The sequence below is a fragment of the Rhizobium indicum genome, from assembly GCF_005862305.2.
Lineage (GTDB): Bacteria > Pseudomonadota > Alphaproteobacteria > Rhizobiales > Rhizobiaceae > Rhizobium > Rhizobium indicum.
In genome coordinates, this window is sequence record NZ_CP054021.1 from 1,460,704 (window position 1) to 1,515,481 (window position 54,778).

Below are 54,778 nucleotides of genomic sequence, written 5' to 3' on the forward strand. Positions count from 1 at the left end.
CGGCCCCGAGATCGCTCTCTGGACGCTCTACCCCTCCAGGCGGCTGCTCAGCGCGCGCGTCTCGGCGTTCCTGGACTTTCTGAAACAGGCCTTCCCCAACGGCACGGCCGACGAACTGGCCGCCTATATCGGCAGGTGATGACCGAACCCGCTTTCGGACGCAGAGAATCTGGCCCATAACCGACGAGATCGACATCCAGAGGAGAGCAGCGTGTTTCGTTATTGCTTGCGGAGAGGTATTGCGGGGCGGAGCCGAAGCCGATGCGCCCGCTCTGCGCGCCGTCATTCGTCTTGATGCTGTTTATGATGTCAATTCCGTCCCCAATGATTATTTTGGTTGAGTTCGTCAACGCTCGAGCTCAGCCTGCGTGAAGCGCGGCGTGATGTGCTGCGGGCAGTTCCAGTCGAACGCCTCCACCACGATGAGGACGAGACGTTCCACGCGAGCGGGGTAGTCAGGCACGGTCAGCTTCTTCGCCAGCACCGGATCGTCTGTCGCATCGATGATGCACATGTGACCAAAGATCTTCAGACGCTGCCGGTGCGCATAGTCCATCAGGAACAATGAGACGCGGTCATTCGTGCGCACATTGCCCGTAGTGATGTATTGCCCGTTACCGCGAAAATCCGCGAAGCCCAGCGTCGATGCATCGACGGTGGTGAGAAAGCCCGCGGGGCCGCCACGGTACTGGACATAGGGCCATCCGGTGTCCGAGACACTGCCGAGATAGAAACCATCGCGCGCCCTGATGAAGGTCCTTTCCGACGGACCCAGGCGCTGGCTCTGCCCGGTATCGTCTGCGTGGCCGCGCACGCCTATCCGCTCCCACTGCGCCGCGCTGCCATAGTGTTCCTGCGCGGCCGCGACGGAGGCCGTCGTGGCGATACCGAGATATCTGGTGCTCATGTCGGTTCAACCTCGCGACTGCCCGAGCGGGCCCGCCGCAGCGGACCTCAGTTCTGTAAGGCCCAGTCCGCCACCTGCCAGCGCATCTGCCCGCGGTCGGCGACGACCCGGCCGAGCCCTGGGAAGGGCATGTGCGTGGCGGCGATGAGCGCGCCCTCCGAAGCGGCGCGAGGAAAAAAGCGGTCGCGCATCGCTTTGGCCGCTGCAGGGTCCTGCTCGAACAGGAAGAACACATCGGTGGCCCCAGGATGCACGACCGGAAAGATCATATCCGAAACCATGATGAGGCTCTGCCCGCCATCTTCGACCCGCACGCCGATATGGCCGGGTGTATGGCCGGCAAGGTCGACAATGGAGACGCCCCGCACAATCTCACGCTCGCCGTCAATCGCCTGGAGTTTCGGGTAGAGGCGCACGACCTCCCCCGCCATTTGGAAGCTGGTCTGCAGATAATCGGGCGCGCCGCTGCGCTTGGCCGGGTCGGTCCAATGGGTGACGTCGCGACGATCGATGTAGAGTTCCGCCTTGGGGTAGTTGTTCTTGCCCCCGACGATCAGACCGCCCATGTGGTCCTGATGCATATGCGTCACGATCACCGCGTCGATCTGGTCGCGCTGCAGGCCGAGCGCGCCGAGCGCCTGCGGCAGGTCGCCGGTCTGCCCGATCGAGCCCGCTGGACCGGCATCGATTAGGATCCGGCGCTCGCCATCCTCGACCAGATACTGGTTGAAGAGAAACCGCACGCCGCTCGGCCGGGCGGTGAACTGCGCGATTGCCGCCTGTTCGACCTCGGCCGCGGCGCGTCCCGGAAAATAGTCGTAGGGCATATCGGCATACCCGTCCGTCAGGGCTGTCACCGTGAAGCGGCCAATGCGGATCTGCGCCAGCGGCGTAACGCTGACCGGCGTCTTAGCGGTATCCGGCGTCGCGGCAAGGGCGGGCGCGGGAGCGCCACCGATCATGTCTCCGCCGAGGAGGCTCCCCCCGATGAGGCCCAGAGGAAGCGCGCTGGCAAAGGCGCGACGTGAAAGTTGAGGCATGGCGTCTTCCTCCGGATCTTTGGCAAACGGGAGCCAGCCGGCCGGCGTCCCCTGGACGACATGAAAGCTATGATATCCACAATTGATAGGGTATCCTGCCATTTAGAGAACTTACCTCTCAAATTCCGGAAGGTTTCGATGGATCGGTTCGAAGCAATGTCGGTGCTGCTGGCGGTGGTCGAGGCAGGCAGCCTCTCGGCCGGGGCGCGGCGACTGCATGCACCGCTCGCCACGGTCAGCCGCAAGGTCGCCGATCTTGAAAAGCACCTTGGTGTGCGCTTGGTCCTGCGCACCCGCCGCGGCCTCGGCGTGACGGAGGAGGGGCGCGCCTTCGTCGCCGCGTCCCGTCGCATTCTGGAGGAACTGGACGCGGCGGAGCGGCAGGCCAGCGGCGATCATGGCGCGCTGCGTGGCGGGCTGCACGTAACGGCACCGATTGCCTTCGGCGAGCGCCATCTGCTGCCAATTGCGCTGGAATTCCTGAAGGAGCAACCCGATATCAACCTGCGCCTGACCCTGGTCGATCGGCAGCTAAGTCTGGTGGATGAGCACGTTGATGTGGCCCTGCGGATCGGGCATCTGGCGGACAGCGCGCTTATCGCAACGCGCGTGGGCGCCGTCCGCCGGGTGATGTGCGCGAGCCCCGACTATCTCGCCCGCCGAGGAGTGCCGCGTCAGCCGGATGACCTCGCCCAGCATGACGGCATAAGCTTCCAAGGCTTCGCGACCGCGCCGGAATGGCGCTACCGCCGGGATGGCGCGGCCTTTGCCGTCGAGCCGCGCTACAAACTCGCGGTCAACACGACGGAGGCCGCCATTCAGGCAGCACTGGCCGGTATCGGCATTATCCGCGTGCTGTCTTACCAGATCTCCGATCAATTGCGCTCCGGCGCGCTGCAGGAATTGCTGACGGAGTTCGCACCGGAACCGCTTCCGGTGAACGTTGTCCATGGACCAGCCGATCCCCTGCCGCTGAAGGTGCGTTGCTTCCTCGACTGGATCGGGCCCCGCCTACGCGCGCAGATGGCTCGCTAGCGTCCCCGCTATCCAGGCGCGCCTCCGTTAATCGCGGTCAGGCACACTGTGAGAATGCTGCAAGGTGCAGCGCACCTTCCCCAAGCTCCTGACATGTCGGGCTTTCCAGAAAGAGCCAAACATCTCCAGGACTGCAACGAGGGCGCAGAACTGCCGTTGATTGGAAGTGGGACGATAATCTTCGGACCGGCAGCGGAAATAATTTCCGTCAAGGCGCAATGGTCCCAGGTTCTGAGCTCTGGCCCGATGGCATGGGGACTTGTACCTTCGGTGCTTCAAGAAGACATTCAGCATTGCTGTCACAGCCCCAGAGCGGACCCCGCAGCCTGTAGGTCGGCTGCTCCTGTCGATCGATCTGCGATGTATTTCACATGTGATATTGGTTATTGTCCTGGGGCTGTGAGCGGTTTCATTAAGCGATCGTTCACGTATTCAAGGGGTTTGTACGTTTGCGTCCGGAGCTTCGATCGTGCTTTCCTACTTCTTTGGCCCGTACGTACTTGTACCAGAGCGGCAGTCGCTGATGCGGGATCAGACGGCCGTTCGTGTCGGTAGCCGCGCACTGGAAATTTTGGCGGCGCTGATCGAGCGTCCCGGCGAACTGGTGGGCAAGGCTGAGCTTGTGTCGCGCGTCTGGCCGGATACCTTCGTCGAGGAAAGCAATCTCAAGGTAAACGTTGCAGCTCTTCGTCGCGCGCTTGGCGATGCTCCGGGCGACATGCAATACATAGCGACGGTGAGCGGCCGGGGCTATCGGTTCGTCTTTCCCGTGCGTATTTCGGGGCAGAATGACACCTCCGTCACGGCGAAGGCTCAAGGTGCCCGCACGCACAATCTGCCTGTTTCAACAACCCGTTTGGTGGGAAGAGGCGATGCTGTTGATGCAATCCGGTGCGCACTTGAGGTATCGCGCCTCTTGACGATCGTTGGCCCGGGTGGCGTCGGCAAGACGAGGTTGGCTCTCGCAATAGCTGATCAACTTACTGCTGCGTATCACGATGGCATCTGGTTCGTTGATCTGGCGACCGTGAACGATGCAACTCTCGTACCGACGGCGATCGCCACGGCGATGGGATTGAGGGTCCACTCGGCGAAGATCAAAGCTGCGGTCGCCGCCTTCGCAACCGACCGGGAATTCATGCTTGTGCTCGACAATTGTGAGCACGTCATCGAAGCGGTGGCCTCCTGCGCAGAAACGCTCCTGGCCGCCGCCGCGAGGGTACGGATTCTCGCCACGAGCCGTGAACCCATGCGGGTTGTCGGAGAACAGGTCTATCGCCTGCCGCCTCTCGAAACACCACCCGAAGTGTCCGAACTGTCCGCAGCCCAGGCTTTGGCGTTCCCAGCGGTGGAGCTCTTCGTCGAGCGCGCGGCCGGAAGTCGCGGCGAGTTCAAGCTTAACGACGGGAACGCGCCAGTCGCTGCTGAGATCTGCCGCAGGCTCGATGGGCTGGCACTCGCGATCGAACTCGCTGCGCCGCGACTGGATGCGTTCAGTACACGCGAACTCCTCGACCTTCTCGCCGATCAATCTCATGTGTTGAGCGATAGGCGGTGTGGCGACCCTCGCCACCACACCTTGGCTGCAACGCTGGACTGGAGCTATGGCCTGCTCGCCGAGCCTGAGCGCGTCCTGCTGCGACGCCTCTCGGTCTTTGCAGGCGCCTTCAGTCTCGAATCGGCCTGCGCCGTTGCAGTCGACAAGGGTCGTGCCCGCTCCGGATGCATTCACGGTGTCGCGAACCTCGTTGCGAAGTCGCTTATATCGACGGAGAGAGGAGAGCTCGGGACGCACTACAGATTGCTCGATACAACCCGCAAATATGCGCTGCAGAAACTTGCCGAGAGCGGCGAAAGCAACAGCCTGCGCCAGCGCCACGCCGAACATCTCCTCGAACTCGCCAAACGCGCCGAGGCGGAATGGAAAATCCGGCCGACGGCCCAATGGCTCGCCGAGTACGGGCGAAAGATGGACGATATCCGCGGTGCTTTGGGCTGGGCGTTCTCCGGGAACCGCAGCGTTGCCACCGGCGTAGCGCTCACGGTTGCTGCTCTCCCGTTTTGGGAACATCTTTCGCTCCTGGAGGAGTGCCGCACCGGGGTAGAACTCGCTCTCAGTCGTTGTTTTGCCGATTTCCGTAGTGCGAGCGACGACATGAAGCTGCAGCTTGCCTATGGCACGGCGCTGCTTCACACCCGCGGCCCGCTGCCCGAAGTCAAGACCGCCTGGACCACAGCCCTCGGCTCCGCCGAAGTGCTCAACGACACCGAATACATGCTCAGGTGCCTGTGGGGATTGTGCGACTATTTCACCTGGACGGGCGATCACCAATCGGCCTTGGGGATGGCGGATCGGATAAGAAAGCTGGCAACCGACCGCGGCGATCTGGATGCACGCAACAATGTCGATAGGCAGACTGGAACCGCTCTGCGCTACTTGGGAGAGCTTGGCGAGGCACGGCGTCACCTCGAACGCATGATCTCCCGATATGTCCCTCCCGTGACCCGTTCCGACATTGCGCGTTTCCAGTTGGACCCACGATCTGCGGCAAGGGGCACCCTTGCGAACGTCACCTGGCTGCAGGGGCATCCCGACAGGGCGGTTGCCATGGCGCAGCGTCAATTGGAAGAGGCACGGGCCTCGCAGCACGCCCTCGCGCTCTGCAATGCCATCGTCCACACGACCTGCCCCATTGCACTGTGGACGGGAGACCTTGCTGCCGCGGAGCGCCTGCTTGTTGGCATCGAAGCCCATGTCGCGGAGCACGCGATGTCGATTTGGAGTGCCATGAGCCGCTGCCTGCGCGCAGAGTGGTTGCTGCAAAGCGGTGATCCGTCTGGACTGGCGATGTTGAGAGGCGCGCTCGATGAGCTTCTTGTGGTAGGTTTCCGCATGCGTTGCCCTTTCTATATCGGCGTTTACGCTGCGGGTCTGGGGGATCATGGGGACGTTGATGCGGGGCAGACCGCGATCGGCGAGGCAGTCGCGCTTTCGGCATCGACCGGCGAAATCTGGTGCATGCCGGAACTGCTGCGCATAAAGGCGGTTTTGTTGGGCAAGGAAAGCGCCAACCGGACGGTAAAAGCCGCAGAAGCCCTTTATTTTCAGTCGCTCGACCTCGCGCGCCACCAAGGTGCACTGTCATGGGAGTTGCGCGCCGCAACGGCTCTCGCCGAGCATTGGGCTCAGTCGGGACAAAGCGAAAGGGTTGGCGGGCTTCTGGCACCGATTTATCGACGCTTCGGCGAAGGGCTCACCACCCGCGATCTGGTGAAGGCGCGCGCACTCCTCGATAGCCTGGGGGATGCTGGCAAGGGGAGCAAAAGCGCTGCTCGTCAGGCTCGTCGCGATGGGCATACAAGTCCGAATTCCTAGCGCGCTAGCGCTCGCGTACGGCGATCCAACATGAGAAGGATCGGAGCGATCGCGGCAATGCCCGCGAAGATTGAAAAGGCCTCGACGTAGCGCGTACCTTCGGCGGCCATGATGTGCAGCGATGCCGGGCCAAGTCCAGCGCCCATGGTCAAAGCCATGTAGTTGATGCCGAAGAGCTTGCCGAAGCTTCGCATTCCGAACCGTTTCGACAGCAGGTAACCGATCGCGTCGCCCTCCGCTCCGGTGGCGAGGCCGAAGAAGACGGCGCTGACATAGACGGGGATCAGAGCTTCGGAATTCAACAGAATGAAATGACCGACAACGGGTGACAGAAAAGCCAGGCTGGTCAACGGGACCGGGGGAAATCGATCGAGCAGTGCCCCGAAGCCGAGACGCATGACAATGAAGGACAACCCCACAAGGCTCATGACCAAGGCCGCCATTGCCGGATCCGCTCCGCGATCCGCCAGCACGACAGGGAGCGAAATAGACCCGGCTGCAGCGGCGAAGTAGTTGAGAAAAAATGCGCCCAGCATCAACCAGAAGCTTGCCGTCTCCACCGCCCGGCGAACAGTGTGGCCCTCGCCCCCTGTGCGGTCGGGTCGCTGAAGCACGGGCGGATCACGAATAACGAAAAGCGCGACGGGAAGCGTGACCGCAATTGATATCAGACCGGCTGCCATGAAGGCAAAGCGCCAGCCCCACTCGGAAATCAGGAATGCAAGGAACGGAGGAAGCGTTGCGATCCCAAGCCCCACGAAGGAAAGCATGACACCCAGTGCGAGACCGCGTCGCGCGGAGAACCATCCGACCACCACATAGGTGTAGGGCACGCCGGTCTGCGCGGCACCCATAAGGCTTGCCACGGCGACGGCCACGATGAATGTAGTCAAATTCTGCGACGCAATGCCGACCCCGATCAGGCCGATCGCCATCGACATGGACGATACGGCAAGCACCCGGCGCGGGCCGAACCGATCCGTCAACGCCCCTACTACAGGCGACATAAGACCGTTTACGACGGCTATCGGTGCGACGACGGCGGCCACCACGGTCCGATCCCACCCAGTATCCTCGGTGATCGGCACGATGAAAACGCTGAAGCCATAGATCAGCACGATCCCGATGCTGAAATACATTCCCGCGCCTGCACCCAGCACGATTGCAATCCGTCTGGTCCGCCCCGCCGTTGTGTCCATATCCCTTATGAGCCTTTGTTGGCCCCGGTCCGGGGGCCGCGGTCCGCGCGCAGGAAGATACCAGGTCGCCGTTATCGTACTGACCGGATGGCTGCTCGGTTCACCAAATTTCCCAGATCTTAACCAGCCTCGCAAGCGCGGACGCGCTAGAATTTGCGCAGTCACCCCGCGAACACAGGAGGCAACGATGTCTCGCGATCAAAAGCCAGCTACCCAACCGGACGACCCGGAGCGCCGAGCCATCCTTCGCGCCGCCGGAGGCGTTGCAATCGGCGGAATTGCCGCTGCCCTAGCAGGCGATGCAACTGCGTCCGCAGATACGCCAGTCGCAACCGGCGATCCAGGTTCGCTGGGTGCCCGGCTTCAGGGCGTACAGCATTTCGGCCTGACCGTGCAGAACATGGAACGCGCGTACGAGTTCTACACAGCCGTACTCGGTGGGACCGAAGTCTTCCGCCATGGTGACTTTCAAGGCGACGCCGTGCAGAACACACTGCTTGCCGACCAGGAAATCCTGGCCAATCAGCTCGGCGTCAATCCGCGGACGATCGGCGTGCCTGACCTCAGGGACGGCGCCCAACGCCTCGATGTGCGATTCATCCAGTTCGACAACGTCGTTATTGAGCTCTTGCAGTATCGCGATGCGGACCAACCGATGGGTGGTCCCAAGGCGTTCGCGGAACCTGTGGAGCACATGAGCCCGGCTTTTCCGCGAATGATGCACATCTGCTTCTACGTCCGGGATGATGTCGACTTCAACCAGTTTATCGCCGATCTCGAGGCGGAGTCCGAGCGGCGTGGCATGACGCAGGTGCGGGCAAATCGCATCATACGTGTTTCGACAGAAGACGAACGAAAGGCGGCCCCCCAGAGCGCCAACACCAACAAAGTGACCGTTGCGCCATCAGACGGCTGGGAACTGATCTATTGCAAGGGCCCGGAGGGGGAACAACTGGAGTTCGTGAAGGCGCTTGGATCCGTGAAAAAACGGTTTGCCGATGCATTGGCGGCGCATCTGCAACTTGCGAGCGCGAAGTAAGCGCAGAAGGCATCAGCATCACTTTGCAGGCCGGCACCCGGATTTGGCCAGCGGGCCATCTTACCGCGCTTGGCAAGATAAGGAGAAACGACATGATCACTACGCTGCAGCTGCAAGCTTCGGCTATTCTGCTCGGGGGCCTGCTCGCGGGACCCGTTCTCCAAGCGGACGCGCTCGCTCAGGAAGGCCCGGGCCAGGGCTATGCCAAAATTGCAAGTGGGGCCTATTCGGTTGTTGCCGAGGTCCGTGCCAAACCGGGCAAGGAGGCCGAACTACGGGCCGTCACGCTTCCTCTTATTGACCTTGTCCGCAGCGATCCCGCAAACCTCGTCTATTTTCTTCAGGAGAACCGTGAGACCCCCGGACACTTCATCTTCTACGAGATATTCGCCAACGAAGCCGACTTTGAGGCTCATAACGCCATGCCGTATGTGAAGGAGTGGTTTGCCAAGCTGCCCGAACTCGCCGATGGCGGAGTGAAGGTGATGCGAATGCAGATCCTCGCGCCGGCTGGCGACTAGCACGCTTCCCACGAAACTGGACGTCGGCGAACGAGGGCCATCGCGGATTGCTCGGGGAAGAGCACGCCGCGCCGCAGGCGCCGCTTTTGCACACGACACCATCAAGCCAAGAAGGAGCTGCAAGATGAGACTCAAGGGCAAGGTTGCATTGGTCACAGGAGCCGCAGGTGGTATCGGTTTCGCAGTCGCGGATCTGTTCAATAGCGAGGGCGCCATTGTCATCGCCGCCGACATCAAGCCGTCCGAAAAACCATATCCCGACGCCGTCGAAGCAGTGACGCTTGATGTGACCAGCGAAGAGCAATGGGCAACGGTCGTTGCCGCGATCGTCAGGAAACATGGCCGACTTGACGTGCTTGTAAACAATGCCGGCATTATCGCCTACGAGCCGCTCGACAAGCTGGAGATGAAGGACTGGCTGAAGATGATCGCCGTCGACCAGACTGGTGTCTTCCTCGGCATGCGGGAAGCAATTCGCGTCATGCGCAAGCAGCAAGCGGGTGCGATCGTCAACATCTCCTCGATCTGGGGCAGTGCAGCGGTTGCGGGTGCGCATTCCTACCATGCCGCAAAAGGTGCAGTCCGCAACATGTCGAAAAACGCGGCGATGACGTACGTATCCGACGGGATCCGGGTCAACTCCGTGCATCCGGGCTTCGTACACACGCCGCTGACGGATGCACAGGCGCCAGAGCTCAATGAAGCTGTCATCGCGGCAACACCGATGAAGCGCGGTGGCAGGTCGATCGAGATCGCCTACGGCTGCCTGTATCTAGCTTCCGAGGAGGCAAGCTACGTGACCGGCGTCGAGTTGAACATCGACGGCGGTTATCTTGCCCAGTAGCGCAATAGACATGCGGGTCATCGCGGGCGGCTCTCTCTTACGAGCCGCAGACGCGATCAGTCAGACAACTTGATCCGGACCTTGTTCTCCATTTTTCGGGACCGTCTTGGGCAAGAGTCGGGAACGAATCCATCCGCGCAGTCGTGCGCGTCAGCAGTGAATGTCTGCTTTCGATTCCGTTAGCGCAAACGCCAATGACTGGATTGGGGGCGTATGACCGCCGCTCAGCGCCGCAACCTTCATGGTCCGCTTTGGCGGATGTTTTTGAAAGCCTAGTATCTTTCCCCTGGTCCGGGCGGCAGATATTTGGGCCACGTTGCATATTGCCTCCTGAGGTCATCGATATCGGCTCCGTCAGGTAAATGGCCGAAAATAACCGGCCTTCCCCAACGGCACGCCGGAGGAGCTGGCCGCCTAATATCGGCAGGTGATGGCCGCGCTGCCGGTGTGGCGGGTCTGGCCTAGGACCGATCGACAATACTCCTACCGGCATTTGTCGAGCGCTGAGCAATCGTCCGAATTCAGAAGCTCCATTTCTAAACCCATGCAGATATTCCCGCCTAATCGGATGATCTCGTGGGGCTTATATCACTAACCGCCAACATGAGCCGCAAAGAGCGGGGTCATCGCTTTCGACGTCAAAAGAACGTTTCGCGAAGCGACGCCCGTTTGGTCGCGGTCAATCAGGAGACTGATCATGAATAAGCAAAGACGGATCGAGCTGAGCATCGGACGACGAGATTTTGTGGTGGGGGCGGCCCTCACTGGAGCAACCCTGCCGCTCGGATCAATGGCTGGGGCCGCGACCTCGGATACGTCAACCACGCAGACAGGATCGATTATGGAAACACGTAGACTGGGAACTCTGGAGGTGTCGGAAATCGGCGCCGGCGCCATGAGCATCAGTGGCACCTACGGCCCACCGGCCGATATTGCCCAAGGCATCCAAACTTTGCGCACCGCACATGACAACGGCGTGACCTTCTTCGACACCGCCGAAGTCTACGGGCCCCATACAAACGAAGAGTTGGTGGGTGAAGCCTTGGCACCCATGCGGGACAAGGTGAAGATCGCCACCAAATTCGGCTTCGCCCTCGACGGCACGACCGCGCGGGACAGCCGGCCGGAACGCATCAAGCGAGTTGCCGAAGAATCGCTGAAGCGCCTCAGAACAGATCGCATCGATCTGTTCTATCAGCATCGCGTCGACAGGAACGTGCCGATCGAGGACGTGGCAGGCGCCGTCAAGGACCTGATCCAGGAAGGCAAGGTGCTGCATTTCGGCTTGTCTGAAGCGAGCGCAAAAACCATTCGGCGAGCCCATGCCGTGCAGGCGGTCACGGCTGTGCAGACGGAATACTCGGTGATTGAGCGCAGTCCCGAAACGAACGGTGTCCTGGCGACATGTGAGGAACTCGGGATCGGCTTCGTGCCATGGGGACCGCTCGGGATGGGGTATCTGACAGGCAGCATCGACAGCAAGACCAAGTTCGATCCGAAAACGGACCTTCGCGCGAACTTTGAACGCTTTAGCGCGGAAAACATGGCGGCGAATATGCCGATCGTTACCTTCCTGAGGCAGTTCGCGGCGAAAAAGGGAGTCACACCTTCTGCTGTCGCGCTGGCATGGCTGCGAGCACAGAAGCCCTTTATCGTGCCGATCCCTGGCACCCGCAACATCGACCACCTGGTTGAAAATCTCGGGGCGCTTCGTGTCGAACTGACGCCTGAAGATCTCGCCGAGATCAATGCCGTGCTCTCCACCATAACCGTGCATGGCGGGCGCATGAGCCCGATGTTTACGGAATCGGTCGACGTCGAAGCCTGATCTTCCGGAACGGCGGGCGCTCAAGCGGCGCCCGCTGGCATTTCCGAAGCCGCCACAGGTCACATTTCCCATATCCAGAAAGGATCCTCATGCCATCGTTCCGTTCTGTCCTTCTAGCCCTCGGTGGGGCCGCTCTGCTCCTAGCATCCGGCCTTGCCGCCGCAGCCGCCAACCGCGCGACCTTCCCGAAAGATTTCAAGCAGATGGTTATGTATGGAGATTACAGGCGCGGCTCAGGTGGCGAGCTGGCTTATGCCCTGAAGGAAACGATCGACATCGCGAAGGCTGGCCAGCCGTTACCCCCGGGCACGAGGCTTGTACTGGAGATTTATGACGACGGTGCCCTAACCGGCTACTTCGTGATGGAAAAAGGCGTGGATTGGGGCCTCGAAGTCGAGGAGGAGAAGCGCACCGGTGACTGGCATTTCCAGCAGTTCGACACCAACGGCCAGGTCAACCGCACCTCGATCGCGGAACGTTGCGAGGCCTGCCACCAAGGGCAGGAAAGCAATGATTTCATGTTCACCCGCGGCCGCATGGAAGCGTATCTGCCCTGATGCCGCTTCAGGTTCGCCTGCTGATGAACGCCGTGGCGGGTGGTCTGCTAGTGGCTGCCCTGGCCTATGATTGGCTGGGCAACCTTACCCATGAACTGATCGGCACGGCCATGTTCGGGCTGCTGATCTTCCACAACGCCTTCAATCGCCGCTGGTACGGTTCGACCGCCCGCAAGGGTAGCCGGGATCTGCGCGGCTGGCTCAACATCGTCACCATCGGCGCACTCGCGGCCGCAATGCTAAGCCTGCTGGTCACCAGCTTGATCATTTCGCGCTCTCTATTCAGCCTCTTGCCGATTGCCAGCTCGTTCGGGGCACGTCAACTGCACGCCCAGGCCGCCTATTGGGCGCTGGTGATCGTCGCGGTCCACGTCGGCATGCGCTGGGCCATGATCATGGCCTCGATGCGCGCCTGGCTGCGACTTGGCACCCCCAGCGTCGGTAGGACTTGGATCCTCCGCGCCCTGGCGCTGGCCGTAGCCGCCTACGGCGTCCACAGCTGGATGGTCATGGGTACCGGGTCGCGCCTTATGGCCGAAATGACTCTTAATCTCTGGAATTTCGAAGAAGCGGCATTGCGGTTCTTTTTGCACCAGGGCGCCATTGTTGCGCTGTTCGTCTGCCTCGGGCACTACGCAACCAGCCTAATGCAATTGCGCAGGAAAGGCTCACGCTGAGTGGCATTCCGTCACAAATGACAGGTCGCGATTTCGATTCCCATCAAGACCCGATATGGCCGCTTCTGGCGGATACCGCTGACAAAGTCGCGTCGCAGGTGATGACCGCCTTTGCCGGCGTCATGGATGAGCTCCGCGTCGCATGTTTCATGGAGCGCGCAGCGGCTTATACGGGATGACGGAGAGTGGGGCGCGTGCTTTCGCCGGGAGCCCCGCCGTCGAAGAAAATCCTTCCTGCGAAACTCCTCGAATCAAAGTCGATTTTAGGGTAAAATTAACCAGTGCATTGAGAGGGCTGAAACGTCCTTGCGCGCCGCATGCGTCGCGCAGCGCTTACGAAGGAAAGATGAGCCAATGAAAAGGTTAGCAATCGTTATCCTGTCGCTGGTGACGGCGCTGACGAGCGTCCCGCCGGCCATGGCGTTTCCCACTGTTGCCGTGCCGAAAATCGAAGCCGCAGAGGCGCAGCCGGTCCAGTACAGAAATTATCGCGGCGGCTACCGCGGTGGATACCGAGGCGGCTATCGAGGCTACCGCGGGGGTGGCTATCGCAACGACAATTGGGCTTGGGGTCTCGGCGGGCTCGCGACCGGCGCAATCATCGGCGGAATGCTAGCGCAGCCGTATTATGGCCGAAGCTATTACGGTCGGGGCTACTACGATCAGGGCTACTACGACCGGGGCTACTACGGATCGCCCTATTACGGTCCGCCGCGCTACTACGGCTCGACCATTTACCGTCCGCGCTACTACGCGCCGCGCTCGTACCGCCAAGTCTATAGTGGCGGCAACGGACATACGAGCTGGTGCTACTCGCGCTACCGGTCTTACAGGGCTTACGACAACACGTTCCAGCCCTATTACGGTCCGCGACGGGCGTGCGTCTCGCCCTACTAGGCTCAGGACTTATTAATTTGGTTTGAGATGTGATTCAGGCTTCCAACAGGAGGTCTGTGATGGGTGATCTGTTTCTGCTGAGCGAGCGCCAGATGGCGCGGATATCGCCGTTCTTCCCGCAGTCGCGCGGGGTTCCGCGGGTCGATGACCGGCGGGTGGTGAGTGGGATCGTCTACGTGATCCGCAATGGCCTGCAGTGGAAGGACGCGCCGGCAGGTAATGGGCCGCACAACGCTCTACAATCGCTTCATCCGCTGGAGCCGGCTCGGCGTCTTCGATCGCATCTTCGCTGGGCTCACCGGCGGACGGTCCAGGCCTGGGCGCATCATGATCGACGCGACTCATCTGAAAGCCCACCCGCACGGCTGCGAGCCTGCTTAAAAGGGGATGTTCCCGATTGGGCGCGTTGTGCCGATCGCGGAGACAATAATCTCCGCGTCCAGCCCCATCGTTCGCAAGCCGGCGTCTCAGTCGGCAGAGAACTTCTGGACGGCGGTAACGTCGAAATAATCCCGCCACTCGACAATCTTGTCACCTTCGATCTCGAAAATGCCCATGATCATCACGCGTCCGATTTCGCTGCCGTCGGCACGCTCGAACCTGTCGAGCCTTTCGGTGAGAACGCGAGATCCGTCGGCGGCAATCGCGAGCATGTCGATATGGACCGTCGAGATGCCCATCGACGTCTCCAGTCCGTCGATCATGGCGATAGCCTCTTCGACGCCGTTCGTGACTGAAACGCCTTCGTTGACCCAGCGCGTGTTGGGTGTGAACCAGCGACGGACGGCTGGCCTTCCGCCGTCTTCCAAGAATGTGGCGCAAAAAGCCGAAACAGTTTCCGTTGGGGTGGGCATGGCAGTTCCTTTCAGGATGATTTAGAAGCCTCAACGGCCTCTGTGTTCAGCCTGAAGATAGGCTTTGAATCGCGACGCCACGATGCCAGATCTTCCGCTATCATTGCCTGATTTTCCGGAATGATTGATAATTCTGGGCAATCGAGTTAAGCTGCCTTGATGAGCGAACTCGACAAAATCCGCGCCATGGCGGTGCGCCACGCTGGCCGTCAGAGTCCTCAACTGCCGAGACTGTTCGCTTACACCCTCGACCATACAACCGAGATCGACCCGCTGATCTACGATCCTGCGGCGTCCCTGGTGATCCAGGGAACTCAGCGCATGTTTATCGGCGACAAGATGTTTGAGTACGGCCCTGGCCAAAGCATGATCGTCGCGGCTGAGATCGCTGCGTTGGGTCAGATCTGTGAGGCGTCAGAGGATCAACCGTTTCTCGCAGTCGGTCTGTTTTTGGATCCAGCCCTGCTGTCGGATCTCGTACTTGAAATGGCAGCGATACCAGAGTTGCCGATTGAATCGGGATACGGCGTCAGCACCGCGAGCGCGTCGCTTCTGGGCGCTTGGGGAAGACTACTGGAACTACTCGATCGCCCAACCGAAATCCCGGTCATGGCTCAGTCTCTGGAGCACGAGCTCATGTTTCGGCTGCTGATGGGACCGCACGGCGGCCTGCTCCGTCAGATTGCCGGATCTGACTCGCGCCTGATGCACATCCGAAAGGCCATGGCTTGGATCCGCGATCACTACACCGAGCGCCTCAATTTCAAGGCGGTCGCTGCGCTCGCGGGTATGAGCGTATCCGTGTTTTACGATCGCTTTAAAGCCGTTGCCGCCGTCAGCCCGCTTCAGTATCAGAAATATATCCGGCTCCACGAGGCCCGCCGTCGCATGATCGCGAACCAGGTGAGTGCAGCCGAGGTGGGGTTTGCGGTCGGCTATGAAAGCGCCTCGCAGTTCAGCCGTGAGTACAAGCGTCTCTTCGGAGCGCCGCCAGGTCAAGACACCGAGAGAGCGAAAGCGGGCTTGGGGGGAATCAATCGGCCAAGATCGCCTGGTGCTCGACCAGATGTTGCTTGAAACGGCGACCGTAGTCCCGCCCCACGGCCGCGACGACGCTCGCTCGTAGTGCCAAAGCCTCACGCCATATGGATACGCGTGGGAGACCCTGAAATATCATCTGCGTCACGGTCGGGTTGATGAGGTCGAAATACCGGAACAGAGGCGCGAACACCGCATCGACCATGCTGAACGTCGATCCAGAGAAGTAGGGCCCTTGGTCACGCACATCTTCGAGCCTCTCTAGCCGGTTTCGGAACGCTGCCCGCTTGGCGTCTGCGGTTGCACGATCCTTGGCGTTTAGGAGTTGCCAGGCTTCGGCTAGAGCCGCCGTACCATATTCGATCCACGCGCGCTGTTGAGCGCGAGACAGCGCGTCCTCAGAGTAGAGCCTTGCGCCGCCCTGCGTCTCCTCGAGATATTCGCAGATCACCATGCATGCTTTCGAACAGAGTTGCGTCCCAGTCATCCGCTCGCTCCATCTTCGGCAAGGGCACCTTGGACGACATCACCCTACTAAAACATGTCGCGCAAAAGTGTGCAGCGGTTTTGCGATAACGACATGCGTAAAAACAAAGAGCTAAAGCGCGACAAGCGAATCTGAAAGATCGCGACGCGCTTTAGCCGTTTAATTCAGAACAGCATTCAGGTTTGAGGCCTACCCGGTATCACATCATCATGCTTTAGCGAAAACCGCCGCTGGCGGACAATCGTTCGCCGCTCAGCCAGCGGGCATCGTCGGAAGCGAGGAAGACGGCGACACCGGCGATATCATCCGGCTGGCCGATGCGGCCGAGCGGTGTCTGGGCGACGATGGTCTGCTGGAAATCCGAGCCGATGACGCCCGCCGTGTGCGTGCCCTCGGTTTCGACCATCCCTGGCAGGATGGCGTTGACGCGGATCTTGCGCGGGCCGAGTTCCTTGGCAAGCACGCTGTTGATGCCCTCGACGGCTCCCTTCGTCCCGGTATAGACGGCGGAGTCTGGCGGCGCCAGACTGGTGACCACCGAGGAGATGTTGATGATGCTGCCGCCCTCGCCGAGATGCTTCACCGCTGCCTGGGTGGTCAAGAGAACACCGAGAACATTCACGTCGAACATGCGACGATACTGTTCCTCGGTCACCTCACCGATCGGCGCGAATTCATAGACGCCGGAATTGTTGACCAGCACGTCGAGCTTGCCGAACTCCTTGACCGCAGCATCGACCAGTCCCTGTGCCTCACCGGCCTTCGAAACATCGCCTTGCACCGCAATGGCTTTGCCACCGGCCGCGCTGATCGCCTCAACCACGGCGTCGGCTCCCGACTTGCTCGAAGCGTAGTTGACCACCACTTGCGCACCCTCTGCTGCGAACGCCTTGGCAATCGCAGCGCCAATGCCTTTGGAGGCGCCCGTTACGACAGCGACCTTTCCTGTGAGCTTAGCCATTTCTCGTCCCTTCAGATCTGGACAGCCGCCGGGATTGGCAGGCTTGTTCCATAGTTCAGAAATTCGGAACTGTTGATCTCGATGTCAAGGGACGCTATATAAAATTCATGAGACCGCTCTTTCACCCAGCCCTGGAGGACATCAAGCCCGAGGCGATCCTCTATGCGCTGTCCGATCCGGAGCGCGTTGCCATTTATGCAAAGCTTGCCGGCGCCAGCAGTGGCGGGACGTGCTCTGCGCTTGCCGATCTCGGCGATCGCGTCATTCCAAAGTCGTCGCTGTCCAACCATTTCAAGGTGCTGCGCGAGTCCGGGCTGATCATGAGCGAGCGCCAGGGTGTGGAGATGCGCAATCAAACGCGCTGCCCCGAGCTGGACGAACGCTTCCCGGGCCTGATCAAGGCCATCCTGACGGCTTACGGCCAGCTTCCCGGGCAGCCGAAGACGGACTGATCGACCCTAGAGAATAGCCCCCAATGGCCGCTGCCGGCGGAGGTTCGCCTGGTGCTTGCAGGCAACACGAATGGTCGCATGGATCCAGTCGCCCTTTCTATCTGCCCTACTGATGATTGTGGGCGTAGTTTGCGACCCGCGCATTGGACCGACAGGCGACCCAATGCGGGAGCACCAACAGCGGACAGAAGCAGATCAACGAGCGCTGCGGGTTATGATCTCCATCACGAGCTCTTTGTCTTTGTCCGTCCGATAGATTCCCCACACCCGGCAGCCGCGCATGATTTCATAGTTTTCGCGGTTATCCGGGTTCGATCGCATGAGCGCCACAATCACGTCGTTCGCCCCCTCCACTGGTCCGCAAGCCCGCTTCGTGTCCAATTGAAAGACAATGGCCCCTGTTGAACGCTCCCCTTCAGGGTCTCCAGTATTTCGAGGGTCACCCGCGCCTCTTGGCCCGGTTCCAAAACTTCGAAGTCCCGGAAATTGCCCCGAACGATCACGTCAGCGTCGAACAGCTCAGAAAAAAATGGTCGAGGTACTGCGCACGCGTGAGCGCTCGTCGCTGCGACGAAAACGGAAATCAGGGCGCAGACTGCCGGAAGCAAAAATTTCATCCCCCCAAGCGCAACTAAGATGCAAAGGCGGTTTCATATTCAGGATAGGCCATGCCCAATATGATAATATTTATTTCCTGAACGGTTTCATTGAAATCCTCAATCGCGACGCCCTCGCATCGAAGCACCCCGAACTCTGCTGAACATGCAGAGAGCTGGGCCTTGCCCTCTAAATCATTATATTCGCCGTCAATTACGAACGCGTGGAGGCGTGGATCATAATCTGGAGTGGGAACAAAATGTCCCCCTGCAACGCCCATCGACGGATCGATGGGACCGAGATCGGCGTGCCCAATGATTTTTTCTTCGTGCAGAATATCGACATTCATGGCTTCATCTCGAAGTTTGCCTCGTTGCCTACCCACCGAATTTTCGACCACTATACCGCGAAGCTCCATTATATAGGATGTCATCACGATGCTTCCTTCCGAGTGGCAATTGAACGAGTACCGCCGCGTAGGGGCTGGAGCCGGCTCATAACAGCAACAGGCCGACACGCGAACTGCTAGTCAGCGACTGGTCCAACCTTTGGCCTTAGCTTAATTCTTGATCACATTGATGTTGACGGTGACGTCCTTGATGGTCCCCTCGCCGTAGGACACCCTCACCTTGTACATGTCACTTCCAGAATAGCCGCTGTTGGAAGTATAGTATTCCGACACGCCGAGAGATTTCCTGGAATTGCATTTAATGCGGATGCCATCCTTGTAATTTGAATAAATATTCTCTTTGACGAATTCAACCGAGCCATGCGCCGGGGCTTGTACCAATTCTATATTGGCCATTGTTGCAGCCGTGCAGTCTTCATTCAAATTGTAGGACTGGCCCATCTTTGTCCGCTCTCCACTCAGAGCCCGACTGTGATCCGCAGAAATAGCGACACCGTTTTGAGTGGTGACACATCCAGACAGACCGAAAATGATGGAAAGCACAGAAATCGAAATAGAGTTTTCTTTCAAAAATCGCGAAGCCTGCATTTTGTTTTTCATCTCTTGGTTTTATCAATAGCGCCATTCACCTTATCCAAACAGCAGCCTATTGCAATCGTAGGTGCCTGCGGCCGCAACCGCCTTCATGGCCTTATCACCGCGGAAGCAGCCTGCCAGCAAAGCCGATGGTACAGCGCCCATGCTCGATTTTAATCCGCTTTATTCGACCCCGCAGGTTGCGGCTATCGAACAGTTCATCGATCGGCATTATCCGCTCGCAGGGCCGGTTTCCTGCCGGATGCTCCAGCGCGGTTTGAATGATGTGTATCTTGCCGTCGGAAGCAACGGCGAGCGTTATGTGTTCCGGCTTTCCCACCGCCGCGCCCGTGGTCCGGCCGACGTCAAGACCGAAACGGCTTTCCTGACGCATCTTGCGCAATCTGGCGTTCCCGTCGCCGCAGCCGTCCCGACACGCGAGGGCAGCTTGTTCGTTGAGGGAGATGCGCCGGAGGGCGTGCGCCAGGCCGTGCTCTTCCGGGCGCTCGAGGGCCGCAAGCCGGATACGGCGGATGCCGGCGATGCGCGGGCCAACGGCAAGACCCTTGCTTTGATGCACGACGCCGCCGAGACATTTCAGCCGGACGGAGCGCTCTATCGGCTTGATCTCGAACACTTGCTGCATCGGCCGCTTGCCCGCATATGCGACAGCGGCGTCGTGGAGGACGCCGAGGTCCGCAGCGAACTTGAAGACATCGCTGCGCGGACCGCAAAGGCGATCGAAGCCTTCGGCGATTTGACGTCGACCTATTGCCACGGCGACTGTCACGGCTTCAATGCGCGGATCAACGACGCCGGTGAAGCCGTATTTTTCGACTTCGATGACGGAGGTCCGGGATATCTCGCCTACGACTTGTCGGTGTTTTTGTGGGCTCAAATATCCTTCGGTCGGAGATCAACCGCCATGTGGGACGCCTTCGTCGATGGCTATCGAACCGTCCGGCCGATCACGCCCGACGACTTCGAAGCCGCCCATCGCTTCGTGATCGTCCGCCACATCTGGCTGATGGGCGAATATGCCAGCCGGGCCCAGGAATGGGGAAACGAGACTGTCGGCTGGATTGCCCGGGAAGCAAATTTCCTCAGGCGGTGGGAGACCGAGCGATGTGTCGATCGGCTGTTTTGATTCAGGCCTACTCGGCAGCCGGAGGATCGGCGGTGCGCCGGCGCAGTCGGCGATCGCTTCGACCTTCGCCCACTCCTGGTGCCGATAAAGGAACGCCCGTGAAGGTCGATATATGGGACTTGGCGGGATATCAGCACTCCCGCTGTGTCATATTTTCTTGAGAAGCGTTAACATGGTTCCGCTGGATTGCCCGGTGTGACGGCGGTACGCGCGACCCGAATGGCCGTGTTACGGTCCATTCTTGATCGGGAGAGGATGGTAAGCCATGGAAGCCGCAGAACTACGATATAATTGGGCTGATCCCGACGTCTACGAGACATTCATAGGGCGCTGGAGCGAACATCTGGCAAGCCCATTTCTCACACGTGCCAATATTGCTCCGGGCAGTCGCGTGCTCGATGTAGCATGTGGGACAGGTGTGTTGTCGAAAGCGCTGGCCGAGGCGGGAGCGCATGTGATCGGTGTTGACGCATCGGAGGGATACCTGGAAGGAGCCCGCCGTCGACGATCCCACCCCAATATCGCATATGAACACGGCGATGTCCGGCACATGCGGTTCGACACTAACTTTTTCGATGCGGCCGTTTCCACGCTGGCCCTGGACGTTATCCCGGAAATTGAACAGGTAGTTGCCGAGATGATGCGCGTGACCCGTCCAGGCGGCGTGGTCGCGTCCGCCGTTACTCAGTTCTTGGGTGGCATGCCCGCCTTCGATCTCGTCATTAACACCGGCGCCGTGCTTGAGACCGACTTCGCCAGGCTGAGATCCATGCGGGCGGGGCGCCAGCTCTTCTGGCCTAATGGTCAGGCGACGTTGTGGCGGAAGATCGGCCTCGTCGACGTGACGGAGATTCCCGTTGTCGTGGATTGCGAGTATGCGTCCTTCGCGGATTATTGGGCTACGTTCACCGACGGCCCAGGCAGCATCACAAGCACATTGATTGCACTTTCGGACGATGCCCGCGGTTCGATCGAACAGCATGTTCGTGCCGGGTATCTGGTTGGCTTACCCGATGGACCCCGGTCATTTCCCATGATGTTCCGTGTGGTGCGTGGCTTGGTCCCGGCCTGATTCTGGAGAGCATGCAATGGGCCTGCGAGGGCCCGGTGTGGGCCATTCTGAGACCATAATCCCCGCGGGTTGATCGTCAGCTATCGTTCCTCGGCAGCCAAAAGCTGCCAGGCCGCTAACGGCCCCAAATGCCGATCAGCAATGCGCCTCATAATGGTCATCGAGCCACCCCGTCGCTGTTGCTGCAAGGCGGACATGACGCAGTGACAACGCGGCTCGCAGTTGCGCCAAAAGCCGCCATTCCGCCCCATGCGGGTGATTAGATCACGAATCCCTCCTCGTACGTCTGTGGCTCGGGAACGACCGTAACCTCCACTGGAACGATCCAATTGGCCGCGTAGCTCTCGCAGTCGGAACGCTGGAGGTCGGGCTGCACGCACCCCGCCCCATCGATCGCGCGACATCGCAGCATATATCGCCCCACTTCTTCAGGGGTCCACATGTACTCCCACAAGCGCCATGCAAAGGGACGGTCTGTTTCGAGAAGCCTTCCCTCGCGCCAGCCCCTGCCATCTCCGGTGCAGACCTGCACCTGCCGGATAGCAGCCTCTCCGCTCCAGGCGGCGCCGAAAATCCGGTACGGTTGGCCGGCGATGAGACGCGCCCCCTGTACGGGACGCGCGATCTGCGCTTTGACCTCCATCTCCGCAAGAGGGACCAGCCTGGGTTCCTCGAGGCTGCGCTCCCAACGGAAATAGTCGCGCGCCTGCCAGTAGCCAAGGAACGGTTGCTCCACAACCGTGATATGCGTGATCCATTTGACCCAAGCCATGCCGAACCAGCCACCCACGACCGCGCGTAGCGGGTAGCCGTGATCGCGCGTCAACGGCTCCTCGTTCATCGAATAGGCAAGGATCGTGCTGTCAGCGATGGCCTTCTCAAGCGGTAAACTGCGCGCAAAAGCGATGGGGCCGGGAGAAGCCGTTTTCTTGTTCGTGTCGACGACGCCGCTGTCGGCGCCTGCGAGCAGAACCTCACGTGCGGTTGGCTTAACGCCCGCCATTTCCAAAATCTCGCGCAGAAGAACACCTGTCCAGGCGGCATTGCCGACGGCTCCGTTCTGCCACTGCAACCCCTCCTTCGGCGGCTCATAGTAGACGCGCCCGTTCCCTGCGCACTCGACGACGGCGGTGAAAGTCGTGCTCCGCATCGCCTTGATGCTGTCGAGGTCAAGTTCGATCGGCCGCTCCACCGCCCCGTCAACGCGCAATCTCCAGTCTCGCGCATCGAGGTCCGGCGACGGGAAATGGTTTCGCACGAAGAACTGCTCGGTTGGGATCAGCCAATCGGAGAGCGACGCAAACGGAAACTCGATGTTCGGTGGGGATTTCTGTCGAACTATTAGACTGGGTTGCTGTGGTGTCGGCATCGTCCTCGTCTCCCCTTTCAACAGCACAACGTCGGCTCTCGGTCGCGCGAATTCCGGTACGATCACACCGCCCCTCGCAGTGTGTCGGTCGCATTCCGACTTCGGGCCGCATTCTAGCACATACCGCACGTTCCTCGGATCGACCTCGAACGGCAGCAAAGGGGCCGACGGCGGTCTTGACCGCTTTGCGCCCATTTCCAGACATACGTCTCGCCGACCGGAACGAGCGACGAGCGCCGCATCTGGGCTTTCGCGGTCAGTGAAACGAAGGTCGCGTCTCGGACCCTTCGAAGCGTTTGTCATCTGTGGCTGCTCGTCAACGCGATTAGGGCGAAGCACACTCCGGCAGGCGCAACGGCTTCTTTAGCTTCGTGAGCTCTTCCGCTTTGGCGCAATCAGGAAAGCCGACGAGCCGCATGGTTTCGATCAACCGCTGGCGCTCCGCTTCATTGAATCCGGGAATATTGGCAAATCCCTCAACGGTCAAATTGGGAAACCGCCTGAGTGCGTCCGTTACTGAGACCTTCGCCTCTTCAGTTCGGCCAAGAGCCGCAAGCGCGCCAGAACGCATCACCCAGTGTTTCCTTCCATAGTTTTCCGCCGTCAAGCGGTCCAGCATCCGCAGGGCATCCTCATACCGGCCAGCCATGAAGTAGGCATGAGTGAAAATCCTGGCACTCCACATCGGGAAACCGGGGTTGAGACTGACCGCCTTGTCGACCAGTTCCGCGGTGCGCTCAGGCTCGCCGAAGGTCGAGGCCCAATCGATATAGAAAGTCAGAACTTCGAACTGACCGGGAGCGAGGCGCAGCGCGGTATCGAACTCTACCTTGGCGCGTCCAAATTCGCCTCTGTCGCCTAAAACTATGGCATAAACAGCATGCGCCTCGGCATCGCTCGGGTCGAGCTGGACGGCGCGCTCGGCAGCCTCGGCAGAGAGAACCCGGTTCTTGTCGGGTTCAACCCCAAAACCGGTCAAGACACCATGGGAATGGCTAAGTTCGACCCAGGCGCGGGCAAGACCGGGGTCCAGTTCGACCGCGCGGGTGAGCAGCCTGACGGCCTCCTCGACATCCGCCTGATTGACTTGCTCGAGTTTTTCGGTGCCGAGCAGATAAAGTTCGTAGGCGTTGAGATTCCCGGGCGGCTTTCGGTGGGCAGTGATGCGGCCCGCCTCCTGGACCAAACCTGCGCCGCCGCCGAGGCGGTTCGAAATCTGCTCGGATATTTCGATCTGGATTGCGAACAAGTCCTCGTCCGGCCGGTCCCAGCGCTGCGACCAAAGATGTTTGCCCGTCTTGGCGTCGCTGAGCTGCGTCGTAATTCTTACGCGGTCAGACTGACGCTGGATGGAACCCTCGACCACAAATCCCGCGCCAAGCGCCTTACCCACTTCACTCGGCGCGGCTGGTTTGTCCCGGTATTGTTCAGTCGAGTTACGGGCGATCACGTGGAATTCAGGGAACCCCGCCAGATCGGTGATGATGTCCTCAGTGAGGCCATTGGCGAGGCGTCCGGTCGCCTCGTCGCCGCCATAGTTGTCGAACGGCAGCACCGCTACCGACGGCTTGCCGCTTACTGTCGCGGTCGGCCAGAATTGCCAGACCGTCCCGGCCAAGACCAGAATAAGGACTGGCACGGCTGCTGCTGCCCAAACCCAGCGCGGAGGCGATGACCGCGCTGGTTGGCGTGGGGCTTGTCCCTCTAGGATGACGCGGAAGGCCTGTACCGGTTCGGCGATATTCTTCACCTTCTGCTCGCCCATCGGCTCGAAACCGAAAGCCAGCTTCTTCTCAACCTCCCTTGCGACCTTTCCCGAAACACAGATGCCGCCAGGGTCTGCCAACTGCTGAAGCCTGGCCGCGACGTTGACGCCCTCGCCATACCGGTCCTCGCCCTCAACGATCACCTCGCCGAGATTGATCCCGATCCTGACCCTGATCCGCTGGTCCTCGGGAACGGCGGCGTTCCGTTCCGCCAGCCCGCGCTGCAGCGAGACGGCGCATTCCACCGCGTCCACCACGCTGCCAAATTCGGCGAGCATCCCGTCGCCCATCAGCTTGAAAATCTGGCCGTGATGGCGAGCAATATCCGGCTCAAACAGTTCCTTGCGTCCCGCACGAAGGCGCTCGAATGTACCAGCCTCGTCGCGCTCCATCAGCGCGGAATAGCCCACGACATCAGCAGCGAGGATGGCGGAAAGCTTGCGGTCCATTGGTTCGGCCTCACCCGCCCTATTATAGGACTGGTCGCACTTAAATGAAACGACCGACCTCAACAGCGCTTCAGGGGAACCCGCGTTTCATCCAACGCTTCCACTGAATGCCGCAGGCAGTCCCTCGGTGTGGAATGTGAGCCCGATTGTTCGTGTGCCTACCGCAGCAATGTGAGGACCGGCGTCGAACGCAGCCCCACTGTCCGGTGTGGGCGGCGAAGCGGCGCATGACCTAACCATCAGTTCTGCACCTGCGAGCGCAGCCAGTCCTGAAGCTTGTCCACCGCTTCGGACTTCCGGTATCGCGGCTTCACCAGATAGAAGTGCGAGCGCGCTTTGAGGGCGCCGTCGAAGACCTGCCTCAACCTGCCCGCCTCGATGTCGGTCGAGACAAAAGCGCGGGTCGCCACAGCGATGCCCTGTCCGGCGATTGCAGCTTCGATCGCGTGCGATGTCTGTGAGAAGCTGATGCCCCGAAACAGTGTGGGATCACCGCCGCCGAGGAAGCGATCGATATATTCGGGCCAGGAATTATGGGCATCGTGAAGCAGCGTGTAGTGCGAGAGTTCTTCCGCATTCTCCGGCTCGGCTCCCTCGGCGACAAGGCTCGGATTACAGATGGCAATGATCTCCTGCTCGAACAGCAGTTCGGCGGCGAGGCCGGGACCGAAGGGAGGGCTGCCATATCGGACGGCGAGATCGACGCCGTCGACCTGGAAGCTGGAAATGCGGTCTGTCGCCAGGATGTGGAGATCGAGACCGGGATGCCTCGAGGTGAAATCAGGAAGACGCGGGATCAGCCATCTCGAGGCGAAGGTCGGTGTCGTGCTGACCACCAGTTTGACCGGCTGAGGCTTCAGGTTCGCCGTCGCGTTTGCGAGCAGTTCGAAGGCGCGCCTGACGTCGGCGACGTAGCTTCGCCCCTCGCCCGTCAGCGCCAACGACTTCGGCAGGCGCTCGAACAATGTCACCCCGAGTTCCGCCTCAAGCCCGCGCACGTGCTGGGCGACAGCCCCTTGGGTGACGCCGAGCTCTTCGGCCGCGAGCCGGAAGTTCAGATGACGCGCCGCCACGTCGAAGGCCTTGAGGCCGTTGAGGGATGGAAGATTGCCGATGGACATGGACATTCGATAGTTTTTCTACTGGAACATTTCACGAAAACTGGTTCGCTTCCGCTTGAAGCCCATGGTATTCGAAGGATCAACGCCCGGCAATGGGTGCAAATCGACTAGGGAGAGCGACGATGACAGTAGAAAAGGTAGCGATCATCACGGCTGGCGGCAGCGGCATGGGTGCGGAGGCCGCGAAGCGGCTGGCGGCCGATGGCTTCAAGGTCGCTATCCTGTCCTCGTCAGGCAAGGGCGAGGCGCTTGCCGCCGAACTCGGCGGCATCGGCGTCACCGGCTCGAACCAGTCCAACGACGACCTGAAGCGCCTGGTCGACGCCACGATGGAGAAATGGGGCCGTGTCGACGTCCTCGTCAACAGCGCCGGCCACGGCCCCCGCGCGCCGATCACCGAGATCACCGACGAACAGTGGCATGCGGGCATGGACATTTATTTCATGAACGTGGTCCGTCCCGTGCGGCTGGTCACGTCGATCATGCAGGCGCAGAAGTCGGGCGCAATCGTCAACATCTCCACCGCCTGGGTGTCCGAACCGTCGGCGATGTTCCCGACCTCGGCCGTCTTCCGCGCCGGGCTCGCCGCCTACACCAAGATTTACGCCGACACCTATGCGGCCGACGGCATCCGCATCAACAACGTGCTGCCAGGCTGGATCGACAGCCTGCCGGCGACGGAGGAGCGCCGCGACAGCGTGCCGATGAAGCGCTACGGCACCAGCGCCGAAGTGGCCGCGACGATTTCCTTCCTCGTTTCCGAAGGGGCGGGCTATATCACCGGCCAGAGCCTCAAGATCGACGGCGGCCTTACCCGGTCCGTCTGACAGGATCGCTTTCAACGCCAAGGAGAACAGCGATGTGCTTCAACTGGAACGTCAAGGCCGGCGAGATAAGGAACGCGGAGGCGACGGAGTGACCCTCGCCGAGGTCGATGCATCGGCCTGGGCCGAGCTGGAAGGCGCTGCCGCCGATCCGCAGTCGGCCTTCCGCTACCTGAACCTGTGTTCGGTCGACGGCGGCGGCCGGCCGCAAGCCCGCATGGTGGTGCTGAGGCGCGTGGATGTGGCGCGACGCATCCTGGAAATCCATACGGATGTCAGAAGCCCGAAATGGCAGGAAATATCGGCCAATCCTCGGGTCACCCTCCTCGGCTTTGGCCCGCAGCCGAAAGTGCAGCTTCGCCTGCAGGGATCGGCCGAACTCAATGGACCGGCAAGCGAGTGCGCGGCCGAGGCCTGGAGCCTGCTGCCGCGATCGACGCGCAGCACCTATATGGGCGGGCCGCCGGGCGACGACATCGGCGAGCGGCCGGCAAGCGAGGGTAGGATCGCAGACGCCGATGGAGGGGCCTTCTTCGGGGTGCTGATATTCCGGGCCGAGACGCTGGACTGGTTCCAGCTGCGCCACGCCGACAACCGGCGCGCAGTCTTTGCTTACGACCATCTGGGCGCGCTGACCTCTTCCCGCTGGGTCAATCCCTGAACGCCAGACGACATCGAAACCGCCGATCGGTTTGTATCGTCCGCCCACCGCGCCACCCTGCACAGGAGGACGCTGAACAGGCCTTTTTCGTCAGTCCCTAATAAAGTGTCTTTCGGTAGGCTTGCTCCAGGTCTTCGTCCATCTTTCGCATTTCATCCCCGTCCTTCGGCGCCCCTGTCGTCTCATCCAGAATGATCTTTATCAGCGAGGGCATCTCGGTGCGGTCCTGGAAATGATCCGGGCTCCACAAGTGGGACCGTCTGAACGCCTTGGCGCAATGCATGAAAACTTCGCTTACATTGACGATGATCGCGAGTTTCGGCAGACGATCGGCAACGCTCATGCTCGTCAGCAATTGAGGATCATGGGTCAGACTTGCCCGCCCGTTGACGCGCAATGTGTCGTCGAAACCGGGGATAAGAAACAATAGCCCGACATTCGGGTTGGCGATGATGTTGCTTAGGGTATCAAGACGATTGTTGCCAGGTCGATCCGGGATCGCCAGGGTGCGCTCGTCAAGAACCTTGACGAACCCCGGAGGGTCGCCGCGAGGACTGACGTCGGCCCTCCCCTCCGAACTCTGCGTGCCGATGCAGAAGAATGGCGAGCGCCGAATGAATTCCTGCGCGTGCTCGCCAAGAGAATTCTGACACTTCACGATTGCCAGAGCGTGGGTCGGCTCGAACAGCGCCCGAAGCGACTGCTCATCCGCGATGGCAAAATCTGGATTGAGTTGTAAGGCCGTCATGATCCCCTCCCGAAATCCCTCTTATCGCATGGCCGAACGGTCGGTCCGGAACCCTGACCTCGCTCGTCTCCGTCCGCAAGCCATGGATATGATGTACGTACCTCAGAAGATATACATGAGTTGCTACCCGGGATCAATGAAGGTTTCCGTCGATGCCGCCATCACCGAGATAGCCAAAGCCACCAAGCGAGTGTTTCCACTTTATCGGATAAATCCTGGTCACCACCTCTAACCGCACGCGAAGCATTCCGTTGCTGACCTCGGACGCTCGACAGTGGTCGATAACTTGGCGCGTCATCAGGGAGGTTCTGACTGGAGTTCAGCAAACATTGCTAAAACCTCCCTGATGTCCTTTCAACAAGGATCAGGAGAAATCTTGGTGCCGAGGGAAAGGTGGACTTAAGTCCAGATGGTGATGACAGGACACGCTGCTCATATCTAATGCGAGGTAACGTGTACGTCCGTGGAGGGGCGGAACAGGAGGAGAATATGAAGTTCGGCCCCGATAACTACAATCACGAAGAGCGCTGCTCGCAAGGCCACAGTTCGGCATCCACCATCGCCACAATCGAAGCGACCCTTTCCGCCGATCCGGATATCGACAGCAGTGCCATCGAGATCAGGATGCTCGGCCCTGTCGTCCTGCTCGAAGGCTTTATAACCAAGGCCGCAGACCGCGACAAAGCCATCTCGCTTGCTGCGATGATCGTTGGCTGGGAGAACGTCCAGGACCGGATGCTGAGCCGTTTTCCCACGCAGTAGGCAGGCGAATCCTGTTCTACATTATATAGTTAGAGCATGATGTCGCCCGATTGGCCGAACTCAATGGCCCGGCAAGCGAACGCGCGGCCGAGGCCTGGAGCCTGCTGCCGCGATCGACGCGCAGGACCTATATGGGCGGGCCGCCGGGCGACGAAATCGGCGAGCTGCCGGCGAGCGAGGGTAGGATCGCAGACGCCGATGGACGGGCCTTCTTCGGGGTATTGATATTCCGAGCCGAAACGCTGGACTGGTTCCAGCTGCGCCACGCCGACAATCGACGCGCGGTCTTCGCCTACGACAAACTGGGCGCGCCGAGCGGACGACCACGCGTGAGCGCTAACCCGAAAACGTGATGAAGGCGGCCTGTTTGCGAAGCCGCCTCCTGTTTGATCAGGCCGTACGTCTGACCATTCTCGCAACAGCGATGAGGATACAGGCTCCGATGAAGCCCGCGATCAGATAACCCAGCCATCCGCCAAGGGCGACGCCGAAGAGCGACAGGACAAAGTTGGCGACGATGGCGCCGACAATACCGAGAAGGACGTTCATCAGCACGCCCATGTTGCTCTTCATCAGCAATTCAGCGAGCCAGCCGGCAATGCCGCCGATGACGATTGCGGCGATCCAGCCGATACCTGCATTTTCCATAACAATTCCCCTTGTGAATTATGAGCGGCCGCGCGGGCAATCACGTCTCGCAGATCCGGCTAAACCGATTGCCAAGCGACAAGACTATAATCTTCGCCGCGCCAGTTGGTTCCATAACCCCCGCCCCAAGAGGTCGCGGCCCCTCCCCGATCGGCTTCAGGTCATCTGTCGGCCGCGGGCCAGTCGTTCGCAGGCTCCTCTATGACGGCAGTGTCGTCGTCCGCGGGGTCGGGATCGCGCTCAAGGGCTGCGCGCAGATCGCCGATCTCCTTGATGATCGCATCGAAGACATCCTGCTGCCGGGCCCCGGCGACAACGCAGTCGTCGACGAGATGCTCGAGCTTCGCGCGAAGCCCGACCTTCCAATTATTTTTGCTCATAACCTTCTCCTCCTCGTTCTGACAGTTCCCACCGCCGTTGATAGGCGGGCGGCGGCTTCTACGTTCAGGAGAAGTGCTGGTTGGCGGTTCGATCATCGCGAGATCCTGTTGTGCGGGATGAGGTCGCGGCGAACGGGTAAAGGTGCTCGCCTGGCGTTTCGTTGCCCGCACCGAGAAATCGGAAAAACCGGTGCGTTCACCATCTCCGTCACGTCCGATTGGCACGCCGCGACCTCGGCGGATTAACCGATAGCCGCCGCAACGGTTCCGCCCGGCCTGGACTCTTTTGCCGGCATCGCAAAACCGTCTATTCTGCGACGTTGCAAAAGTCAGGAAAACAAGTGTCGCTTCAATCGGGAATTTCGTCTTCCCGAACCTTCAGAATACGGTCGATAAGACCCCATTCCAATGCTTCTTCCGCCGTCATGAAGCGGTCGCGATCCATTCCGCGCTCAAAGTCTTCATAGGAGCGTCCGCAATGCTCCGCGTAGAGCCGCGTCATGCGCTGCTTGGTCTTCAGAATTTCTTCGGCATGAATCATCATGTCGGAAGCCTGCCCTTGGAAGCCACCGGATGGCTGGTGAATGAGGATACTGGCATTGGGCAAAGCAGCTCTTCCGCCGGCCTCGCCGGCCATCAGCAGGAACGATCCCATGGAACGGGCTGTGCCCATGCAAAGCGTATGAACCGGCGCGCGGATAAAGCGCATGGTGTCGTACATGGCGAGGCCGCTGGTCACGACGCCGCCCGGAGAATTGATGTAAAGATTGATCGGCTTCTTTGGATTCTCGGCCTCAAGAAACAGCAACTGCGCGCAGACCAGAGCGGAAACGGTATCGTTGACCTCGCCGTTGAGAAAGATGATGCGTTCGCGCAGAAGGCGGGAGTAAATGTCAAAAGACCGCTCCCCTCTGCTGGATTGTTCTATGACCATAGGGACGAGTTGCATCGCTTCGCGCATCGGCGAACTCCAATCTTGCACAAATCAAAGGGGAGAGCTTGCCGCGTCAGGCGGCGAGCATGAGGGGCGGACTGTTGCCGTTCGCTGGCGTTTTCGCCATCCGGTCAAGCCTCGCGTCGGTTAGCTCGTGGATGATGCGCAGGCGGGTGCCGCCGGTCGCGTTCGGGACGATCGTGAACGTCACCGTGCTTTCAAGGAAAGGTGGAGCGTCGTCGCGCAGGCTATAACGGACTTCCTCGCCAGGTGTGATCGTGGCCGGGGTGGGATCGGCTAAAGCGTCTTTCGGCAACCAGTTTTCCCGAAATTCCGGAATGCTGATTGCACGCCAGACCTTTTGCGGCGGTTCATCCAGATCGAATTCCATTTCGATGCCGTCTTTGTGCTCCTTGGCCTTTCCATCGTTCATTGGTCCATATCCTTCAGCAAGACCTTGAGAGCTTCGATGCGGGCAGGCCAGTAGGCGCGATATTTCGCCAACCATTGTGCGATGAGAGCCAGCCCGTCCGGATCGACTTCGTAATTCACGAAACGCCCCTGCCGTTCTTCCCTCACGAGCTTTGCGCTCCGCAAAACCGAGAGGTGTTGCGACATTGCCGGCTGGCTAATCTCCATGCCCTCACGCAGGGCACTGGCGTTCATGCCGCCCGCCGCCAGCTTCTCGAAGATCGCGCGGCGGGTCGGGTCAGCCAAGGCTCGGAAAATGTCATTCTCGATCATGCCCACACATAAGCACACACTTATGCGATTCGCAAGTCTATTTCGCGATGGCTTTTCCGTTGTAGAAGGAGCCACTTTCGCCGTTACTGCGGGTGAACGTCCCTTCGCTCGACTTGGCCCTTGGTCGATCACAAACGCTCCACAAGCAGACCTGCCGCCAAGGCATGAAAAGCCTCGACCGCTTTCGGCAGCACGCTCTGCGGATCTTCGCTGGCGGCGATCCAGAGGGCGGCATTGAGAGCCGCGCCGCTCAGCAACCGGGCCGCCGCCTCCGGGTCAAGCGGCTTGAGGATGCCTTGGGCGATCAGGCGCTCCACCGTGCTCTTGGTCACCTGCAGACAATTGTTCTGGCTCGGCCACTGCGAGGGATCCCCCAACACTGCAGGTCCGTCGAGCAGAACGATGCGTTGCACTTCCGGATTGAGCGCCATCTCGATATAGGCCGCACCCTCGGCGAGCAGGCCCTGCCAATCATTACCCGCGCGCGCCCCGATCTCCTGAGCGCGCACTGCCATTTCCGTGTCGATCTGATCGACAACCGCCGCCAGCAGCCCACGCTTGTCTTGGAAGTTGTGGTAAAGCGCGCCCCGTGTCAGACCGACGCCAGCCGTCAGCTCGTCCATCGATGCCGCGGAGTACCCCTTTTCCGCAAAAGCCTTTCGCGCCGCCGCGATCAATTTGACGCGGTTTTCCTGCATCGTTTCGCTGCGTTTCCTGGCCATTCGATCCCTCAATTTCATATACGAAGCGTATATGGACTTGACATACGATGCGTATCTCATACATTTCACATACGCACCGTATATCAAATGGGGCGCGAGATGTGAAGCGATACGTCGCGCTCAACGGTCGTTGTCAACAATGAAGAGAGACCAGAATGACAAAACGCGAAGCAATCTTTCCAGCCGACAGGCACGCTCTTTACGAGAAGCACGGCTATTCCGCCGCCATCCGGTCCGGCGATCTGTTGTTTGTATCAGGACAGGTCGGCAGCCGTTCGGATGGAACACCCGAACCCGATTTCGAAAGCCAGGTGCGGCTTGCCTTTGACAACCTGAAGGCCACGCTGAGTGCTGCCGGCTGCACGCTGGATGATATCGTCGATGTCACTACTTTCCACACCGACCCCGAAAACCAGTTCGCAACGATCATGGCCGTCAAGCAGGAGATTTTCAGCAAGCCACCCTACCCGAATTGGACTGCCATCGGCGTCAACTGGCTCGCCGGCTTCGACTTTGAGATCAAGGTTATCGCCCGTATCCCGTGAAGTCACTGACATTGCCGGGGCCGCATCCGTCACCGCACGAAGTGCCGGCAGGAGAGCGGCCCCGCGCTGCCACCCCCTGGGACATTTGACAGCAGCACAACCTTAGGAGTTAAAGGGCTAGCCCTCACTCCGAGAGGCTTCCTTGAAGCCCGCGCGTGGATCACCGGTTACCCTCCCCGTTATTATCTGCTTACATTGCCCCGGCGCCGCAGAGAATAACCCCGCAGCGCGCCGCGTTGCCATATATTTAGAAAAATCAACCGCATAATCTTCGGGAACAAAGATCTCCTCTGCGTGTTTTGACCGCATGGATCGTCATCTGATCCGCAAAATGGAGAAAACACCTATGAAGAAGATCGTCTTTGCGGCGGCAATTCTCGGCGCGTCTGCCCTTGCAGCCTTTGCCCAGACAACACCGGCTCCATCTCCGGATGGAAACACACCTGCGGTTGCAACCCCAGACACCAAAAATCCGACTGCGCCCGTTGAGGGCGCCAACAGCTTTACCGAAGCTCAGGCGAAGGATCGCATTGCGGAAGCGGGCTACACCGACGTCAAGGATCTCAAGCTCGATGACAAGGGGATCTGGATGGCCGCCGGCATGAAGGACGGGAAAGCCGTCTCCATCGCCCTCGACTATCAAGGCAACATCGTCGCCAAGTAACCCCAAGGAGAAGCATGATGAGAACTGTAACCGGACTATTCGACGACTACTCGGACGCTCGCTCCGCCGTCAGCAAATTGGAAGCGGCAGGCGTTCCCTCAAACGACATCAGTATCGTCTCCAACAAGGCTGGCCGCATCGATCGCGACAATGACGTTGGCGAGGATGCCGCAACGGGGGCCGGCATCGGCGCTGCCGTCGGCGGCGCCGGCGGCCTGCTCACCGGACTGGGCCTGATGGCCATTCCCGGTGTCGGGCCGGTGGTTGCCGCAGGCTGGCTTGCCGCGACTGCGGCCGGGGCTGTCGCCGGCGCCGTCGCCGGCGGTGCCGCTGGCGGCCTGATCGGTGCCCTCACCGACTCCGGCGTCCCGGAAGACGATGCTCACCTCTATGCCGAAGGTGTCCGCCGCGGCGGCAGCCTGGTCACGGCCAAGGTCGACGACGCACGCGCCTCCGAGGCGCAGGCAATTCTCCAGGGTTCAAACTGGGTCGACCCGGTCGAACGCCGGCGTGCCTATAACGAGCAGGGATGGACCCGCTTCGACGACACGCTCGATCCATACGCCCCTGAGCAGATCGCGCAGGAGCGCGACCGGTATCGCCGGACGATCTAACCGCCCTTGAGCTCAACCCTCCTTGCACGTCGCAAGGAGGGTTGAGGCGTTAATCTCACACAGAGCAGCGGATACCAATCCGCTCAGTTTCCGGTGGCCAATCGTCACTCGTCGCAATTGGCTCAGGTGGTCTTGAGCGTGCCGTTCATCCCTTCCGGATAAAAGCCGCCCTTGCTCACTCCGTCCTTGTCAGTGAGGTAGACGATCCGGAGCACCTCCTGCGGCGTTCTGGTGAACGCGATCGCATCGGGCGTCGAGGGAACGATGTTGGCTTTTCCGTCCTCCTGGATCCCCTGGTCCTTATCGTCTGATCCGTCGATTTTGTCTCGGGCATTGGAGACCGCGTTGGCGGCCTTCCAGGCTTCCTCTCCCTTTCGGTATAGCGTAGATCGCGCCATTCCCATGTGATAGGCCTCGACCGCCAGGATGCCTGCGGCTGCGGCGAGGAAGTCCTTGTTTTTCAGAACTGTCGCCGCACCGGCATAGGCGGTGACGCCGACATCCTCGAACAACATCCCGCCGAGAACGAAGTTCGTCTCGTTGCTGAAGGGGTCGAAGTCCGGCCCGAGGCCCGCTGCTTCCGCGACGGCTTTGAAGCCCGCATCGAAATCGATGGCCGGCCTGTCAACCGCGTTGGTTCCAAGCGTCTTGCGGTAGAAGCGGACGTGCGCGAGTTCGTTTTCCGCGACTTCCTGCATGAATTCGCCGATGGCCGGCGTCTCGAACGAGACTTGCTTTCCACCAACGACGTCGCCGGGTTTCGAACCGGCATCGGCTGCGTCGATGCCCATTCCGGTGGTGCCGCGGAGGTAGTATTCAGCCTCCATATATTCGAGGTTGAGCGCAAAGCGGAAAATGTCCTCGTCCGATATGTCCTGTGCCAATACCGGCGAAGGCCGCGTAATTCCGCTGAGTGCCACTCCGGCACCAAGTACGATAAGTCCCTGAAGCGACTGACGCCGGGATAGGTGAAGTGCGCCCTGCATGGCGGTCTCCTATGTTTGTTGATTCAACACCGCTGTCAGCACCGCGGCACCGAATGCATTTGCCTGACGATTAGATGGTCCGGGCCGCCAAAATATTCCCGTGTCCCGTTACAAAGGCCCTGCGAAAGGAGCCGGCGTAATCTCGGCGTGGACGGCGTCTAGAGCCTTTCCGGGTTAGATTGAAGCATTCTGTTAGCTCAAACGGAGTCGGATGGTCGACCGGCCGGCGCGTGTCGTAGCCCGGCTCTACGGCCAAGCCGGCCGGTCGATCAGCCGGCCCGTTTCAGCCAACCCGAAGGGCCGGGCATCTTTCCGCCAGGGCAAAGGCGATCGGCTCGGACGTACCAAGAGGTATGCCCATCGCCAATCGCCTTTGCCCTGACGAAAACCTGCTCCGGCAGAATGTTTCAATCTAACCCGGAAAGGCTCTAGGCGCGCTCAGTCGCCGCGTTCAACAGATGAGTAGCCTTTCGAACCAGGCGAATTGCGAGCCGATCGAGGACTGATTGCGCGAGGCGGTCACAACGAGCGCCAGCGAAGAGAAACGTATCCGTGAACACGGTGGCGAGCTTGTCCCGCAGCGTTTCGCGGAGCAGCCGGCGTGCGCGATAAAGACGGGTGCTCACTGTCTGAGGTCGCAATGCCAAAAGAAAAGCCGTTTCCTCAATGCTCATTTCCTCGACGTCCCGCAAGACAAAGACGATGCGAAAGGGCTCTGGCAAGTCACTGACGGCTCGCTCCAGCAGACCGCGGATTTCAGCGAGAGCGGCCGCCTCTTCGGGATCAGGCTTGTGTGCGCTGAACGGAGCGACCATGCCTTCGATGGCTTTCGCGTCTACGGTGGGTCGCCTTTTCCGGCGGCGTCCCAGCGCCTCGTTCAGCGCGATCCGGGTGAGCCAGGTCGAAAGCCGCGCCTCCGCGCGGAATTCGGCCAGATGGGTGAAGGCGTGGATGTAGGTTTCCTGAAGTACGTCCTCCGCCTCGGTGTCGTCATTCAGGACGGCGCGGGCGACCCGGTGAAGCCGCTGATTGTGACGCTTGATGATTAGCCAGAATGCGGCGGGGTCAAGCTGTCGCGCGTGTTCAACCAACCCCGCGTCGTCAAGGTCCTCGATCCTCACTGCCTCGGTGGATCCGCTCGACTTCATCATGGGCGCTCCAGATGCATCAGCTTACTATGAGATAGGCGTTTTCCGGCTTTTCGGTCTGCGGCCAGGTGGAGACCTGGGACTCTACCGGACCAGAGGTCTGCTGACCAAGTAAATCGGACTTGTTGCGAAGCAGTTCTATCTTCCGGTTTTGGCGCAACTCAGACTTCCAGCGTGGTCGCCGGCGATGCCTGCTTTCAGGAAGCGGCAAAGATGATCTCTACGGCCGACATGAGGGCGCAAAGCAGCCTTATCCTTCGATAACCAAAAAAGTCCGCTCTTAGGGCTGAAGGCGGACCGACAGTTTTCGCCTCCGAGGCGCAGGCCATTCTCCAGGGAAACCCCTTCAGAGGTTACCGGGGGAGGCGAAAGTGCATGGCGAGCTTCACGCAGCCAACACCAACCGACAATCGCACGCTCCCATCTGCTGTTGGTGGGACGGCGCTTTCCGGAAAGGCCTCGACTTCCTGCTCGATGGCCTCGCTCCCAAGCAATGAATATTCCTCATCATCGGCTCATCGCGTCACCATGGCGGCCGCGATATTTAGTATGAAGAGATTACCTCTCGGCGTGTTACAGTCTCTTTGTCGGACTGAGCCTTCTGGCCGGTTGGCATTGTCGCCGAGTGATGACTTGCTTCGTGAGTCTCCGGCCCTTGAGGGCCTCTCCATGCAAAAGACAGCGCCAGCGCATTTTGAAGCGGCGAGCACTCTTGCCGTGGTGGTATCGTCCAATGAACCGCTGCTTTTCCTATCCGACGACCTGAAGGTTATCGCGGCGAGCGCATCCTTCTGCCGGGCCTTCGACATCGACCCCCGGACAGTTTGCGGCCAACGCCTCAGCGAAATTGGAAACGGCGAATGGGCAATGCCCAAGCTTGCGTCACTGCTGACGGCCACCGCCTCAGGAAGCGCCACTATCGAGGCTTACGAAATCGACTTTCAACGGCCAAACCAGAAAACACGGCACCTGGTCGTCAATGCACGGACGCTCGATGACGGCGACATCGATCATATTCGTCTGCTTCTTGCCATCACCGACGTGACCGATATGCGCGCCGAAGCTCGGCTGAAAGATGATCTCGTTCGCGATAATGCGATCCTGCTACAGGAGGTCCAGCACAGGGTGGCAAACAGCCTCCAGATCATTGCCAGCGTTCTCATGCAGAGCGCCCGCCGGGTCCAGTCGGAGGAAGCGCGCGGGCACCTCCACAATGCCCATCACCGGGTCATGTCGATTGCGGCCCTGCAGCGGCAACTCTCGACGTCTAACGGCGGCAAGGTTGAACTCCATACCTATTTCACTCAGCTTTGCCAAAGCCTCGGTGCATCGATGATCGCTGACCCAGACAGGCTTTCGATTCAGGTGACGGTCGACGACAGCGCCGTGGACGCGGACGTTTCCGTTCGCTTGGGGCTAATTGTGACCGAGCTTGTCATCAACGCCCTCAAGCATGCTTTTCCCGATGAACGACCGGGCACAATCATCATCGACTATCGATCATCCAGCGACGACTGGACCCTCTCCGTGACCGACAACGGCATCGGCATGCCTGCGGGCAGCGAAGCACCAAAGGCGGGCCTTGGGACCGGCATTGTGGAGGCGCTGGTAAAGACCCTGAATGGCGAAATTCAGCTGAGCGATACGGGTCCCGGCACCGCCGTCACCATCAGCCACCGGGAAAGCGCCGGTTCCCGCGACATTTCTACGGCCGCGTAGGAACCGAATGGCTTCCTACGCGCTATCCCATCGGAGCCTGCGAGACTCCGAACTCTAATTCAACTGAGTGAGTGATGAAAAATGGCAAGGCGGTCGTCCTGGTCGTCGAAGACAGCACGATCATTCGGATGGGTGCGGTCGATCTGGTACTCTCTGCGGGATACGAAGCGCTGGAGGCCTGCGATGCGGACGAGGCAATCGGCATCCTTGAATCGCGAGACGATGTCGATCTGGTGTTCACCGATGTTCAGATGCCGGGCACGATGGACGGCATCAAGCTCTCCCATTACATAAACGATCGGTGGCCGCCTGTGAGGTTGATTGTTGCCTCCGGCGCAGCAATCCTCGAAGAGAGCAGTCTCCCCACCGGAAGCAGGTTCTTCTCGAAACCCTACGACAGCCACGCGATTATCGATGCAATGGCTCATCTTCTGTCGATCCGGAATAAGACTGGGCTGGCAAGTTAGGTGTTTTTCGACATCCCCTCGGGTCGAGCCGCGGGGCGAGACGATCCGCCATCCGCTGCGCCGACGGGGAGTTTGGCGGAAAGCGCCTCCCCACCCTCCGTCATCCGAGGCCTCGAGCCTGGGATCCATGCCCACTGCTGATGGGAGACCGGCGTGGGTAAAAATATGCAAATGAACCGAACCATGTTTGTCTCCAGCCGGCTTGATGCGAAGCTGATCCGGGCGTAGTTCAGAACATAGCCACCCTCTCCTTCGACAACGATCAGAAACGAAACCATGGCGCACTCCCTCAATACAGCCCCATCACCTGCCGGCGGTCCCAACCAGCCGAAACTCGATACGGACGACATTTGGCGGGCCCGCGTCGATCTTGCCGCCTGCTTCCGGATGGCGGCAAGGCTCGGCATGGAGGAAGGGATCTGCAACCACTTCTCGGCCGTCGTTCCCGGCTATGACGACCTGTTCATCGTCAACCCGTACGGCTACGCGTTTGCCGAACTGACGGCCTCGATGCTGTTGATCTGCGATTTTCACGGCAACGTCGTGTCGGGCAGCGGGCAGCCCGAGGCAACCGCTTTTTACATCCACGCCAGGATTCACAAGAACATTCCGCGCGCCAAGGCGGCGTTCCACACCCACATGCCCTATGCCACCGCCCTTTCGATGACGGAGGGCGATCCGCTGATCTTTGCCGGGCAGACCGCCTTGAAATTCTATGGACGCACGGCCGTCGACCGCGACTATAACGGCCTGGCGCTCGACGCGCGCGAGGGCGATCGGATCGCCGCCGCGATTGGGGAAGCCGACATCGTCTTCATGAAGCACCACGGCGTGATGGTCTGCGCACCGAATATCGCCGAGGCCTGGGACGACCTCTATTACCTCGAGCGCGCCTGCGAAGTGCAGACGCTCGCCCTGTCGACCGGACGCGAAGTCCTTGCCGTCGCGCCTGAGATCGCGGAAGCGGCGTACCGGCAAATGCGCGAAGGCGACCCGGAGTCGGCCCGGCTCCATCTGGAGTCTGTCAAACGCGCGCTCGATCGCAGCGAGCCCGAATACAAGCGCTGAGCCGCAGCTGGCGGTCTAGGCGTGTGCCGGCCGCCAATGGGGATAGGTGACATAGGCGGTGAGCGCGCCTTCCTCGTGCGAGCGGATGGTCACCGTTTCACCCTTGGGCATGTAGATGATTTCGCCTGGCCCGGCGGTGACTGTTCCGGCATCTGTCGAGACCGAAAGCCGCCCTTCCAGAACGATCATCACGTCATCAACCGCCATCGTCTCGGTAAGGCTCTGGCCGGGCGCGTAACGTCCATAGCCGATGGTGATCGGCCCTCCGTGCCGCTCGTCGACCAGATTGCCGACGGAGATGTCTGCCTCCAGTCCGGGGGAGCGCTCCAACGACGCATCGGCGATCGTGAACTTGCGCATCTTCATCGTCTTCCATTCGCAAATCATCTCAGAAATTACACTGAACGGCCGAACATTCCACAATCACCTCTTGCCATTCGTAGTACCACAACAGACCTTGCGCGATAACAGTCGAGACCGCGACAACCAATATCATCTGTCGGAGCGTGAGGGATTTCCAAAACATAGACCGAGCTAAAAGTAGGCAGTTCGTCATTCCTGCCGGAAATATCAAAACTGGCACCCATGAAAAAACTTCTGCTTCAAATCGGTCTTTCGACGAACAGCACAAGAAGTATTTGTGGTCTTCCGAAAGCCCAAAAATGACCTCGGTCACCGCTATATACCCACTCCAAACCACCGACACCGGGCCAAGAAGAAACCCCACGACAGCGACGACGAGGAATGCCCCGAAAAAAAACAGGAACTCATTCAGGCCAAGCATAAAAGCGAGTGTTTTCAGAACGAGGAAGACTGGCGATGCCAGAATACAAAGCAACACTGCCGATGGCCAAGCCCGCTCTTGTCTCTGAGCTGGAAGGTCGACTTCGGCTTGCACATCCATGCGTGGCCTCTCAAATGTGAAAAAGCGAAACGACCATGTGGTGATAGTGCGTGGCCAAAAGCGCTAACTGTATGCTGATCACACTGTCAAGCCATCTATCGCGCGATCAGTTTGACTCCAACCCAAGAACATCTTTTGAATCGAACGTCCACCTTACCAATCCGTAAGTTGTGGCCAAGCCGTCCTCTCGGCTAGATCTCGCCCCCAGGCATCCGGGAACGATCGGGCTGATGCGAATCCTGCTTATCGAGGACGATACCAAGACCTCTGATTATATCGCCAAGGGCTTTTCCGAGGCGGGGCATGTCTGCGACGTGGTTGGTGACGGCCGCGATGGGCTGTTTCAGGCGCAGCGCGAGGCCTATGACGTCATCGTCGTCGATCGCATGCTGCCGGGCCTCGATGGGCTGGCGATCGTGCGTTCACTGAGGGCCGCCAAGGTCGGCACATCGGCGCTGTTCCTGACGTCGATCGGCGGCGTCGACGATCGGGTCGAGGGGCTGGAGGCGGGCGGCGACGATTATCTGGTCAAGCCCTTTGCCTTCTCCGAGCTTCTGGCCCGCGTCAATGCGCTTGGCCGGCGGCCGCCGGTGCAGGAGCAGCGGACGGTGCTGAAGGTTGCCGATCTCGAGCTCGACCTGATCCGGCGGGAGGCCCGCCGCGCCGGCCAGGTGATCGAGCTGCAGCCGCGCGAATTCACCCTGCTCGAAGTGCTGATGCGCGGCGAAGGCCGGGTCATCACCAAGACGATGCTGCTGGAGCGGGTCTGGGATTTCCACTTCGATCCGAAGACCAGCGTCGTCGAGACCCATATCAGCCGCCTCAGGGCCAAAGTCGACAAGCCGTTCCAGGTCCAGCTTCTGCATACTGTCCGCAACACCGGATACAGCCTGCATGCGCCTCGCTAGCTTGCGCCGGAGCACGCCCTTCCGCCTTGCCGTCACCTTCGGCGTGCTCTTCGTCGTCACCTTCATCCTGAGCGGCGCGATCATCTACCACATGCTGCGCCTCGGCCTTGAGCGGGATCTCGAACAGTCGCTGGGCGAGATGAATTCGCTTATTGTCTCGACCTACAAACCCAATGATACCGAGGATCTGGTCAATACGCTGAACAATTATGCGAGCTTCCAGTCGACCTCCGACGGGCTTTATTCGCTGACGGATGCAGGCGGGCGCAAACTTGCCGGCAACTTCGCCGCACCCCGCATCCCGAACGGCGTCTATACCGTCACCTCCAGGCATGTCGGGCTGAAGGGGCATGAACGCTACCGGATGCAGGTCTCGACTATCGGCCCCTACAGCCTGGTGGTGGCGGAAAACTTCAACGACGTCGACGAGATGCTGCGGATCGTGCTGGTCAGCTTCGAATGGGCCGCCACGATCGTCGTCGCGACTGCGATCGGCGGCGGCGTCTTTCTCGCCGTTCGCGCCCAGGCGCGGCTGGACAGGGTCGCGCTGACCATGAACGACGTCTCCCACGGCGCGCTCGACGCCCGCATTGCCATCACCGGCAACGGCGACGATCTCGATACGGTGGCGATCCAGATCAACGCGGCGCTGGAGCGGCTGCAGAGATTGGTCGAGAGCATGCGGCAGGTGAGCGCCGATATCGCCCATGATCTGAAGACGCCGCTGAACAGGCTGCGCCTGACGCTGGATGCCGCGGTGGCTGGGAATGACCGGCAGGCGGATGTTTCGGCGCTGCTTGACGAAGCGAGACACGAGAGCGACCGGATCAACGCCACCTTCGAGGCGCTGCTGCGCATTTCCCAGATCGAGGCCGGCGCCCGCAAGGAGCGTTTCCAGGCAACCGATATCGACGCCATGCTTGCGGTCATTTCCGAGGTCTATGTCGATGTCGCGGAAGACGCGCTGATGACGTTGAGGATCGCGGAGCGCTGTCCCGCTCTCATCCGGGGCGACCGCGATCTCCTGACGCAGATGATCGCCAACCTGGTGGAAAACGCGATCAACCACTGCCCGGCCGGAACCGACATCACGGTTTCGCTGCGCTGCCAGAGCGGCCGCGCCATCGTCTCGGTCGCCGATAGCGGCCCCGGCATTCCCGCCGGCGAAAGGGACAAGGTCTTCCGGCGTCTCTACCGGCTCGACAAGAGCCGCACGACGCCGGGAAGCGGGCTTGGGCTCAGCCTCGTCAAGGCGATCGCCGAGCTGCATTCGGCTGAGATCACCATGGCGGATAATCATCCCGGCCTCATCGTTTCGATCGGCTTCCCTCTGATGCCGGCGGAGAAATCCTAAAGCGCGTCGCGATCTTTCAGATTCGCTCCACGCGCTTTAGGGTAAGCGTTGCCCCGCTCACATGACTGACGTAGGGGCGTCGAAGGCTGAACATCAATCCGTTTGGCTATTGAGCGCGGCCACTTGGAAGACCGGCGCGCGCAAGGTCTGCGGCGGCTTGATCGAGAATGGAAGGATCTCGGAAGTTCCAGGCCTGCCGCCACGACTGGATCGTCGCAGCTGGCGTTGACTTGAGCATTTTCTCGACGGCAGCTCGGGCGTCTGCCTGGCGACCAAGACGCATATAGGCAATGGCGAGTTGCAGTGGCGCGTCGGCAAATTCCGTGGTCTTCAGCACCTCAACTGCGTCTTCGTTTCTACCAAGCACGATGAAGATGAAGCCTCGCACGTAGTTAAAGAACCAGGACAATCCCGGATCCCGAGCGGCTGCAGAGTCGGTCAATTCCAACGCCTTTTCGGGTTGACCGGCCTGTAGGAAAATACTTCCTGCATCGGTGAGGGTGAAGGCATTGTATGGTGCCGCCGCAATGGCCTTGTTCATTTCCGCAACAGCCCCATCATGGTCCCCCTTGAGCGTTAGAAGCCACGCACGGAGCCAGTGTGCCAATCTCGCTACCTGCGGGCTCAGATTCTTGTTTGAGAGGACCTTGTCGGCCAGTCGGTCCGCGTCCTGAAGATCAGCCTGCGGGTCAGAACTGTAAAGCAGCCCAACCTTCATCCAGTGAGACCACCCCAACTCCACGGTCAATAAGGGGGAGTCGGGGAACACCTGCAGCCCCTGTTGCGAGATGTCACCTGATCGCTCGAGACCTTCCTTCGTGAAAAGGTTCAATTGGCTTTCGGCGCGCAGGTAGTAGTCATATTCAGCAAGGTTGGTGCTGTCCTTGCCCCAAGCCTGACTGTAGTCCGCTTTGCGTATGGCTCCCCATTCGCCCGTCATCGCCCCCACGATCTTGCCGGTCAACTCATCCTGAAGCGCCCATGGGTCGGTTCCGGCCTTGTCGAAGCGGTCTGCCCAGATATGGCCCCCCGTCTGAGCGTCGATGAGTTCCGCAACGATGCGCACCCTATCGCCTTCCTTGCGCACGCTGCCTTCGACAACATAGCCAACGCCCAGTTCCTTGCCGATCTGGCGGACGTCGCCTTCCTTGTCCTCATACGCAAACGATGACGTTCGCGAGACGACCGCGATATCAGCAAAGCGCGAGAGGATAGCGATGACGTCGTTCGCCACCCCTTCTCCCAAGTATCCCAGGCTCTTGTCGGCACTCAGATCCTTGAAAGGAAGCACGGCGACGGATGGGATCGCACTGGAGACTGCAGGGGAGCTCGCTGTCAGTGGATAGTACAGTGCCATCCAGGCGGCCACCACGGCCACAATGGCTGCCGCGACTCCAAGTACCCACCACGAACGGCCGATCCCGCGCTTGTGCGGAAGGCGTCGGCGTGGGGAGGTGTCGATGCGTACGTAGTAGACGTCGACAAGCTCTTCGATGTTCTTGACCTTCCGCTGCCCGGCAGAGTCGAAGGCAAACGCGAGCTTATTCTCGACTTCCTTCGCCACCTTGCCTGAAACACAGATCCCACCTGGGGGCGCGAGTTGCTCCAGCCTGGCCGCGACGTTCACGCCTTCGCCATAGCGGTCATCGCCGTCCATGATCACTTCGCCGAGGTTGATGCCGATGCGGACGTTGAGCCTCTCCTCCTCCGCTACAGAAGCGTTGCGCTCCGCCATTCCGCGCTGGAGAGATACGGCACACTCGACAGCGTCGACCACGCTGCCGAACTCTGCGAGGAGGCCGTCGCCCATGAGCTTGAAGACCCGCCCATGATGCCCCGCAATCTCGGGCTCAAAAAGCTCAGTGCGTCGGGCTCGAAGGCGGTCAAAGGTGCCCGCTTCGTCTTGCTCCATAAGCGCGGAGTATCCGACTACGTCGGCGGCCAGGATTGCAGATAATCTGCGTTCCATGTCTCAGCTCCCAACAGGAATTCCGCGCTAAACAATGTACATGATTTTGCCGCGTGTTTCACGCGCGGCTACGCGGCTACTTGCGGCAATTGCGGTTCACTCACGCTTATGTCGCTTGTATTCATCGACCATCAACCATCGAGGCTGAGGCCGCATGGCAGTCGAGACGCAACGATGATGACGATGGGTGGGTTCGGGCGGTGCTAGATTCGGCCGCGCCGTTGACGACTCGAGGAACCAGCATTTGGTGGCAGTTGCTACCTTATAGCGTAATTCCCCGGCAGGAGTTCCATTATTCGGCACTGCTTGTGGCCGTTGGCTATGGCAGTGGGAGCGGAACACCGGTTACGCTTTAGGTCTTTGTTTTTACGCATGTCGTTGTCGCAAAACCGCTGCACAGTTTTGCGCGACATGCTCTAACCTCTCATCCCGGAGGAGCGGTCCTAACCTCTCATCCGCCAGGCCGCGAGCCGGCTGAAGCGGGCCGCAAAGCGGCGCAGCTCGGCTGCGGCGCGATACGGCAGCACGCTCCACGGCCGACGGCGACCCAGCCGGTAGGTCGAAAGCCCTGCCTGGATCTGGGAACAGGGATCGGCCCTTTGGCTGACCGGCAGCGGATCGACGAAGCAGGCGCTCAGCCCATCATCGAACTCCAGATCGAAGGCGAGATCATAGGGCAGCCGCATGGGGACAAGCACACCGGCAATCCAGCCCGCCGCCTTGCGATTGATGAGGTAGGCGCCGGACCCCTTCTCGCGGGTGAGCGCGATGGCGAGCGAGCGTGACGCGGTCAGCGGCTCCACCTTGTGCTTTCGCCCGGAATTGACGGTCGACAGCCGCAGGATGTCCCAGCGCGCCTGGTGCTCGAGGGCCGCATCGAGCAGCTCGGCCAGATCGTCATCGAAATCGAGATCGTCTTCCAGAATGAGCGCGAACTCGGCATGGCTGCCGAGGAACCGCTTGGCGCATGCGACATGGCTGAGATAGCAGCCGATCTCGAAAGGGTTCGGCCGGCGGCCGTGCCGGCTGAGATAGGCTGCTTCGTCGAAGCCCGGATGCGGCAGGCTCAGCCCTGCCCCATCGACCGCCGCCACGCGCTCGAAGGCAAGGCCGAGGCTTGCCAGCAGGCGCTCCATTCGAAACCGGCGCAATGGCGCACGGTCGAGATTGATCAGGTAGGTGTTCACCCGCAGGCTGACCGGATGAAGGGCGGGCATTAGGGCGGCAGGTGTAGCGCGCATGTTCATGAGAAAGCTGACCTCGACTTGGCAATGATGGCGCCAAGCCTGCGCTCCAAACCTCACGGGGACCTCGCTGGAACTATACATTTTGGTAAAGTGCGAGGGTCGAACGGCCGGGGCTGCATTAAAGCCGCGAATGTTTCCAGCCGCGCTCGACGCGGCGCAGAGAAAGGACTTGTCTCTTACCGTTTCGCAGTTCTGCCATATATTTCAAAATATGAGAGTCCGGCGGACGATTGTGTGGCGTTTGGAGCTTTGGCGGTGGATGCCGTCAATCCTTGCTTTGCTGCTGACGTTGTTCTCGGCTTTGGGCCTGGCGACGCCCGCATCCGAAGCTGAGCGTGTCGCTATAGTCCTGAAGATGAACGGGGCGATTGGCCCGGCGACGGCCCACTATGTAAGACGCGGCCTTCAACGGGCCAATGAACGTGGCGCCAGCCTAGTCGTCCTGCAGATCGATACGCCCGGCGGTCTCGACACGTCGATGCGCGACATCATTCGGGCGATTCTTGCCTCGTCGATACCGGTCGCGAGTTTCGTTGCACCCAGCGGAGCACGAGCCGCCAGCGCCGGCACCTATATTCTTTACGCAAGCCATATCGCGTCAATGGCACCGGGCACCAATCTGGGTGCGGCGACGCCGATCGCACTTGGCGGCCGACCATCCGATGGTGACCGAAACGACAGCCCTGATACGACCGGCAAGCAGCGGCAAGTGCCGCGCGATGCCGGCGAGGCGAAGGCGATCAACGATGCGGTGGCCTATATCCGCGGGCTTGCGGAACTGCGCAATCGCAACGCCGACTGGGCGGAGCGCGCCGTGCGCGAGGCCGCGAGCCTTTCCTCCGCCGCAGCTCTGCGTGAGAAGGTCATAGATTTCACGGCGGCCGATATAAACGATCTCCTGGCACAGGCGCAGGGCCGGGTCGTGCGGGTCGGTCAAACGGATGTCCGGCTCGAAACATCGGGTCTCATCGTCCAGGAACTTGAACCGGACTGGCGAACCCGCCTGCTTTCGGTGATCACCGATCCGAACATCGCGCTGATCTTGATGATGGTCGGTATCTACGGCCTGATCTTTGAATTTCTGACGCCCGGGACGCTGGTGCCGGGAACGATCGGCGGCATCTGCCTGCTGCTTGGTCTCTATGCTCTGGCCTTGCTGCCGGTGAGTTTTGCGGGCCTGGGGCTGATCGTTCTCGGCGTGGGTCTGACGGTGGTCGAGGCGCATTCGCCGTCCTTCGGCGCACTCGGCGTCGGCGGCGGCATCGCACTGGTGCTCGGCGCTACCATCTTGTTCGACACGGATATACCCGGGCTTAAGGTTTCCTGGCCGGTGCTTGGCGCAATCGCCGTCGCCTGCCTCGGTCTTAGCCTTATCATTGCCCGTCTCGCCTTCATCTCGCGCGGGCACGATGTCGTCACCGGCGGCGAGCAGATGATCGGAATTTCAGGCAAGGTCGATAGCTGGACGGGCATCTCGGGCTACGTCATCGCTCATGGCGAGCGCTGGAAGGCCGTTTCAACTGAGCCGCTTGCCGCCGGTGACCGCGTGAAAGTGACCGGTCGGGATGGGTTGACGCTCGAAGTGGCCCGCAGTTCGCAGGAGGCCTAGCGGCCTTCAGATGCAGGAGGAAAAGCCATGGGCATGTTTGCAGATCTCGCCTTCTATCTTGTGATCATCTTTATTCTGCTCGTCGTCGTCGCATCTGCGATTAAGATCCTGCGGGAATACGAACGCGGCGTGGTTTTCACGCTTGGCCGTTTCACCGGTGTCAAGGGGCCCGGCTTGATCCTGCTCATCCCCTATGTCCAGCAGATGATGCGGGTCGACCTGCGCACGCGGGTGCTCGACGTGCCCGGCCAGGATGTCATTTCGCATGACAATGTCTCGGTCCGCGTCAGCGCGGTGATCTATTTCAGGGTCGTCGATCCCGAGAGGTCGACGATCCAGGTCGAGGACTTCATGATGGCGACGAGCCAGCTCGCCCAGACGACACTGCGCTCGGTGCTCGGCAAGCATGACCTCGACGAGATGCTGGCGGAACGCGACAAACTCAACATCGACATTCAGGAAATCCTCGACGCCCAGACCGATGCCTGGGGCATCAAGGTCGCCAATGTGGAGATCAAACATGTCGACATCAACGAATCGATGATCCGCGCAATTGCCCGTCAGGCGGAAGCCGAGCGCGAGCGGCGCGCCAAGATCATCAATGCCGAAGGCGAGCAGCAGGCTGCAGCCAAACTGCTTGAAGCAGCCGAAATCCTCGCCAGGCAACCCGAGGCCATGCAACTTCGTTATTTGAGTACATTGAACGTCATCGCCGGCGAAAAGACCTCGACGATCATATTTCCTTTTCCGATGGAGTTCGGCAATTTGATGCCGCCCAAACCGGACCGATGACGACGCCTTGAATGCGTGGTTTTTGCCGATGGAGCGATGGTCCTGCGGTTGAAAGCATGAGGACGTGGATGACGCGCGCCTTTCTGTTACGGCCGGGGCTGCATTTCTTACGGATTGGTATGATCCCGGCAAAGTGCGCGTGAGAATGCCGCGCTACCAGCTCTCATGCGGCACGCAGTGGACGCCTCCCTTCCCGCGATCGAAACGACAACCCCGCGCCTTCGATGACGACAGCGACCCACTGCGTGCCGCGCCGGATGACCCTTGGCAACGGAGTCCTGGGGATCCGGCTAAGACGGCCCCAACCTCCGTCATTCCAGGCCTTGAGCCTGGAATCCATGCCCACGGCTGACGGAGGCGAGAGTGGATCCTCGGGTCAAGCCCGAGGAGGACGGAGCGGGGGGTGAGCTTTGGAGCAAGGACAGCGACGCATCCGGGCATGATCGACGGTTGAGAACTTCTCTGCCGACGCGATCGTTAAATTGATCGACAGCCGGATCGTCTGGATCGCGCTTCAAGGTCGGCATCACCGATCCCTGCCTGATAACTATCATCATCGATCGTGTTCCGCCCAGTTGTGTCGGCATCGTTTTTCAAGAAAAGTTGCGACATGCGACAATCCCCGCTCAGAGATCGCCGCCTGCTCCTCATCCGGCTGCCGCCACCTCTCCCCGTAAACGGGGCGAAGGGACATGCCGCGACCTCCCCGTTCGCACCTCGCTCTCGCGTGGCACGTCCCCTCTCCCCGTCTTTACGGGGGTCCGCAGGACGGGTTGAGACCAGTGGCTCGACCCCGGTAGGTTAGGGTGAGGGGCAGTCCTCGGCGTGATCCAATCGTCCGGCTTTGCGCCGGCTGTTCTAGGCGTTGTCAGGCTCGGCGATGTCCTCATCAAAGCGACCGCGCACGAGGAAAACATCGGCTGCCTGTTTGGCGATCGGCTGAATCCGCTTCGGCCATCCGGTCGAAATCAGGCCATCGTCGGTCATGAAACGCGGAGTAGCGTTGTAAGCGTCACGCATTGCCGCGAGAACGCTTTCTGCAGCCTCGGTTTCTCGATCGGTCATCGCAGAGAGAGGCTGCATAGGCCCCTCATCGGGGAACCAGTCGAAGAACCAGTTGAAGTATTCCGCCCATCCAAGATGCCTGACAGCCTCGTCGCCCTCTGACAGGACGTCGAAAAGCTCAATGAAGCGGTTTCGAATGCGCTGATCCAGCAGGCGCAGAGAGATATCATCGGTCCTACGCTTTTGAAACATATCGGCGATCGAAGCACAATTAACGGCAGGCGTTGATCGGGGGATCAGCCGATTGAGGCGTACCTATCGGTGCGAGGACAACTATTCGCAATACTGCAACAGGGGATAGCGTCGGGATGGTCACGCCTCGCCGCCAAGGATGGCCCGTTGGCGAAGGTGCTGGAACTCTAACGACGAATCTTTGGCCTTGTCACCGCGGTTTGCAGGGGATCGATTGCGGGCGTCTTGACGATAGCCTAGAATCCGCAAATGCCTCTCGCTCGAAAAATCGTCCTTCACTCACCCCTTTCCGATGAAGCGCTTCTGACGGGTTTTGTGGAGCAATGCCTTGCCGAAGGCGTATCATTGCTCGCGATCGTCGGGGCGGGCGCCAACGATCTGGAAGAAAGGGTCGATTGGATCGTTGTCGGCGACGGCTCAGATCCGAAGCGATTTCTCTGCACCACGTCGCATCCCGACGAGCCGCTCGACGATGTCCTGAACCTGGCGAAGGCGTGGGAAGCCGACCCTGGTGATAATGTGGAGCAGGTGTTCCTCTAGTTCGCCTCAGCTTGGGCATTTCGTCCTGACGGATCAAACAAACAGCCAGGCTTGAGGCACTTCGTCCCCAGGACCTGGGCCTGCGCAATGCCGTCAACCCCTCCACAGCCGTTGCTGTGGCTGCATCTGGCGCAGATGTTCGTAACCCATCACCGTGACGTTGCGCCGTGTAAGTCTGGCTCCCAGGGAGCGGGTCACAACCGCTTCGAACAGTCTTCGCAAAGGAGAAAAACTTGGCCGAGAATGATTATGATGCCTTCGCGGCGGCCTATGACGCCGATAACGAGGTCAATGCCTGGAATGCCTATTACGAGCGGCCGGCTATTCTTGCCCTGGTTGGCGACGTCGCCGGGCTTTCCGTGCTCGATGCGGGATGCGGCGGTGGGGCGCATGCGGCAGCGCTGATCGAGCGCGGGGCTGTCGTGACCGGGATCGACGCCAGTGCCGGCATGCTTGAAATCGCGCAGCGTCGCCTGCAAGGGCGCGCGCGGCTGCTATCGGCGGATCTCAACAAACCATTGCCGTTTGCGGACAAAGCTTTCGATCTGGTCCTTGCCTCGCTGGTCATGCATTACCTGCCCGACTGGTCGAAGCCCCTTCAGGAATTCAACCGGCTGCTGCCCGAAGGCGGCCGTCTGGTTCTTTCCACCCACCATCCCTTCATGGATCACACCTCGACCGGCCGCGACAATTATTTCGAGACCTACAGCTTCGATGAGACCTGGCAGCGCGGCGGAAAGGATATCGCCATGCGCTTCTGGCATCGGCCGCTGCATGCCATGTTCGCAGCACTCAAGTCGGCCGGATTTCAGATCGACACCGTCAGCGAGCCCCAGCCGGATCCGCAAGCCCGCACGCTTTTTCCGCAGGCCTATCAGAGCCTGACGACCAAGCCGCGGTTCCTGTTCTTCTCGGTGGTGAAAGCGTGACGACAGGTGCTGGCGTTGGGGTCTCTTGATTCTATCGGGCGTGGTGTTCCGAGGTGCCGGAGAATGAGACGGTCGCGGAGCTGTTCCTGCCGTTGAAATAGCACAGCCGGACGGCAGCTTGTCCCATCTGGTCGCCAGAAGCGGACAAGCCGTTGTCCACCCCGGTGAAGGTTTTTCGTCATCGAAGGATAAGGCTGCTTTGCGCCCCAGGAGGGTCACGGAGCGACCGGACAAGATCGGGCGGTAGACATCGTTTTTCGCCTCCTGCGCGGTCGTGCTTCATTGCGACCACACACCACGCCGCGTCCAAGTAACGAGCGAGTTCCGGTCGTTTGCCAAAATTGCGCCGGCCAGACCCATGAAAGAATGAAGAGCCGTCGGCGAAGACCTGGTGTATGCTAGGCGACGGGATCCGTCACACGTGAGGATCGTCATGGTCGGTTCACCAGCAACTGCCACCCTTATCCTCAACGGCAAGGTTGTCGTCGACCTGGAAGGCGAGACGCTCCGTCTTGAGAACGGCGATGCAATCGCCCTCAGGCCGCAGGCCTTTGCGGTCCTTCGCCACCTCGTCCAGAACGCGAACAGGCTGGTCAGCAAGGCCGAGCTGCTTGAAGCCGTCTGGGGAGGCGCCGCCGTTACCGACGACAGTCTCGTTCAATGCATCCACGAGATCCGGCGAGCGCTCGGCGACGAGCGGTATGCGGTCTTGGCCACCGTCTCGCGGCGGGGCTACCGCCTGTCGCTGGAGCGTAGCGACGAGAGTGCGCTCGGCGGCCCTTCCATCGCCGTGCTGCCGTTCGCCACCATGCGCGGCGACGAGCCCAATGACTACTTCGCCGATGGCCTGGTCGAGGACATCATCACCAACCTCTCGAAGATCCCGGGTCTGTTCGTCATCGCACGCAATTCCTCCTTCGGCTTCAGGGGCGAGAAAGCTGATCTGCGCACAATTGCCGCCGAACTACGCGTTCGCTACCTGCTGCAGGGCAGCTTGCGGCAGTCCGGGGGGAGGCTGAGGATCAATGCCCAGCTTGTCGACGGCGCATCGGCCACTCATGTCTGGGCCGACAGGTTCGAGGGCGCGGCAACGGACGTGTTCGATCTCCAGGATCGGTTGACTGAGCAGATCGTGGGCTCGATCGAACCGAGTGTTCGCCGTGCGGAGATCGAGCGTGCGCACCGCAAGCGGCCCGAAAGTCTGGACGCGTACGATCTCTACCTTCGGGCGCTGCCGCACGCCCACGCGAACACGCCCGTCGAGACGGACAAGGCCCTGCAATTGCTGGCGCGCTCGATCGAGCTTCAGCCCGACTATGTCGCTGCGCATGGCTATGCCGCATGGTGTTACGAGCAGCGCTACCTGCGCAACGGGTTGGATCCCGCAGACAAGGCGGCCGCACTCAGCCACGCCGATATTGCGTTAGGCATCAACAGCGACGACCCGCAGGCGATGAGCATCGGCGCGTTCGTTCGCGCCAACCTCACCCGGGACTACGACGCCGCCGTCGAGGTGCTCGACCGGGCTCTCGCATTGAACAACAATTCGGCCCTGGCCTTTGGCTTCAGCGCTTTGGTCAGTGCCCACAGCGAGCGACACCAGCGGGCGGTGGAACATGCGCACAAGGCGCTGCGGCTGAGCCCGCTCGACGATCCGCTGAGCTACCATCCCTACTGCGCACTCGCCCTGACCCACCTCTTTGCCGGCGCCTTCGCCGACGCAGCCAGATACGCCGCTCTGGCGGTCCGGGCAAATCCCGGCTTCAGCATCCCGTACGCCTATCTGGCGGCCAGCCACGTCGGCCTTGGCAATGTCGAAGCCGCGCACTCTGCGGCACGACGACTGATCGAGGTGGCGCCGAATTTCTCGGTCGGCAGCTACGTGCGAACGAACCTGTTTCAGCCGTACTTGATGGACGCGCTGGCAGCGGCCTTGCGAACGGCAGGGCTTCCCGAATGAGGCCGGCCAGCGGCGACCAAACCGCGCGTCAGATGCGGCGCTGTCACAAGCCGCCGGTCCCCAGATCATATCCGTTGGACGGATAGACCAGTCGAGCCGCGATGCGAACAACATCTGCGTCATGAAACGTCCATGACGCATCTCCTGCCTTGGTCGGCGTCGAGGAATTCGCGGGCGACCATATCGGCAAATGCTTTTCTAATTCGAAACAGGGCCGGGCAAAGATGCCGATCGGGGAAATATCGTCATTTGATCGGAGTCCGTTCGTTACATGCGGCAGGACCTCGCTCACAATTACCGGCGGATTGGCGACCTGCCGCCCCCGGAACACTAAAGATGAATCGCGCTTTGTATTTCTCAACTATCCTATCGACGCTGTCTTGCTGGAATGGCGCTACCGCCCACGACACCGAGTCGGGATGGATCTATCCACCCGCTTGCTGCCGAGGGGACAAAGAACGAGGCGATTGCCACGAAATTCCGAGTGCCAGCGTGAGCACCGGTCCTGACGGTTTCAGAGTGCTGCTCAATCCGGGCGACCATCACCTCGTCACAAAGCAACACTTCTTCCGAATTCCGTATGGTGACACCATTCCGTCCGGAGACAGTCATTTTCACATTTGCTTGCACCCAACCGAAGACCACGCGAACTGCTTCTTTGCCCCTCCTTACGGATTTTGATTTGCGAGGCATCGGAGGCGCCGCCTGCGGGCGGGATGCTGACAGTCAGCTTATTGTTGGAGGCACCACAAAGCAGCCAATGGGTCGGACGACCTCACCTGTGAGCTCACCCATGCGCTCCGTCTTGACCCCCGAGCAGGGCGGTCCTACAAGACAGACCATGGCAACACACCTCTGATTGGCCGCGCCTTGCGGCCTTGAGCGAAGCGCAGTCCTGCACGACACCGCGGGGCCACTTCCACTTGCCAAGCCAAAATCAGAGATTTTCCAATGCCCACGCTCTACCTCACTTGCGGTCTTCCCGGCTCGGGTAAGACGTCGCTCGCCAAGATAATCGAACATGAAGCATCCGCCCTCCGTCTGACCGGAGACGATTGGATGCACAAGCTTTACCCCGACATCTCTACTCCGGAAGCCGAAACTGGTCCGTGCCGAGGCAGAGTCGAGAGCCTGCAATGGCAGATCGCCCTGCGTGCCATCAGGCTTCAGTGTAACGTTGTCGTGGATTGGGGAGTGTGGTCACGGGCAGAACGCGACACCTGCCGGGAGGAAGCTCGCGCAGCTGGTGCCCGCGTCGTCCTCTGCTTCCTCGACGTTCCCTTTGATGCGCTTTGGGACCGGGTTTCCCGGCGAAACACCGAGCTTCCAGTCGGCACGTTCGACATCTCGCGGGCGGACCTGCTTAGGTGGTCGAAGCTGTTCGAGCCGCCAACCGCCGAGGAGATGGCGCTTTACGATCGGCAAACCCATCCAGCCATCACCGCCCTTAGATGAAA

58 protein-coding genes and 3 pseudogenes (1 of these 61 cut by a window edge) are annotated in these 54,778 nt (G+C 60.4%); 35 read left to right on the forward strand and 26 right to left on the reverse strand.

The features are described 5' to 3' along the window. A protein-coding gene (locus FFM53_RS07300) for a LysR family transcriptional regulator (RefSeq protein ID WP_138328692.1) crosses the window boundary here: on the forward strand, positions 1-139 show its 3' end. 752 nt of this gene lie to the left of the window's left edge; only the last 139 of its 891 coding nucleotides appear in the window; its start codon lies off the left edge, out of view; it ends in the stop codon at positions 137-139. 207 nt (positions 140-346) lie between these two features. Here the strand turns inward: FFM53_RS07300 and FFM53_RS07305 are convergent, their stop codons facing one another. Both FFM53_RS07305 and FFM53_RS07310 read right to left on the reverse strand, forming a co-directional pair. Further along, complete coding sequence (locus FFM53_RS07305) at positions 347-907, reverse strand: pyridoxamine 5'-phosphate oxidase family protein (RefSeq protein ID WP_138387866.1); 561 nt, start codon at positions 905-907, stop codon at positions 347-349. 47 nt (positions 908-954) lie between these two features. Beyond that, positions 955-1,947 (reverse strand): MBL fold metallo-hydrolase, encoded by a 993-nt coding sequence (locus FFM53_RS07310; RefSeq protein ID WP_138387867.1) that lies wholly within the window; start codon positions 1,945-1,947, stop codon positions 955-957. Between the two features lie 138 nt (positions 1,948-2,085). On the opposite strand from FFM53_RS07310, the gene FFM53_RS07315 reads away from it, so the two are divergent. Continuing rightward, a complete protein-coding gene (locus FFM53_RS07315; RefSeq protein ID WP_246413109.1) occupies positions 2,086-2,982 on the forward strand; it encodes a LysR family transcriptional regulator in 897 nt (298 codons plus the stop codon). A gap of 469 nt (positions 2,983-3,451) precedes the next feature. After that, positions 3,452-6,358 (forward strand): ATP-binding protein, encoded by a 2,907-nt coding sequence (locus FFM53_RS07320; RefSeq protein ID WP_138387868.1) that lies wholly within the window; start codon positions 3,452-3,454, stop codon positions 6,356-6,358. Here the strand turns inward: FFM53_RS07320 and FFM53_RS07325 are convergent. After that, positions 6,355-7,497 carry an MFS transporter gene (locus tag FFM53_RS07325; RefSeq protein ID WP_138387869.1) on the reverse strand — a complete coding sequence of 381 codons (1,143 nt, stop codon included), beginning with the start codon at positions 7,495-7,497 and terminating at the stop codon, positions 6,355-6,357. The two genes, FFM53_RS07320 and FFM53_RS07325, sit on opposite strands and share 4 nt — an antisense overlap. Positions 7,498-7,744: 247 nt before the next feature. Here FFM53_RS07325 and FFM53_RS07330 point away from each other — a divergent pair, with 247 nt between their 5' ends. From FFM53_RS07330 to FFM53_RS07365, 8 genes and pseudogenes are all read left to right on the forward strand, one after another. Next, positions 7,745-8,596 (forward strand): VOC family protein, encoded by an 852-nt coding sequence (locus FFM53_RS07330; protein WP_138387870.1) that lies wholly within the window; start codon positions 7,745-7,747, stop codon positions 8,594-8,596. A 92-nt stretch (positions 8,597-8,688) separates the two neighbouring features. Further along, on the forward strand, positions 8,689-9,117 hold the full coding sequence (locus FFM53_RS07335; RefSeq protein ID WP_138387871.1) for a putative quinol monooxygenase: 429 nt from the start codon (positions 8,689-8,691) through the stop codon (positions 9,115-9,117). Between the two features lie 124 nt (positions 9,118-9,241). Beyond that, a complete protein-coding gene (locus FFM53_RS07340) occupies positions 9,242-9,961 on the forward strand; it encodes an SDR family NAD(P)-dependent oxidoreductase (RefSeq protein ID WP_138387872.1) in 720 nt (239 codons plus the stop codon). A gap of 841 nt (positions 9,962-10,802) precedes the next feature. Further along, the gene (locus FFM53_RS07345; RefSeq protein ID WP_138388033.1) at positions 10,803-11,789 is read left to right on the forward strand and encodes an aldo/keto reductase; all 987 of its coding nucleotides are present in this window, start codon (positions 10,803-10,805) and stop codon (positions 11,787-11,789) included. Between the two features lie 89 nt (positions 11,790-11,878). Next, on the forward strand, positions 11,879-12,346 hold the full coding sequence (locus FFM53_RS07350; protein WP_138387873.1) for a cytochrome P460 family protein: 468 nt from the start codon (positions 11,879-11,881) through the stop codon (positions 12,344-12,346). After that, entirely contained in the window at positions 12,346-13,023 is a 678-nt protein-coding gene (locus FFM53_RS07355) for a DUF4405 domain-containing protein (protein ID WP_138328702.1), read from the forward strand. The genes FFM53_RS07350 and FFM53_RS07355 overlap by 1 nt, the downstream gene beginning before the upstream one ends. 354 nt (positions 13,024-13,377) lie before the next feature. Further along, complete coding sequence (locus FFM53_RS07360) at positions 13,378-13,920, forward strand: BA14K family protein (protein ID WP_012756473.1); 543 nt, start codon at positions 13,378-13,380, stop codon at positions 13,918-13,920. 59 nt (positions 13,921-13,979) lie between these two features. Then, a pseudogene (locus FFM53_RS07365) lies at positions 13,980-14,308 on the forward strand (transposase); the annotation flags it as partial. Positions 14,309-14,387: 79 nt separating this feature from the next. Here the strand turns inward: FFM53_RS07365 and FFM53_RS07370 are convergent. After that, on the reverse strand, positions 14,388-14,774 hold the full coding sequence (locus FFM53_RS07370; RefSeq protein ID WP_138387874.1) for a limonene-1,2-epoxide hydrolase: 387 nt from the start codon (positions 14,772-14,774) through the stop codon (positions 14,388-14,390). 159 nt (positions 14,775-14,933) lie between these two features. Here FFM53_RS07370 and FFM53_RS07375 point away from each other — a divergent pair, with 159 nt between their 5' ends. Next, positions 14,934-15,851 carry an AraC family transcriptional regulator gene (locus tag FFM53_RS07375; protein ID WP_138387875.1) on the forward strand — a complete coding sequence of 306 codons (918 nt, stop codon included), beginning with the start codon at positions 14,934-14,936 and terminating at the stop codon, positions 15,849-15,851. Here the strand turns inward: FFM53_RS07375 and FFM53_RS07380 are convergent. Next, positions 15,808-16,266 carry a glutathione S-transferase family protein gene (locus FFM53_RS07380; protein WP_210273018.1) on the reverse strand — a complete coding sequence of 153 codons (459 nt, stop codon included), beginning with the start codon at positions 16,264-16,266 and terminating at the stop codon, positions 15,808-15,810. The two genes, FFM53_RS07375 and FFM53_RS07380, sit on opposite strands and share 44 nt — an antisense overlap. A gap of 247 nt (positions 16,267-16,513) precedes the next feature. Next, positions 16,514-17,260, reverse strand: a complete 747-nt coding sequence (locus FFM53_RS07385; RefSeq protein ID WP_138387876.1) for a glucose 1-dehydrogenase — start codon at positions 17,258-17,260, stop codon at positions 16,514-16,516. 107 nt (positions 17,261-17,367) lie between these two features. Here FFM53_RS07385 and FFM53_RS07390 point away from each other — a divergent pair, with 107 nt between their 5' ends. Further along, a complete protein-coding gene (locus tag FFM53_RS07390) occupies positions 17,368-17,712 on the forward strand; it encodes an ArsR/SmtB family transcription factor (protein WP_138387877.1) in 345 nt (114 codons plus the stop codon). Positions 17,713-18,343: 631 nt separating this feature from the next. Here FFM53_RS07390 and FFM53_RS07395 read toward each other — a convergent pair. Both FFM53_RS07395 and FFM53_RS07400 read right to left on the reverse strand, forming a co-directional pair. Next, positions 18,344-18,742 (reverse strand): hypothetical protein, encoded by a 399-nt coding sequence (locus tag FFM53_RS07395; RefSeq protein WP_246413111.1) that lies wholly within the window; start codon positions 18,740-18,742, stop codon positions 18,344-18,346. A gap of 126 nt (positions 18,743-18,868) precedes the next feature. Continuing rightward, on the reverse strand, positions 18,869-19,318 hold the full coding sequence (locus FFM53_RS07400) for a hypothetical protein (RefSeq protein ID WP_425504950.1): 450 nt from the start codon (positions 19,316-19,318) through the stop codon (positions 18,869-18,871). A 139-nt stretch (positions 19,319-19,457) separates the two neighbouring features. Between FFM53_RS07400 and FFM53_RS07405 the strand changes: the two genes are divergently transcribed. Together FFM53_RS07405 and FFM53_RS07410 are read left to right on the forward strand one after the other, a co-directional pair. Then, positions 19,458-20,441, forward strand: coding sequence for a phosphotransferase enzyme family protein (locus tag FFM53_RS07405; protein WP_138328709.1), 984 nt, complete (start codon positions 19,458-19,460; stop codon positions 20,439-20,441). 265 nt (positions 20,442-20,706) lie between these two features. Further along, on the forward strand, positions 20,707-21,513 hold the full coding sequence (locus tag FFM53_RS07410) for a class I SAM-dependent methyltransferase (protein WP_138387878.1): 807 nt from the start codon (positions 20,707-20,709) through the stop codon (positions 21,511-21,513). Between the two features lie 259 nt (positions 21,514-21,772). On the opposite strand, the gene FFM53_RS07415 is transcribed toward FFM53_RS07410, so the two are convergent. The 3 genes from FFM53_RS07415 to FFM53_RS07425 form a co-directional block, all read right to left on the reverse strand. Further along, positions 21,773-22,882 carry a sulfite oxidase gene (locus FFM53_RS07415; protein ID WP_246413113.1) on the reverse strand — a complete coding sequence of 370 codons (1,110 nt, stop codon included), beginning with the start codon at positions 22,880-22,882 and terminating at the stop codon, positions 21,773-21,775. Positions 22,883-23,207: 325 nt separating this feature from the next. Beyond that, positions 23,208-25,097: an adenylate/guanylate cyclase domain-containing protein gene (locus tag FFM53_RS07420; RefSeq protein ID WP_138387879.1), complete on the reverse strand. Its 1,890-nt coding sequence runs from the start codon at positions 25,095-25,097 to the stop codon at positions 23,208-23,210. Positions 25,098-25,336: 239 nt separating this feature from the next. After that, entirely contained in the window at positions 25,337-26,224 is an 888-nt protein-coding gene (locus FFM53_RS07425) for a LysR substrate-binding domain-containing protein (RefSeq protein ID WP_138387880.1), read from the reverse strand. A gap of 116 nt (positions 26,225-26,340) precedes the next feature. On the opposite strand from FFM53_RS07425, the gene FFM53_RS07430 reads away from it, so the two are divergent. Together FFM53_RS07430 and FFM53_RS07435 are read left to right on the forward strand one after the other, a co-directional pair. After that, on the forward strand, positions 26,341-27,045 hold the full coding sequence (locus tag FFM53_RS07430) for an SDR family oxidoreductase (protein WP_138387881.1): 705 nt from the start codon (positions 26,341-26,343) through the stop codon (positions 27,043-27,045). 88 nt (positions 27,046-27,133) lie between these two features. Beyond that, positions 27,134-27,703 (forward strand): pyridoxamine 5'-phosphate oxidase family protein, encoded by a 570-nt coding sequence (locus FFM53_RS07435; RefSeq protein WP_138387882.1) that lies wholly within the window; start codon positions 27,134-27,136, stop codon positions 27,701-27,703. Positions 27,704-27,800: 97 nt separating this feature from the next. Here FFM53_RS07435 and FFM53_RS07440 read toward each other — a convergent pair whose 3' ends face one another. After that, the gene (locus FFM53_RS07440; protein WP_138387883.1) at positions 27,801-28,451 is read right to left on the reverse strand and encodes a pyridoxamine 5'-phosphate oxidase family protein; all 651 of its coding nucleotides are present in this window, start codon (positions 28,449-28,451) and stop codon (positions 27,801-27,803) included. A 489-nt stretch (positions 28,452-28,940) separates the two neighbouring features. Between FFM53_RS07440 and FFM53_RS07445 the strand changes: the two genes are divergently transcribed. Both FFM53_RS07445 and FFM53_RS07450 read left to right on the forward strand, forming a co-directional pair. Then, positions 28,941-29,213 carry a BON domain-containing protein gene (locus FFM53_RS07445; RefSeq protein WP_138387884.1) on the forward strand — a complete coding sequence of 91 codons (273 nt, stop codon included), beginning with the start codon at positions 28,941-28,943 and terminating at the stop codon, positions 29,211-29,213. Positions 29,214-29,266: 53 nt separating this feature from the next. Next, positions 29,267-29,566: pseudogene (locus tag FFM53_RS07450) on the forward strand (hypothetical protein); the annotation flags it as partial. Between the two features lie 37 nt (positions 29,567-29,603). On the opposite strand, the gene FFM53_RS07455 reads toward FFM53_RS07450, so the two are convergent. From FFM53_RS07455 to FFM53_RS07480, 6 genes are all read right to left on the reverse strand, one after another. Then, entirely contained in the window at positions 29,604-29,861 is a 258-nt protein-coding gene (locus tag FFM53_RS07455; protein ID WP_138328718.1) for a GlsB/YeaQ/YmgE family stress response membrane protein, read from the reverse strand. A 161-nt stretch (positions 29,862-30,022) separates the two neighbouring features. After that, positions 30,023-30,241 (reverse strand): hypothetical protein, encoded by a 219-nt coding sequence (locus FFM53_RS07460; protein ID WP_138388037.1) that lies wholly within the window; start codon positions 30,239-30,241, stop codon positions 30,023-30,025. Between the two features lie 349 nt (positions 30,242-30,590). Then, positions 30,591-31,202, reverse strand: coding sequence for an ATP-dependent Clp protease proteolytic subunit (locus FFM53_RS07465; RefSeq protein ID WP_138328721.1), 612 nt, complete (start codon positions 31,200-31,202; stop codon positions 30,591-30,593). A gap of 46 nt (positions 31,203-31,248) precedes the next feature. Beyond that, a complete protein-coding gene (locus FFM53_RS07470) occupies positions 31,249-31,608 on the reverse strand; it encodes an SRPBCC family protein (protein ID WP_138387886.1) in 360 nt (119 codons plus the stop codon). Then, complete coding sequence (locus tag FFM53_RS07475; protein ID WP_003557361.1) at positions 31,605-31,919, reverse strand: ArsR/SmtB family transcription factor; 315 nt, start codon at positions 31,917-31,919, stop codon at positions 31,605-31,607. Before FFM53_RS07475 ends, FFM53_RS07470 begins: the two co-directional genes overlap by 4 nt. 128 nt (positions 31,920-32,047) lie before the next feature. Then, positions 32,048-32,659: a TetR/AcrR family transcriptional regulator gene (locus FFM53_RS07480; protein ID WP_138387887.1), complete on the reverse strand. Its 612-nt coding sequence runs from the start codon at positions 32,657-32,659 to the stop codon at positions 32,048-32,050. A 137-nt stretch (positions 32,660-32,796) separates the two neighbouring features. On the opposite strand from FFM53_RS07480, the gene FFM53_RS07485 reads away from it, so the two are divergent. From FFM53_RS07485 to FFM53_RS07495, 3 genes are all read left to right on the forward strand, one after another. Next, the gene (locus FFM53_RS07485) at positions 32,797-33,186 is read left to right on the forward strand and encodes a RidA family protein (RefSeq protein WP_138387888.1); all 390 of its coding nucleotides are present in this window, start codon (positions 32,797-32,799) and stop codon (positions 33,184-33,186) included. A gap of 346 nt (positions 33,187-33,532) precedes the next feature. Then, positions 33,533-33,850 (forward strand): PepSY domain-containing protein, encoded by a 318-nt coding sequence (locus FFM53_RS07490; RefSeq protein ID WP_138387889.1) that lies wholly within the window; start codon positions 33,533-33,535, stop codon positions 33,848-33,850. Between the two features lie 17 nt (positions 33,851-33,867). Then, positions 33,868-34,464, forward strand: a complete 597-nt coding sequence (locus FFM53_RS07495) for a general stress protein (protein WP_138328725.1) — start codon at positions 33,868-33,870, stop codon at positions 34,462-34,464. A gap of 122 nt (positions 34,465-34,586) precedes the next feature. Here the strand turns inward: FFM53_RS07495 and FFM53_RS07500 are convergent, their stop codons facing one another. Together FFM53_RS07500 and FFM53_RS07505 are read right to left on the reverse strand one after the other, a co-directional pair. Beyond that, positions 34,587-35,450: a ferritin-like domain-containing protein gene (locus tag FFM53_RS07500; RefSeq protein ID WP_407073942.1), complete on the reverse strand. Its 864-nt coding sequence runs from the start codon at positions 35,448-35,450 to the stop codon at positions 34,587-34,589. A 428-nt stretch (positions 35,451-35,878) separates the two neighbouring features. Further along, positions 35,879-36,601, reverse strand: coding sequence for an RNA polymerase sigma factor (locus tag FFM53_RS07505; RefSeq protein WP_138387890.1), 723 nt, complete (start codon positions 36,599-36,601; stop codon positions 35,879-35,881). Between the two features lie 388 nt (positions 36,602-36,989). Here FFM53_RS07505 and FFM53_RS07510 point away from each other — a divergent pair. The 4 genes and pseudogenes from FFM53_RS07510 to FFM53_RS07525 all read left to right on the forward strand — a co-directional run. Next, a pseudogene (locus FFM53_RS07510) lies at positions 36,990-37,095 on the forward strand (TetR family transcriptional regulator); the annotation flags it as partial. Positions 37,096-37,267: 172 nt separating this feature from the next. Beyond that, positions 37,268-38,317, forward strand: a complete 1,050-nt coding sequence (locus FFM53_RS07515) for a sensor histidine kinase (RefSeq protein ID WP_138328727.1) — start codon at positions 37,268-37,270, stop codon at positions 38,315-38,317. Between the two features lie 74 nt (positions 38,318-38,391). Then, a complete protein-coding gene (locus FFM53_RS07520; protein ID WP_138328728.1) occupies positions 38,392-38,784 on the forward strand; it encodes a response regulator in 393 nt (130 codons plus the stop codon). A gap of 276 nt (positions 38,785-39,060) precedes the next feature. After that, entirely contained in the window at positions 39,061-39,852 is a 792-nt protein-coding gene (locus FFM53_RS07525; RefSeq protein ID WP_138387891.1) for an aldolase, read from the forward strand. A 15-nt stretch (positions 39,853-39,867) separates the two neighbouring features. On the opposite strand, the gene FFM53_RS07530 is transcribed toward FFM53_RS07525, so the two are convergent. Then, positions 39,868-40,218, reverse strand: coding sequence for an AraC family ligand binding domain-containing protein (locus FFM53_RS07530; RefSeq protein ID WP_138387892.1), 351 nt, complete (start codon positions 40,216-40,218; stop codon positions 39,868-39,870). A gap of 22 nt (positions 40,219-40,240) precedes the next feature. Continuing rightward, the gene (locus FFM53_RS07535; protein ID WP_138387893.1) at positions 40,241-40,756 is read right to left on the reverse strand and encodes a hypothetical protein; all 516 of its coding nucleotides are present in this window, start codon (positions 40,754-40,756) and stop codon (positions 40,241-40,243) included. Positions 40,757-40,986: 230 nt separating this feature from the next. Here FFM53_RS07535 and FFM53_RS07540 point away from each other — a divergent pair, with 230 nt between their 5' ends. Continuing rightward, positions 40,987-41,664 carry a winged helix-turn-helix domain-containing protein gene (locus FFM53_RS07540; RefSeq protein ID WP_062941956.1) on the forward strand — a complete coding sequence of 226 codons (678 nt, stop codon included), beginning with the start codon at positions 40,987-40,989 and terminating at the stop codon, positions 41,662-41,664. Continuing rightward, entirely contained in the window at positions 41,651-43,018 is a 1,368-nt protein-coding gene (locus tag FFM53_RS07545) for a sensor histidine kinase (RefSeq protein ID WP_138387894.1), read from the forward strand. Before FFM53_RS07540 ends, FFM53_RS07545 begins: the two co-directional genes overlap by 14 nt. Before the next feature lie 106 nt (positions 43,019-43,124). On the opposite strand, the gene FFM53_RS07550 is transcribed toward FFM53_RS07545, so the two are convergent. Continuing rightward, on the reverse strand, positions 43,125-44,987 hold the full coding sequence (locus tag FFM53_RS07550) for an adenylate/guanylate cyclase domain-containing protein (protein WP_138387895.1): 1,863 nt from the start codon (positions 44,985-44,987) through the stop codon (positions 43,125-43,127). A 443-nt stretch (positions 44,988-45,430) separates the two neighbouring features. Further along, the gene (locus FFM53_RS07555; RefSeq protein WP_138387896.1) at positions 45,431-46,234 is read right to left on the reverse strand and encodes a glycosyltransferase family 25 protein; all 804 of its coding nucleotides are present in this window, start codon (positions 46,232-46,234) and stop codon (positions 45,431-45,433) included. Between the two features lie 259 nt (positions 46,235-46,493). Between FFM53_RS07555 and FFM53_RS07560 the strand changes: the two genes are divergently transcribed. Then, on the forward strand, positions 46,494-47,843 hold the full coding sequence (locus tag FFM53_RS07560; RefSeq protein WP_138387897.1) for an NfeD family protein: 1,350 nt from the start codon (positions 46,494-46,496) through the stop codon (positions 47,841-47,843). 27 nt (positions 47,844-47,870) lie between these two features. Continuing rightward, complete coding sequence (locus tag FFM53_RS07565) at positions 47,871-48,635, forward strand: slipin family protein (protein WP_003550345.1); 765 nt, start codon at positions 47,871-47,873, stop codon at positions 48,633-48,635. An 858-nt stretch (positions 48,636-49,493) separates the two neighbouring features. On the opposite strand, the gene FFM53_RS07570 is transcribed toward FFM53_RS07565, so the two are convergent. Then, positions 49,494-49,892: a hypothetical protein gene (locus FFM53_RS07570; RefSeq protein WP_138387898.1), complete on the reverse strand. Its 399-nt coding sequence runs from the start codon at positions 49,890-49,892 to the stop codon at positions 49,494-49,496. A 345-nt stretch (positions 49,893-50,237) separates the two neighbouring features. Between FFM53_RS07570 and FFM53_RS07575 the strand changes: the two genes are divergently transcribed. The 3 genes from FFM53_RS07575 to FFM53_RS07585 all read left to right on the forward strand — a co-directional run bounded on the left by FFM53_RS07575 (position 50,238) and on the right by FFM53_RS07585 (position 53,321). Next, the gene (locus FFM53_RS07575; protein ID WP_246413115.1) at positions 50,238-50,432 is read left to right on the forward strand and encodes a hypothetical protein; all 195 of its coding nucleotides are present in this window, start codon (positions 50,238-50,240) and stop codon (positions 50,430-50,432) included. A gap of 233 nt (positions 50,433-50,665) precedes the next feature. Continuing rightward, positions 50,666-51,361 carry a class I SAM-dependent methyltransferase gene (locus FFM53_RS07580; protein ID WP_138387899.1) on the forward strand — a complete coding sequence of 232 codons (696 nt, stop codon included), beginning with the start codon at positions 50,666-50,668 and terminating at the stop codon, positions 51,359-51,361. A 433-nt stretch (positions 51,362-51,794) separates the two neighbouring features. Beyond that, entirely contained in the window at positions 51,795-53,321 is a 1,527-nt protein-coding gene (locus tag FFM53_RS07585) for a winged helix-turn-helix domain-containing tetratricopeptide repeat protein (RefSeq protein ID WP_138328996.1), read from the forward strand. Positions 53,322-53,364: 43 nt separating this feature from the next. Here the strand turns inward: FFM53_RS07585 and FFM53_RS07590 are convergent, their stop codons facing one another. Continuing rightward, a complete protein-coding gene (locus tag FFM53_RS07590; RefSeq protein WP_246413117.1) occupies positions 53,365-53,682 on the reverse strand; it encodes a hypothetical protein in 318 nt (105 codons plus the stop codon). On the opposite strand from FFM53_RS07590, the gene FFM53_RS36250 reads away from it, so the two are divergent. Together FFM53_RS36250 and FFM53_RS07595 are read left to right on the forward strand one after the other, a co-directional pair. Then, on the forward strand, positions 53,658-54,002 hold the full coding sequence (locus FFM53_RS36250) for a hypothetical protein (protein WP_138387900.1): 345 nt from the start codon (positions 53,658-53,660) through the stop codon (positions 54,000-54,002). The two genes, FFM53_RS07590 and FFM53_RS36250, sit on opposite strands and share 25 nt — an antisense overlap. A gap of 270 nt (positions 54,003-54,272) precedes the next feature. Continuing rightward, on the forward strand, positions 54,273-54,776 hold the full coding sequence (locus FFM53_RS07595) for a P-loop nucleotide/nucleoside kinase family protein (protein ID WP_138387901.1): 504 nt from the start codon (positions 54,273-54,275) through the stop codon (positions 54,774-54,776). The last annotated feature ends 2 nt before the right edge of the window (positions 54,777-54,778 follow it).

What these genes read in the sequence shown, in the direction of transcription:
- FFM53_RS07305 (WP_138387866.1), bottom strand. Translation starts at nt 907, where the DNA reads ATGAGCACCAGATATCTCGGTATCGCCACGACGGCCTCCGTCGCGGCC.
- FFM53_RS07310 (WP_138387867.1), bottom strand. Translation starts at nt 1,947, where the DNA reads ATGCCTCAACTTTCACGTCGCGCCTTTGCCAGCGCGCTTCCTCTGGGC.
- FFM53_RS07315 (WP_246413109.1), top strand. Translation starts at nt 2,086, where the DNA reads ATGGATCGGTTCGAAGCAATGTCGGTGCTGCTGGCGGTGGTCGAGGCA.
- FFM53_RS07325 (WP_138387869.1), bottom strand. Translation starts at nt 7,497, where the DNA reads ATGTATTTCAGCATCGGGATCGTGCTGATCTATGGCTTCAGCGTTTTC.
- FFM53_RS07330 (WP_138387870.1), top strand. Translation starts at nt 7,745, where the DNA reads ATGTCTCGCGATCAAAAGCCAGCTACCCAACCGGACGACCCGGAGCGC.
- FFM53_RS07335 (WP_138387871.1), top strand. Translation starts at nt 8,689, where the DNA reads ATGATCACTACGCTGCAGCTGCAAGCTTCGGCTATTCTGCTCGGGGGC.
- FFM53_RS07340 (WP_138387872.1), top strand. Translation starts at nt 9,242, where the DNA reads ATGAGACTCAAGGGCAAGGTTGCATTGGTCACAGGAGCCGCAGGTGGT.
- FFM53_RS07345 (WP_138388033.1), top strand. Translation starts at nt 10,803, where the DNA reads ATGGAAACACGTAGACTGGGAACTCTGGAGGTGTCGGAAATCGGCGCC.
- FFM53_RS07350 (WP_138387873.1), top strand. Translation starts at nt 11,879, where the DNA reads ATGCCATCGTTCCGTTCTGTCCTTCTAGCCCTCGGTGGGGCCGCTCTG.
- FFM53_RS07355 (WP_138328702.1), top strand. Translation starts at nt 12,346, where the DNA reads ATGCCGCTTCAGGTTCGCCTGCTGATGAACGCCGTGGCGGGTGGTCTG.
- FFM53_RS07360 (WP_012756473.1), top strand. Translation starts at nt 13,378, where the DNA reads ATGAAAAGGTTAGCAATCGTTATCCTGTCGCTGGTGACGGCGCTGACG.
- FFM53_RS07370 (WP_138387874.1), bottom strand. Translation starts at nt 14,774, where the DNA reads ATGCCCACCCCAACGGAAACTGTTTCGGCTTTTTGCGCCACATTCTTG.
- FFM53_RS07375 (WP_138387875.1), top strand. Translation starts at nt 14,934, where the DNA reads ATGAGCGAACTCGACAAAATCCGCGCCATGGCGGTGCGCCACGCTGGC.
- FFM53_RS07380 (WP_210273018.1), bottom strand. Translation starts at nt 16,266, where the DNA reads ATGGTGATCTGCGAATATCTCGAGGAGACGCAGGGCGGCGCAAGGCTC.
- FFM53_RS07385 (WP_138387876.1), bottom strand. Translation starts at nt 17,260, where the DNA reads ATGGCTAAGCTCACAGGAAAGGTCGCTGTCGTAACGGGCGCCTCCAAA.
- FFM53_RS07390 (WP_138387877.1), top strand. Translation starts at nt 17,368, where the DNA reads ATGAGACCGCTCTTTCACCCAGCCCTGGAGGACATCAAGCCCGAGGCG.
- FFM53_RS07395 (WP_246413111.1), bottom strand. Translation starts at nt 18,742, where the DNA reads ATGACATCCTATATAATGGAGCTTCGCGGTATAGTGGTCGAAAATTCG.
- FFM53_RS07400 (WP_425504950.1), bottom strand. Translation starts at nt 19,318, where the DNA reads ATGAAAAACAAAATGCAGGCTTCGCGATTTTTGAAAGAAAACTCTATT.
- FFM53_RS07405 (WP_138328709.1), top strand. Translation starts at nt 19,458, where the DNA reads ATGCTCGATTTTAATCCGCTTTATTCGACCCCGCAGGTTGCGGCTATC.
- FFM53_RS07410 (WP_138387878.1), top strand. Translation starts at nt 20,707, where the DNA reads ATGGAAGCCGCAGAACTACGATATAATTGGGCTGATCCCGACGTCTAC.
- FFM53_RS07415 (WP_246413113.1), bottom strand. Translation starts at nt 22,882, where the DNA reads ATGCCGACACCACAGCAACCCAGTCTAATAGTTCGACAGAAATCCCCA.
- FFM53_RS07420 (WP_138387879.1), bottom strand. Translation starts at nt 25,097, where the DNA reads ATGGACCGCAAGCTTTCCGCCATCCTCGCTGCTGATGTCGTGGGCTAT.
- FFM53_RS07425 (WP_138387880.1), bottom strand. Translation starts at nt 26,224, where the DNA reads ATGTCCATGTCCATCGGCAATCTTCCATCCCTCAACGGCCTCAAGGCC.
- FFM53_RS07430 (WP_138387881.1), top strand. Translation starts at nt 26,341, where the DNA reads ATGACAGTAGAAAAGGTAGCGATCATCACGGCTGGCGGCAGCGGCATG.
- FFM53_RS07440 (WP_138387883.1), bottom strand. Translation starts at nt 28,451, where the DNA reads ATGACGGCCTTACAACTCAATCCAGATTTTGCCATCGCGGATGAGCAG.
- FFM53_RS07445 (WP_138387884.1), top strand. Translation starts at nt 28,941, where the DNA reads ATGAAGTTCGGCCCCGATAACTACAATCACGAAGAGCGCTGCTCGCAA.
- FFM53_RS07455 (WP_138328718.1), bottom strand. Translation starts at nt 29,861, where the DNA reads ATGGAAAATGCAGGTATCGGCTGGATCGCCGCAATCGTCATCGGCGGC.
- FFM53_RS07460 (WP_138388037.1), bottom strand. Translation starts at nt 30,241, where the DNA reads ATGAGCAAAAATAATTGGAAGGTCGGGCTTCGCGCGAAGCTCGAGCAT.
- FFM53_RS07465 (WP_138328721.1), bottom strand. Translation starts at nt 31,202, where the DNA reads ATGCGCGAAGCGATGCAACTCGTCCCTATGGTCATAGAACAATCCAGC.
- FFM53_RS07470 (WP_138387886.1), bottom strand. Translation starts at nt 31,608, where the DNA reads ATGAACGATGGAAAGGCCAAGGAGCACAAAGACGGCATCGAAATGGAA.
- FFM53_RS07475 (WP_003557361.1), bottom strand. Translation starts at nt 31,919, where the DNA reads ATGATCGAGAATGACATTTTCCGAGCCTTGGCTGACCCGACCCGCCGC.
- FFM53_RS07480 (WP_138387887.1), bottom strand. Translation starts at nt 32,659, where the DNA reads ATGAAATTGAGGGATCGAATGGCCAGGAAACGCAGCGAAACGATGCAG.
- FFM53_RS07485 (WP_138387888.1), top strand. Translation starts at nt 32,797, where the DNA reads ATGACAAAACGCGAAGCAATCTTTCCAGCCGACAGGCACGCTCTTTAC.
- FFM53_RS07490 (WP_138387889.1), top strand. Translation starts at nt 33,533, where the DNA reads ATGAAGAAGATCGTCTTTGCGGCGGCAATTCTCGGCGCGTCTGCCCTT.
- FFM53_RS07495 (WP_138328725.1), top strand. Translation starts at nt 33,868, where the DNA reads ATGAGAACTGTAACCGGACTATTCGACGACTACTCGGACGCTCGCTCC.
- FFM53_RS07500 (WP_407073942.1), bottom strand. Translation starts at nt 35,450, where the DNA reads ATGCAGGGCGCACTTCACCTATCCCGGCGTCAGTCGCTTCAGGGACTT.
- FFM53_RS07505 (WP_138387890.1), bottom strand. Translation starts at nt 36,601, where the DNA reads ATGATGAAGTCGAGCGGATCCACCGAGGCAGTGAGGATCGAGGACCTT.
- FFM53_RS07515 (WP_138328727.1), top strand. Translation starts at nt 37,268, where the DNA reads ATGCAAAAGACAGCGCCAGCGCATTTTGAAGCGGCGAGCACTCTTGCC.
- FFM53_RS07520 (WP_138328728.1), top strand. Translation starts at nt 38,392, where the DNA reads ATGAAAAATGGCAAGGCGGTCGTCCTGGTCGTCGAAGACAGCACGATC.
- FFM53_RS07525 (WP_138387891.1), top strand. Translation starts at nt 39,061, where the DNA reads ATGGCGCACTCCCTCAATACAGCCCCATCACCTGCCGGCGGTCCCAAC.
- FFM53_RS07530 (WP_138387892.1), bottom strand. Translation starts at nt 40,218, where the DNA reads ATGAAGATGCGCAAGTTCACGATCGCCGATGCGTCGTTGGAGCGCTCC.
- FFM53_RS07535 (WP_138387893.1), bottom strand. Translation starts at nt 40,756, where the DNA reads ATGGATGTGCAAGCCGAAGTCGACCTTCCAGCTCAGAGACAAGAGCGG.
- FFM53_RS07540 (WP_062941956.1), top strand. Translation starts at nt 40,987, where the DNA reads ATGCGAATCCTGCTTATCGAGGACGATACCAAGACCTCTGATTATATC.
- FFM53_RS07545 (WP_138387894.1), top strand. Translation starts at nt 41,651, where the DNA reads ATGCGCCTCGCTAGCTTGCGCCGGAGCACGCCCTTCCGCCTTGCCGTC.
- FFM53_RS07550 (WP_138387895.1), bottom strand. Translation starts at nt 44,987, where the DNA reads ATGGAACGCAGATTATCTGCAATCCTGGCCGCCGACGTAGTCGGATAC.
- FFM53_RS07555 (WP_138387896.1), bottom strand. Translation starts at nt 46,234, where the DNA reads ATGAACATGCGCGCTACACCTGCCGCCCTAATGCCCGCCCTTCATCCG.
- FFM53_RS07560 (WP_138387897.1), top strand. Translation starts at nt 46,494, where the DNA reads ATGCCGTCAATCCTTGCTTTGCTGCTGACGTTGTTCTCGGCTTTGGGC.
- FFM53_RS07565 (WP_003550345.1), top strand. Translation starts at nt 47,871, where the DNA reads ATGGGCATGTTTGCAGATCTCGCCTTCTATCTTGTGATCATCTTTATT.
- FFM53_RS07570 (WP_138387898.1), bottom strand. Translation starts at nt 49,892, where the DNA reads ATGTTTCAAAAGCGTAGGACCGATGATATCTCTCTGCGCCTGCTGGAT.
- FFM53_RS07585 (WP_138328996.1), top strand. Translation starts at nt 51,795, where the DNA reads ATGGTCGGTTCACCAGCAACTGCCACCCTTATCCTCAACGGCAAGGTT.
- FFM53_RS36250 (WP_138387900.1), top strand. Translation starts at nt 53,658, where the DNA reads ATGAATCGCGCTTTGTATTTCTCAACTATCCTATCGACGCTGTCTTGC.
- FFM53_RS07595 (WP_138387901.1), top strand. Translation starts at nt 54,273, where the DNA reads ATGCCCACGCTCTACCTCACTTGCGGTCTTCCCGGCTCGGGTAAGACG.